The organism is Citrobacter freundii complex sp. 2024EL-00216, assembly GCF_043945515.1.
Lineage (GTDB): Bacteria > Pseudomonadota > Gammaproteobacteria > Enterobacterales > Enterobacteriaceae > Citrobacter > Citrobacter portucalensis.
Genome location: NZ_JBIMRA010000010.1, coordinates 115094 through 172764 on the forward strand (window position 1 = coordinate 115094; position 57671 = coordinate 172764).

Consider the following 57671-nt stretch of genomic DNA (forward strand, 5'->3'; position numbering starts at 1 on the left):
CTGGTGATGGCGGACTTCGCGGCCTACGTTGAAGCTCAGAAGCAGGTTGACGTGTTGTATCGTGACCAGGACGCCTGGACCCGGGCGGCGATTCTGAATACCGCGCGTTGCGGCATGTTCAGCTCGGATCGCTCCATCCGCGATTATCAGGCTCGTATCTGGCAGGCGAAACGTTAAGGAATCGCGATGGAAAGCAAACGTCTGGATAATGCCGCGCTGGCGGCGGGGATCAGCCCCAATTACATTAATGCCCACGGTAAACCGCAGTCTATTGGCGCCGAAACCAAACGGCGTTTGCTTGACGCCATGCATCGCACCACCGCTGCCACTCAGGTGGCGGTAACCCCGGTGCCGAATGTCATGGTCTATACCGCTGGCAAGAAAATGCCGCTGGCGGTTGAGGGAAATGGAGAGTTTAACTGGCTGCTGACCACCGAAGAGGGCGTGCAGCACAAAGGGCATGCCGTCGGTGGTAAATCTTTTAACCTTCCGGCGAAGCTGCCGGAGGGGTATCACACGTTGACCCTGACCCAGGGCGAGCTGCGTTCCCATTGTCGTATCATCGTGGCACCAAAGCGCTGCTATGAACCGCAGGCGTTGTTAGCCGGGCAGAAGCTGTGGGGCGCATGTGTTCAGCTCTACACCCTGCGATCGGAAAAGAACTGGGGGATTGGCGATTTCGGCGATCTCCGCACCATGCTGGTGGATGTGGCGCAACGCGGCGGCGCGTTTATCGGGCTTAACCCGATTCACGCGCTGTATCCGGCGAATCCGGAGAGTGCCAGCCCGTACAGCCCGTCGTCACGTCGCTGGTTGAACGTTATTTATGTTGATGTAAACGCCGTAGATGATTTCCGTCTGAGTAAAGAGGCGCAGGCGTGGTGGAAGAAACCCGCGACTCAGCAAGCTCTGCAACGCGCCCGCGATGCCGAGTGGGTTGATTATTCTGCTGTTACCGCATTGAAGATGACGGCGCTACGTATGGCGTGGAAAAGCTTCTCTGCGCGTGATGATGAGCAGATGGCGGCATTTCGCCAGTTTGTGGCTCAGGAAGGGGATAGCCTCTACTGGCAGGCGGCCTTTGATGCGCTGCATGCGCATCAGGTGAAAGAGGACGCATTGCGCTGGGGCTGGCCGGTGTGGCCAGAAGTTTTCCAGTCAGTGGACTCGCCAGAGGTAAAACGCTTCTGCGAAGAACATCGTGATGACGTAGATTTCTACCTGTGGTTGCAGTGGCTGGCGTATACCCAGTTTGCTGACTGCTGGAAAATCAGCCAGGGATTTGCAATGCCAATAGGGCTGTATCGCGACCTGGCCGTTGGCGTGGCCGAAGGCGGGGCGGAAACCTGGTGCGACCGCGAGTTGTATTGCCTGAAAGCTTCAGTTGGCGCACCGCCGGATATTCTCGGTCCGCTTGGGCAAAACTGGGGACTGCCGCCGATGGATCCGCACATCATCACGGCACGCGCTTACGAGCCGTTTATCGAACTGCTGCGCGCCAATATGCAGAACTGCGGCGCGTTGCGTATCGACCATGTTATGTCGATGCTGCGTCTGTGGTGGATCCCTTACGGTGAAACAGCCGATCACGGTGCCTACGTGCATTATCCGGTCGATGATTTGCTTTCAATTCTGGCGCTGGAGAGTAAACGTCACCACTGCATGGTGATTGGTGAAGATCTGGGTACCGTGCCGGTGGAGATCGTCAGCAAGCTGCGTGACAGCGGCGTCTACTCCTACAAAGTGCTTTATTTTGAGAATGACCATGAGAAAAACTTCCGTGCGCCGAAAGCGTACCCGGAACAATCAATGGCAGTCGCGGCGACGCATGACCTTCCTACGCTTAAAGGTTATTGGGATAGCGGCGATCTGACGCTAGGTAAAGCACTGGGCCTGTATCCGGATGAAGTCGTGCTGCGCGGGTTGTATCAGGACCGGGAACTGGCGAAACAGGGGCTGCTGGACGCGCTGCACAAATACGGCTGCCTGCCAAAACGTGCCGGTCACAAGGCGTCCCTGATGTCGATGACGCCGATTCTGAATCGCGGCATGCAACGCTACATCGCTGACAGCAACAGTGCGCTGCTGGGCCTGCAACCGGAAGACTGGCTGGATATGGCTGAGCCGGTCAACATTCCGGGGACCAGCGACCAGTACAAAAACTGGCGGCGTAAGCTCACCGCCACGCTGGAACAGATGTTCGCCGATGAAGGCGTGAATAAGCTGATTAAGGATTTGGATAAGCGGCGAAAAGCGGCCGCGAAGAAGAAGTAAAAAAGCCGGGGATTTCCCCGGCTTTTTTATGGTGATGGCTCGTAGCACGTAGGCCTGATAAGCGTAGCGCCATCAGGCTCAGTTTTATCAGACCACCATACCCAGCAGCAGACACCCTACCAGACCGCAGACGGAGATAATGGTTTCCAACATTGACCATGACTTGATGGTTTCACCGATGGTCAGGTTGAAGTACTCCTTGAACAGCCAGAACCCAGGATCGTTCACGTGGGAGAAGATGACGGAACCGGAACCAACCGCAATAACCATCAGCTCAGGGCTTACGCCGGTCGTTGCAATCAGCGGTGCCACAATCCCACCTGCAGTAATCGCTGCAACGGTTGCGGAACCCAGTGCGATACGCAGTACTGCAGCGATAGACCATGCCATCAGCAGCGGAGAAACGTTAGAGCCGTGCATCATTGAAGCGATGTATTTGTCCACCCCGCTATCAACCAGAACCTGTTTGAAGGCACCGCCACCACCGATGATCAACAGCATCATCGCGATGATTTTGATTGAGGACACCAGCGTGTCGTTAATCTGATCCATCGAACGTCCGCGGTTCAGACCAAAAGTGAACATCGCAATCAGCACTGCAATCAGCGTTGCCATGACCGGGTCACCGAGGAATTCTGCAACCGTCAGGAAAGCATGACCTTTCGGCAGAGTCATCTCCGCCACGGCGCGCATTGCCATCAGGATAACCGGGACCAGAGAGGTCCAGACGCTGACGCCAAAGCCTGGCATCTCTTCTTCAGTGAAGGTTTTTGCGCTGTACAGACCTTCCGGGATTGGCTTATCGATGCCTTTCAGGAAACGCGCGTATACCGGACCGGCGAGAATAACGGTCGGGATTGCCAGAATCGTACCAAACAGCAGAGTTTTACCCATGTCTGCGTGGAAAATGGTGGCAATAGCGGTTGGACCCGGGTGCGGCGGCAGGAAGCCGTGAGTAACGGACAGCGCAGCCGCCATCGGCACACCAACGTACAGCAGCGGGATGTTAGCAGCGGCAGCAATGGTGAATACCAGCGGCAGCATCAGCACGAAGCCGACTTCGTAGAACAGGGCAAAACCGACGGTGAATCCGGTTAATACCACTGCCCACTGAATGTGTTTTTTGCCGAATTTAGCAATCAGCGTGGTTGCGATGCGCTGTGCGCCGCCGCAGTCCGCCAGCATTTTGCCCAGCATGGCGCCAAAACCCATAATCAGGGCGAGGCTGCCAAGGGTTCCGCCGACGCCGGCTTTAATCGAACCGATGACTTTATCCAGTGGCATCCCTTGCATCAATCCGACAGCAAGCGCCACCAGGACGAGAGCGATGAAGCCGTTCATTTTGAAACGGATCATCAGGAGGAGTAACAAGATTACACCGATAGCAACGATGACTAATGGCATGATTTACCTGGCCTTTACTTTGTTATGGGTAACGTCAGTGTTTAGATGACAAATTCCGATTGTCCCGACCGGGAACAGAGTATTCTCAGCACCAATGCTGGTTGCCTTCAAAACTAATCAGTTTAACTGGCTATTATGTGTGTATTAGGTGCTGATACGAATGATACGGGTAACATGCTACGCTTGAAAATCACCTGGACAGGCAAAATTTAAAATATGAGAGGCTGGTCAAATTATGCGGGGGATTGTTGCAGGATAAATGCGAAGAAATGTTGGGGTGTAAGCCGGAGACCGCGATTACGCTACCACCCAGCATTAATGCCCGATAGCGACGCGGGTGCGTCTTATCGGGCCTACGGATACTCTACAGGTTCGGGCGTTAGTAGTAAGAGTGCTCGCCGCGCTGGTGTTCGGTTAAATCGCGAACGCCTTTCAGTTCAGGGAATTCAGCCAGCAGCTGTTTCTCGATACCTTCTTTCAGCGTTACATCTACCATTGAACAGCCGTTACAGCCGCCGCCAAACTGCAGAATGGCGTAGCCTTCATCGGTGATTTCCATCAGAGAGACACGACCACCGTGGCCAGCCAGCTGTGGGTTGATCTGCGATTGCAGCATGTACTCCACGCGTTCCATCAGCGGCGCATCATCGGCAACTTTACGCATTTTGGCGTTTGGTGCTTTCAGGGTCAGCTGGGAGCCTAACTGGTCGGTAACGAAATCGATTTCTGCATCTTCCAGATACGGTGCGCTCAGTTCATCAACATATGCGGTCAGCAGGTCAAATTTAATGGCGGTGTCGGTTGCTTCCACGGCGTCCGGCGGACAATAAGAAACGCCGCATTCAGCGTTAGGCGTGCCGGGATTAATCACAAATACGCGGATTTGTGTCCCTTCTTCCTGATTTGCCAGCAGTTTGGCAAAGTGCGCTTGTGCAGCATCGGAAATATGGATCATAGTAATGGCCTAATAGTTGACTATTTTACTTGGTTATAATACGCCCATCATCGAGGCTCTACAAGGTTCGACACAGGCACCATACCTGGACAGTCGCCGCGCCGTTGCGTAAAAGCAGCTGCGCGATTTCCGCGACGGTACTTCCGGTAGTGACGACATCATCCACAATAACCATATGGAGTCCCTGCACCGGCAATTCAAGGCGAAAGGCATTTTTCAGGTTACGTTTACGTAATCGGGCGCTGAGATGGTGCTGTGTGGCGGTTGCCCGAACCCGCGAGATGGTCCGGCTGTCCCAGTCGCAACCCAGCCAGCGTGCCAGCGGACGGCACAGTAAATCGCTCTGATTAAACCCCCTGCGCCAGTGTCGGCGTTGCCAGAGCGGGACGCTGACCAGCCTGTCCGGTAGAGGAAGGCCGCTGGCGCGCCGGGCCTGTAGTACCTCCAGCAACAGCAAACGTGAAAGTGCTGAGGCGGTTTCGCTGCGTCGTGAAAACTTGAGCTGGTGGATAAGCCCGCTCAACGGCGGAACATAGTCGCTGACGGTAACCAGCCGCTGCCACGGCGGCGGTTTTTGCAGGCAGCGCCCACAGGGAATGACGGTATGAGCGGCAGGGAGTCCACATTGAGGGCACAGGCTGGCGTGTTGACGCGTTGCCCGCGTACAGACTGAGCAGATCCCCCAATGCCCTAACGTCAGGGGCATTCGGCATAGCCAGCACAATCCCGGTACTGTTAGCATAGATGCATCCTTTCAGGCTAAAAGAGAACAATAACTGATGAATGACATCTGGTGGCAGACCCAGGGTTCGGGAAATTACCATCTTGTGCTGCTGCACGGATGGGGACTGAATGCGCAAGTGTGGCATTGCATAAGCGAGGAACTGAGTTCGCATTTTACGCTGCATCTTGTCGACTTACCGGGATTTGGTCGTAGCCAGGGTTTCGGTGCAATGTCACTGGAAGAGATGGCTGAGCGGGTATTGAAACAGGCACCGGAGAAAGCTATCTGGCTCGGCTGGAGTCTGGGCGGGCTGGTCGCGAGTCAGGTGGCGTTAACGCATCCTGAGCGTGTTCAGGCGCTGGTGACCGTCGCGTCTTCCCCTTGCTTTAGCGCGCGGGATGAGTGGCCGGGAATCAAGCCAGAGGTGCTGGCAGGCTTCCAGCAGCAGCTGAGCGAAGATTTCCAGCGTACGGTGGAGCGTTTTCTGGCATTGCAAACGATGGGCACAGAAACTGCGCGTCAGGATGCGCGAGCGCTGAAGAAAACGGTACTGGCTTTACCCATGCCGGACGTCGAGGTGCTCAATGGTGGACTTGAGATCCTGAAAACGGTCGATCTGCGAGAACCGCTGTGCGCGGTGGAAATGCCTTTCCTGCGGTTGTACGGCTATCTTGACGGGCTGGTGCCGCGCAAAGTCGTCCCGATGCTGGATGCCCTGTGGCCGCAGAGCGAGTCTTTGGTGTTTGCCAAAGCGGCGCATGCGCCGTTTATCTCGCATCCCGCCGAATTCTGTGCAGCGCTTGTGGCGTTAAAACAGAAACTATAAATTTGATGTGTTGCCCGGTGGTGCCATGCTCGCCGGGCCTGAGATTAATGGCTGCGCGTAGCCAGATCCTCAGCGGTCAGGCCAGTAATTCTGAAGATGGTTAGTGGGTCTATACCATCAGCCTGCATAGTTGATGCAATACGTAATGCTTCCTCTCGTTTGCCTTGTTGCAGACCCGTTTGTAACCCTTCTTGCAACCCTTTCCTATGGCCTTCCTGAAGACCATTTAGGTGCCCTTCCTGTCGTAATCTTTCGGCGATAGTCATCAACTTGTCCTTATGTTGGGGTAAACGTTCGGCGACTTCATGAAGAAACTCGCCAAAATGTGTGGTGTTACCGGCCTGCATTAAATAATTAAACAAGGCTTTCAACTGGTTGTCATTAGCGTGTCCTTTAACAAGCAGGATGGCCAGTTTTTCTACCAGCCCCATCAAATCGCGTTTACGAATATGCTTTTGGATGAGCTCCAACAGCGCCATCCGGCGATGCTGCATAATCTCGTCATCGGGCACAACAGTGATATCGATCAGTGGAAACGCGGTGCTATACCTGAGAAAAAAGATGACGAGACTCTACTTCCCAGGTTACCAGTAATCATCCACGAATTAATAACGATGCGTGGCTGGCTGGAGGATAGATCTTTTTTGCTGAAATAATGAAATCTGTGTGGAATCCATTACGCAAAAAAGCCGGATATCAGCGTAAACGCGTTATCCGGCCTGGACGTTAGCATCATTTGTAGGCCGGATAAGCGTAGCGCCATCCGGCAAAGAGCATCTGATTAGCGTAAAGCCCACCACTCGCGCAGGCAGGCTTTACCTTCCGGGCAACTTTTGCAGCTTCCGGAAAGACACCCGTCGGCATCTTCCTGAATCCGCACCGCTTTGCCCATCTTTTCTAACTGATTCAGCATGGCGTCAATCATGGGCTGCGGGGTATGCAGTGTGTGGCTAATTTGTGTAGCCTCCATGCGCCCCCGCAAAGCCAGTAAATCACGAACCTGAATAAGCGATGCCATTGTCGATAACCTTAGTGGCAATCGCCAGTCGTGCTGGAACAGCAGGAACTCGCCGTCCTGTTGGTTGCCAGCAGTGCGAGGTCCACGCGGCTGCGAGCTCGGCGCAGCAGGCCCAGCAACACGATGTTAAACAGGATGACCGCTAAAATGCACACCAGGCTGTAGGTCGGATGCTCTTTGTAGCTGACCGTCTGATAAAACAGCGTCGACAGAGAGTAGGCGATATTCAGGCCCCACAGAATCGAGAAGCTCATCCAGCCACGGCTGGATTCACGTGCGATAGCGCCCATCACTGAAATGCACGGTACATACAGCAGAACAAAGATCAGATAGCTGTACGCGGCGGCGGCGCTGCCAAATTTCTCGCCCATCACGCCCATTGCACCGGTAGCCATTTCACCGTCGCCTTTGCTGGCTTCGATAGGGTTAGCCAGCACGCTCAGGCTGAAAGTGTCTTTCAGGCTTTGCCAGGTTTCATCTACCGCGCCGAGCAGCTCGTCACCGAGGTGGAAATCTGCCGGGTTGAACTCTTCTTCCTGAATGTTTTCTGCGGTATAGAGCGTGTTCAGCGTACCGACAACCACTTCTTTCGCCATCGCGCCGGTGAACAGACCTACGGTTGCCTGCCAGTTATCTTCGTGAACACCAATCGGTTTGAAGACAGGGGTAATGACGCGGCTAACGGAAGCCAGAGCAGAGTCGTTGATGTTGTCGACGATTTTCCCGCTCAGTGAGAAGCTGTTAAACGCGCTGAGGAAAATGCTGACGATGATGATGACTTTACCTGCACGCAGAACGAAGCCTTTCAGACGTTGCCAGGTTTGAATGATCAGACTCTTAATGTGCGGCACGTGATATACCGGCAGCTCCATCACGAACGGCGTTGCTTCGCCACGCATGATGGTGTGTTTGAGCATCAGGCCGGTCAACACCGCCATGACGATACCCAGTACGTACAGCGAGAAGACCGCCAGCGCGCCGTTCTGACCAAAGAACGCGGCGGCAAAGACGGCGAAAATCGCCAGACGTGCACCACAGGACATAAACGGCGCCATCATGATGGTCATCAGACGCTCACGCGGGGCATCCAGCGTACGTGCGCCCATCACTGACGGTACGTTACAGCCAAAGCCGACGATCAGCGGGACGAACGATTTGCCCGGAAGTCCCAGCGCCTGCATCAGACGGTCCATCACAAATGCGGCGCGCGCCATGTAGCCGGAGTCTTCAAGGAAGGAGAGGAACAGATACATCATGCCGATTTGCGGTACCAGCGGCAGCACGGTGTTAATCCCGCCGCCAAGGCCCTGGGCCAGGAAGATGGTCAGCCAGTCCGGGAAATGCAGCGTATAGCCAATCCACTGAATACCATGGATAAAGAGTGCCACGGAGCCAACATCAAACAACGGCTGCAGCGCGCCGCCAATGTTGATGGCAAGCAGGAACATCAGGTACATCACGAACAGGAAAATCGGCAGACCGAGGAAGCGGTTGAGGATAATTTTATCTACCGCGGTGGTGAAACGGCTCGGCTCTGCCGTCAGGGTATTACTGACGGTATCGCAGATAGCAGCAATGCACTGGTAACGTGCATCGGCAATATGCAGCGCCGGGTCGTCCATTGTCTCACTCAGGCGAGCAACAGCGGCATCAAGGTTTTGTGCTGCATCACCGGCGTAAGCACGGCTGTAGATATCGCCTTCGAGCATCTGCAGGCCTAGCCAGCGGCGCTGTTTAAGCGGCATATCTTTGGCCATTGCGTCGGCGAGGGAATCAGCTTCTTGCAGCAGCGGCTGGGCATAATGGACCAGCTCAACGGTGTCGTTTTCTTTGTAGCGATCGATCGCCAGCTTCAGTGCTTCAATGCCGCGGGCGCGGGTGGAAACCAGTGGAACCACCGGACAGCCAAGACGAGCGGAGAGGGCGTCGATATCGATACGGATTTGCTGTTTCTCAGCAATATCCAGCATGTTCAGTGCGACGATACAGGGAATACCCAGCTCAAGCAGTTGCAACGTCAGGTAGAGGTTGCGTTCAAGGTTTGAAGCATCGACCACGTTGATCAAGAGATCCGCGTCGCCGCTTAAAATATAGTGACAGGCAATCTGCTCATCGAGAGAGGTTTGGGATGAGATTGTCGTCAGAGAATAGGTGCCGGGTAAATCGACCAGCGTGACCTGATGGTCCGTCGTGGCGAAATGGCCTTCTTTACGCTCAACGGTAACGCCAGCCCAGTTGCCTACACGCTGGCGCGCGCCGGTGAGCTGGTTGAATAAGGTTGTCTTGCCGGAATTAGGATTACCAATTAAACCAATGGTTAGTTTTTTCATTTTTATAGACTCACTGTATTAACAGGAAACCGCTTCCACTTCTAATAACGCCAGATCCTTCTTACGCAATACCAGACTTACGCGACGCGTTTCGATATGGATAGGATCGCCGAGCGGGGCGACGCGTACCACGTTGAAGGATGAGCCGGGTAGCATGCCAAGTGACAACAGTTTCTGACGATAAGCCGGGCTGATTTCACGGGCAAAACCGGTAATTTTCCACGCACTGTCAGGAGTGAATTGCATAGGGACCTACTTATATCTCGCTAACTGGATGATTACCTCATGGGGCGACAGGGCGGCATGAGACCAGATGATTAGCCAACGTAAGGAAAGAGTAAATAATCAACAAATCAATGATAATGAGAATGGTTTCTATCATCAATAGAATAAATGTGACGGAATGTACAATTGGATAATAATTTGAGCCAATTTTGATATTCCTCAATATTTATTCTGGTTGGAAACGAGTGATTCGCGGAAGTAATTATTGGGGATCTTAATGTTTAATTAAAGTTTCATCTGTTAATGAAGTGATAAATATATTGTGGTGCAAAGCGGGACATAGATTAAATATGCCGGATGACGACGCTCATGCGTCTTATCCGGCCTGCAAATTAATGGCGATAACCTGGCCGGACAGGGCGTTTACACCACCATCCGGCACAGGGTTTAAACTTAGCGTTTTTTACCCATCGCCGCCGCCAGCGCATCCATCATGGCGCTGTTGCCCGCAGGCTGTGCGTCACGGCCACGTGGTTTCGCGGCTTTTGGCGTCGGACGATTACCCTGAGTGCGATCGTTATTCCCGCCGCCGCGACGCGCATTGGTTTCACCCGGCTGCTCGTCCAGACGCATGGTCAGCGCGATACGCTTACGCTGCAGGTCCACTTCCAGCACTTTCACCTTCACAATGTCGCCTGCTTTCACCACGGTGTGCGGATCTTCGACGAACTTATTCGACAGCGAAGAGATATGCACCAGACCATCCTGATGAACGCCGATATCAACAAATGCGCCGAAGTTGGTGACGTTGGTGACTGCCCCTTCCAGAATCATTCCCGGCAGCAGATCGTTCATGGTTTCTACGCCATCGGCAAACTGCGCGGTTTTAAATTCAGGACGCGGATCGCGGCCCGGTTTTTCCAGCTCTTTGATGATGTCGGTGACGGTCGGCACCCCGAAGCGTTCGTCGGTAAAATCAGCGGCTTTCAGATTACGTAGTTCGCTGCTGTTACCCATCAGGTCACGCAACGATTGCTCGGTGGCGGCCAGAATGCGTTCCACAACCGGATAAGCTTCCGGGTGAACGGTTGAGGCATCCAGCGGGTTATCGCCGTGGTTGATACGCAGGAAGCCCGCGCACTGTTCAAAGGCTTTAGGCCCAAGACGGCTGACTTTTAACAGTTGCTGACGGTTCTGGAATTGACCGTTCTCATCGCGCCAGGCAACGATATTCTGCGCCATCATGCGCGTCAGACCAGCAACACGGGTCAGCAGCGGTACGGAGGCGGTATTCAGATCGACGCCGACGGCGTTCACGCAGTCTTCCACCACCGCATCCAGCTTACGCGCCAACTGAGTCTGGCTTACGTCGTGCTGATACTGGCCCACGCCGATAGATTTCGGATCGATTTTCACCAGCTCAGCCAGCGGATCCTGCAGACGACGGGCGATAGAAACCGCACCGCGTAGCGAAACGTCGAGGTCCGGGAACTCCAACGCCGCCAGCTCGGATGCGGAGTAAACCGACGCGCCGGCTTCACTGACGATCACTTTCTGCGCGGTCACTTGCGGGAACTGCTTTTGCACGTCGAGGAAGAAACGCTCGGTTTCGCGCGACGCCGTACCGTTACCAATCGCCACCAGTTCAACGTTGTGTTTTTCACAAAGCGCCGCAACGGCAACGGCGGCTTTGGCGGCCTGACCGGTATGCGGATAAATGGTGTCGGTCGCGACCAGCTTGCCGGTACCGTCAACCACTGCCACTTTTACACCGGTACGCAGACCTGGATCGAGGCCCATGGTGGCGCGCAGCCCGGCCGGAGCGGCCATCAGCAGGTCATGCAGGTTACGGGCAAAGACGTTAATCGCTTCATCTTCCGCACGTTCGCGCACGGTACCCATCAGCTCCGTTTCGAGGTGCATCAGCACTTTGATGCGCCAGGTCCAGCTAACCACGCCTTTACGCCAGCTGTCTGCTGGGGCGTTGTTCAGGCGTAGTCCCAGGTGATCCCGGATAATCTGCTCGCCGTGGCTCTCTTTTGGTGGCTCATCGAATTGCGGATCGGCATTTAGTGAAAGTTGCAACACGCCTTCGTTACGGCCACGGAACATGGCCAGCGCACGGTGGGATGGCACGGTAGAAATCGGTTCGTGGTGATCGAAGTAGTCGCGGAACTTAGCGCCTTCCTCTTCTTTACCGCTTACCACGGTGGCGACCAGGTGGGCGTTTTTCCACAGATAATCACGTACTTTCGCCAGCAGAGCAGCATCTTCAGCGAAGCGCTCCATTAGAATGTAGCGCGCGCCGTCGAGGGCGGCTTTGGTATCCGCCACGCCGTTTTCGGCGTTGAGATATTTTGCGGCTTCCGTTTCCGGGTCGTGAGACGGTTCGTTCCACAGCAGGTCTGCCAGCGGCTCCAGTCCGGCCTCAATGGCGATCTGCCCACGGGTGCGGCGCTTAGGTTTGTACGGCAGATAGAGGTCTTCGAGTTCGGTCTTACTTAACGTGCCGTTGATCGCTTTCGCCAGATCGTCGGTCAGTTTGCCTTGCTCGCCGATAGATTTCAGGATTGCCTGACGGCGGTCTTCCAGTTCACGCAGATATCCCAGACGGGTTTCCAGATTACGCAGTTGCGTATCGTCCAGACCGCCGGTGATTTCCTTACGATATCGTGCGATAAACGGCACGGTGTTCCCTTCGTCAAGCAGGCGAACGGCAGCTTCTACCTGTTCAGCACGAGCCTGAATTTCACCTGCGATAATGCGGCAGAAAGAATCATTCATCATGGATAGCTTCGTCTATAGGATAAAAAATCAGGGGATAGTTATACGGATTGACTGGCAAAAATGCCAGCCATCTGCCGGGGCTTCGGATTGTTCCGGTCTCACTTCACGTATTCAATCTCATTCACGTACCAGCTGGCTTCGCCGCCTGGGGTGTTTACTACTGCGAGATCGCCGACCTCTTTTTTCAATAGCGCCCGCGCCATTGGTGAGTCGATTGAGATGTAATCTTTACGACCGAAGATCTCATCGTAGCCAACAATACGGAATTTGCGGATGTCGCCATCGTCATTTTCAATCTCAACCCATGCGCCAAAGAAGACTTTGCCTTCCTGCTGTGGGGAGTAATCGACGATTTTTAGATTCTCCATGCACTTGGTCAAATAACGGACGCGGCGGTCGATCTCACGCAGGCGCTTTTTATTATACTGGTAGTCGGCATTTTCGCTGCGGTCACCCAGACTTGCAGCCCAGGTAACTTTTTTGGTGACTTCCGGGCGCTCTTCGCGCCAGAGATAATTCAGCTCTTGTTTAAGTTTTTCATACCCTTCACGGGTTATCAGGGGCGTTTTCATCTTATTGTTTTACCTTCGACTCTGTGATGATGCGCACAATTAGTATTACGTGAGCATATCAACAGAATAAATAATGTATTGCGAGAAACATTGTATACTTAAGCTGCTGTTTAATATGCTTTGTAACAATTTAGCCTGGAATTCATACCAGAATTCGCTGGTGACTCACGTTAGCTTTCTTAAGAATATACACTTAATTGTTGCGAACCTTTGGGAGTAATAACAATGCAAGAGAACTATAAGATTCTGGTGGTCGATGACGACATGCGCTTGCGTGCGCTTCTGGAGCGTTATCTGACCGAGCAGGGCTTCCAGGTTCGAAGCGTCGCAAACGCTGAGCAGATGGATCGTCTGCTGACCCGTGAGTCCTTTCACCTGATGGTGCTGGATTTAATGCTGCCGGGAGAAGATGGCCTGTCTATTTGCCGTCGCCTGCGCAGCCAGAGCAACCCGATGCCGATCATTATGGTCACAGCGAAGGGTGAAGAAGTTGACCGTATCGTAGGGCTGGAAATCGGCGCCGACGATTACATCCCGAAACCGTTTAACCCGCGTGAGCTGCTGGCACGTATTCGCGCAGTCCTGCGTCGTCAGGCGAATGAACTGCCGGGCGCACCTTCTCAGGAAGAAGCGGTTATCGCTTTTGGTAAGTTCAAGCTGAACCTCGGTACGCGTGAAATGTTCCGCGAAGATGAGCCGATGCCGCTCACCAGCGGGGAATTTGCGGTACTGAAAGCGCTGGTAAGCCACCCGCGCGAGCCGCTGTCGCGAGACAAGCTGATGAACCTCGCCCGTGGTCGTGAATATTCTGCGATGGAACGTTCTATCGACGTCCAGATCTCCCGTCTGCGCCGCATGGTGGAAGAAGATCCGGCTCATCCACGCTACATTCAGACCGTATGGGGTCTGGGCTATGTCTTTGTTCCGGACGGTTCTAAAGCATGAGGCGAATGCGCTTCTCACCACGAAGTTCGTTTGCCCGCACGTTATTGCTCATCGTCACCTTGCTGTTTGCCAGCCTGGTGACGACATACCTGGTAGTGCTGAACTTCGCGATTCTGCCGAGCCTCCAGCAGTTTAATAAGGTTCTGGCGTACGAAGTTCGTATGCTGATGACCGATAAACTGCAGCTGGAGGACGGTACGCAACTGGTGGTGCCGCCCGCATTCCGCCGGGAAATTTATCGTGAGCTGGGTATTTCTCTCTATTCCAACGAGGCCGCTGAAGAGGCCGGACTGCGTTGGGCGCAACACTATGAATTCTTAAGCCATCAGATGGCGCAGCAGCTGGGTGGCCCAACGGAAGTCCGCGTTGAGGTCAACAAAAGCTCGCCGGTCGTGTGGCTGAAAACCTGGCTGTCGCCCAATATCTGGGTACGCGTGCCGCTTACGGAAATTCATCAGGGCGATTTTTCACCACTGTTCCGCTATACGCTGGCGATTATGCTGCTGGCTATCGGTGGGGCGTGGCTGTTTATCCGTATCCAGAACCGGCCATTGGTGGATCTTGAACATGCGGCGCTGCAGGTGGGGAAAGGTATCATTCCGCCGCCGTTGCGTGAGTATGGCGCTTCAGAGGTGCGCTCCGTAACCCGAGCCTTTAACCATATGGCCGCGGGCGTGAAGCAGCTGGCCGATGACCGTACGCTGTTAATGGCGGGCGTGAGCCACGATTTACGTACCCCGCTGACGCGTATTCGTCTGGCGACGGAAATGATGGGCGAAGAGGACGGTTATCTTGCGGAGTCCATCAATAAGGACATCGAAGAGTGTAACGCCATCATCGAGCAGTTCATCGATTACCTGCGTACCGGTCAGGAGATGCCAATGGAGATGGCAGATCTGAACTCGGTGCTGGGTGAAGTGGTGGCGGCAGAAAGCGGCTACGAACGTGAAATCGAAACTGCGCTGCTGCCGGGCAGCATTCAGGTGAAGATGCACCCGCTGTCGATCAAGCGTGCGGTTGCCAATATGGTGGTTAATGCCGCCCGCTACGGCAACGGCTGGATTAAGGTCAGTAGCGGAATGGAGCAGCATCGCGCCTGGTTCCAGGTAGAAGATGATGGTCCGGGCATCAAGCCGGAGCAGCGTAAGCACCTGTTCCAGCCGTTTGTCCGCGGCGACAGCGCGCGCAGTACCAGCGGCACGGGCCTGGGTCTGGCGATTGTGCAGCGTATTATTGATAACCATAACGGTATGCTGGAGATTGGTACCAGTGAACGCGGTGGGTTGTCGATTCGTGCATGGCTTCCGGTTCCCTTCACTCGCGCGCCGGGCAACACGAAAGACGCATAACAAAGGGAGGCAAAATGCCTCCCTTTTTGTTGCTGTAGGCCGGATAAGGCGAAACCGCCATCCGGCACTTTTCGTTACAGCTTCGGTCCGGCGCTAACCAGCGCTTCACCTGCAGGGGTATCGGTATATTTCTCGAAGTTCTCGATAAACAGTTTCGCCAGTGCATTGGCTTTTTCCTGCCACTGCTCCGGAGATGCGTAGGTATTACGCGGATCGAGAATGCGAGTGTCCACACCCGGCAGCTCGGTCGGGATAGCCAGGTCAAACATCGGCAGACGGAACGTTTCCGCGTCATCCAGCGAACCGTTCAGGATGGCGTCGATAATCGCACGGGTATCTTTGATAGAGATACGCTTGCCGGTACCGTTCCAGCCTGTGTTAACCAGATACGCCTGTGCACCTGCCGCTTGCATACGTTTCACCAGCACTTCTGCGTACTGCGTTGGGTGCAGAGACAGGAATGCTGCACCGAAGCAGGCAGAGAAGGTTGGGGTCGGTTCGGTGACGCCGCGTTCGGTACCGGCCAGTTTGGCGGTGAAGCCAGACAGGAAGTGGTACTGCGTTTGGTCTGCCGTCAGGCGAGAAACCGGCGGCAGCACACCAAATGCGTCGGCAGTCAGGAAGATCACTTTGGTAGCATGACCCGCTTTTGACACCGGCTTAACGATATTATCGATGTGATAAATCGGGTAGGAAACGCGGGTGTTCTCAGTTTTTGAACCATCATCGAAATCGATGGAACCATCTTCGCGCACGGTGACGTTTTCCAGCAGCGCGTCACGACGGATCGCGTTGTAGATTTCCGGCTCGGCATCTTTAGACAGTTTGATGGTCTTCGCGTAGCAACCGCCTTCGAAGTTAAACACACCGTCGTCATCCCAGCCGTGTTCGTCATCGCCAATCAGGCGACGTTTCGGGTCGGTGGACAGCGTGGTTTTACCGGTGCCGGACAGGCCAAAGAAGACTGCCACATCGCCTTTTTCCCCAACGTTTGCTGAGCAGTGCATGGAGGCAATGCCTTTCAGCGGCAGCAGGTAGTTCATTACGGAGAACATACCTTTCTTCATTTCGCCGCCGTACCAGGTACCGCCAATCAACTGGATACGCTCAGTCAGGTTGAAAGCCACGAAGTTTTCTGAGTTCAGACCCTGCTCTTTCCACTGCGGGTTGGTGCATTTAGCGCCGTTCATCACGATGAAATCAGGTTTGAAATCAACCAGCTCTTCGTCGCTTGGGCGGATGAACATGTTTTTGACAAAATGCGCCTGCCAGGCAACTTCGGTAATGAAGCGCACGGAAAGACGGGTATCGGCGTTAGCGCCGCAGAAAGCATCAATGATAAACAGGCGCTTGCCGGAAAGTTGCTGGGTGACTAATCCTTTCAGATGCTGCCAGGTTTCCGGGGAGAGCGGTTTGTTGTCGTTCTTACCTTTACCTTTGTCGGACCACCACAGCGTGTCGCGCGTGGTGTCGTCACGGACAATGTACTTATCCTTTGGCGAACGTCCGGTAAAGATACCGGTATCAACGGCAACGGCGCCCAGATTCGTTAACACGCCACGTTCATAACCTTCCAGGTTTGGATCAAGTTCTTCCTGGAAAAGCGTGTCGTAGTCTGGATTGTAAACGATATCCTGAACGTCATTGATACCATAAGCCTTGAGATCTTGCGGGGTTAAACTGTTGTTCACACGCATTTCACTGCTCCTTAGCCAATATGTATTACCTGGAATAGTAAGGTTTTTTAGGGATTGTTAACCGCGACAAGGCTCATAGATTTACGCATCCGGGAAAATCACGGGCGACCGAATGCGCTGCGACTCCTGTCACAAAGAGGCAGATATTATGGCAGGAAACCCTTTTTTGTTGTGGAAAATGTTCTTAAAACGTTAATGGAGAGTGTTTTTGGCGGGAATCTTGTGAGTGTAATCGCATTCACGTAAGAAATGAATGTGGACCATACATAAACAATATCGATTCACTTCCCGTCGTTGTGGTCTGAAATCGCTCTATCAATGCTCAAAATTGTGAAGTTGATGCGATAATTAGCTTTTCCCTTCATTCTGGATACTGACATGGATAGTGCTGAAATTTCACGTACGACGCGTTGGGGCATGATATTCATCGGCCTGTTGCAGGGGACATTATGCTATCTGCTGATGACATATCTGGCGCCCCATAGTGACGGCTGGCTGTTTTATGGCATGCCTGCGACGATTGCGATCACCTCGGCACTTTTGCTTACTGTTGTTTCTTTCAAACAACGCGCGCTGTGGTACTGGATGGCGCTGATCTTTGTTGTCGTGCTGGCGATGAGCGTCTGGCTAAAGTGGCAAGTCGAGGACAGTGATAAGTGGCGGCAACATGAAGTTTTTATGTTCTACGGTTGGCGCTTACTGCTGATGGCGATGCTTGCTTTGCCCTGGATTCAGTACTCGCTTCATGTCTCTCGTGAGCAGGCGCGTTACCCGCATTTTTATCGGCAATTGTGGCTTAATGCGTTGACGTTGCTGATTGTCTTTGTCGCCAACGGTTTGTTCTGGCTGGTACTCCTGCTATGGAGCGAGATGTTTAAGCTGGTCGGTATTCCCTTCTTCAGCACGCTCTTCTTTGATACCGACTGGTTTGGCTATGTGGCCTTTGGTCTGATTACCGCACTGGCAGTGGTACTGGCCCGAACACAGTCGCGTCTGGTCACGGCGGTACAAAAATTACTGACGTTTATCGCCACCGGTCTGTTACCTCTGGTCGCGCTGTTGGCGCTGATGTTCATACTGACCTTACCCTTCACCGGGCTGGAGGCTATTTCGCAACGCGTGTCTGCGGCCGGGTTGATGTCAACGCTGACGCTGCTCCTGTTGCTGTTGATGGCTATCGTGCGTGAACCGCAAAAAGAGGCGTTACCCTATCCTGGCGCGTTACGCTACCTGATCAAATGCTCTCTGATTGTCGCGCCCATCTATATGCTGATTGCCGGTTGGTCACTGTGGGTCCGAATACAGCAGTACGGTTGGACGCCTGAGCGTTTGTATGGCGTGCTGGTGGTCGTGGTGCTGCTGGTATGGTCGTTTGGCTATCTGGCCAGCATTTTGCGCCGCGGGCGCAATCCGCTTGAGCTTCAGAGGCCGGTCATTCTTGGCGTTTCGTTGCTGGCATTGGGGCTGTTGGTTCTGCTGTCATCGCCGGTTATTGATGCCTGGCGCATCAGCGTTAACAGCCATATGGGGCTGTATCACAGCGGGAAAATTAAACCGGATCAAGTCAGCCTGTATATGTTGGATCACAGCGGAAAACCGGGGCGCGCAGCGTTGGAAGCATTACAAAAAGATGTGGCGTTTAATCAAGACAGTAAACGCAGACGCGACTTGAATTCTCTGCTGCAAGGGCGCCGGGATCCGGTTAAAGAGCTAACCGCAACACAGTTAGTATCGAAGGTTGTGATGGCTCCGGGGAGCCAGAAGCCAGACGATGCGTTCTGGGCGTTTGTCAAAACACAGGGGTATCGCATCACCTCTTGTGCTGAGCAGAATGCGTGCGTACTGGTGAGTCAGGACCTCAATGCGGATGGTCATCCTGAGCAGGTGTTATATGCCTTTGGCGATGGGGAGAGTCTGGTCTTCGGCATGCAAAAAAACAAATGGGATTTGTTAGCTGTTGCCACGCTACCTGAAGGATTCACTAAGGATAAATTGCTGCAGGCGGTAGCGAATCAGCAACTGGGCTCAGCCCCCAGAATCTGGCGGGATATCACTATTGATGGCAAAAGACTGCCGATGACTTATTACACCGAGTGAGTGTGTTGCCGACATCGTTTTTGCCGGATGGCAGCGCGAACGTCTTATCAGGCCTACGACAGATTTTCCGTAGGCCTGATAAGCGCCGTGCCATCAGGCAAGACAGTGATTAATGCACCTGGGGATCGGCAGGGGAGGCATTACTGCGGATCTCAGCAATATCCATGGCGTTAAACAGATAGTGACTACCGCAGTAATCGCAGTGCATATCGATCTCGCCTTCTTCCGCCAGAATGCTGTCCACTTCTTCGTCCGGCAACGTTTTCAGTGCGCCTGCGCAGCGTTCGCGTGAACAGGTGCATTTGAACTCAACGTCCTGCGGATCGTAGAGAGTAACCTCTTCTTCGTGGTACAGGCGCCACAGCACTTCGTTGGCAGGCAGCGTCAGCAGCTCTTCGGCTTTGATGGTTTCGGTCAGGGCGGTCAGGTGATCGAAATCATCTGCCTGCGCGTTTTGCGCCGGCATTACCTGCAGCAGCATTCCGCCAGCAGCGGGTTTGCCATCAACGTCGCCAGTGCGGATGAACAGGCGTGTCGGCAGCTGTTCAGAACGCATGAAGTAATCTTCCAGACACGCTGCCAGCGTGTCACCTTCCAGACCGACCACGCCTTGATAACGCTCGCCTTCTTCCGGAGTAATGGTGATCACCAGGTAACCGTTGCCCACCAGCGTTTTCAGATCGGCATCTTCAGGAATATCACCCTGCATGCGGGCCACACCGCGCATCTGCTGATTGTTGTTGCCGTTGATGACGGCCAGGCTCAGCGGACCATCACCCTGCAACTGCACAGTGATATCACCGGCAAATTTCAGCGTGGCGGTGAGCAGGCTGGTGGCAACCAGCAGCTCAGCCAGCACGTTTTTGACCGGTTGCGGGTAAGTATGATTTTCGAGGATCTGTTGCAGGGTTTCCGATACGGTCACCAGCTCGCCGCGCACGGCAAAGTTTTCAAACAGATAACGATGTAATTGGTCATGTTGCGGCATAATCATCTCTCTTGCAGGTGACAGTCACTCGCTGTCGCCGTGTTTAAATCGTAACAGATCGCGGCGCTCTTTCTTGTCCGGTCGTCTGTCCGGGTGCGGCATGGTTAACGCGTTAAGTTTACGCGCCAGCGCCATTTTTTCGCGTTTTTCCACGCTTTCCGCGGTTTCTTCATACAGCGTAACGGCTTCCGTTGCCGGGCGACGCTGCTCGGTAATGGCCTTGATAATGACCGTTCGTTCGTCATTTCCCTGGCGAAGGGTGAGGGTGGCGTTCAGCTCGACAATCTTGCTTGGCTTACTGCGCTGGCCGTTGTAGTGCACCTTACCGCCTTCAACCATTTCGCGGGCTAGCGCACGCGTTTTGTAAAAGCGTGCAGCCCACAGCCATTTATCCAGCCTGACTTCAGCAGAGGGCTTTTCTTTCATGGCGTCTCCTTCACATCAGTGAGGGGATCAGTCGGCGGTAGTCATTCAGTGACGGGTGGCGTGCGTACTGTTTTTCGGCGATGCCGGAGTCGGGATTGGTCACGCCGAGGCAGTAACGAATACCGTACAGAGCAGCGGCGTCGAGAATGGGTTCGCTGTCGTCAATAAACAGCGTCTTCTCTGCACTCATTCCCGTTTCTTCAGCCACAGCGTGCCATAACCGCTGATCCTCTTTGGGATAACCAAATGTGTGGGTGGAAAGTAATAAATCAAGGTGTGAGGCCAGACCGGTATGCTCAAGCTTCACCGCCAGATTATGCGGATGCGCGTTGGTGAGCAAAATACGGCGCTTGCCGCTGGCTTTTAAGGCATCAAGAAACGGTACGGTATCTTCGCGCAAAACGGCGCGCGGTCCCTGTTCCGTGGTCATGGCGCAAATATCCAGATCCAGGCACTCGCTCCAGTAATCAAGGCAATACCAGTTTAGCGTATGCTGCACGGCATGATACTGCTGACGAATATAGTCCTGAGCTTCCTGAGGAGAGATACCCTGCTTCGCGCCATAGGTTTCCGGCACCAGTTTTTGCCAGAAATAGTTATCGAATGCCAGGTCGAGCAGCGTGCCGTCCATATCTAACAACACGGTGTCGACATCCTGCCAGGCAATATTGATATGCATGGAAACTCCCCAGAAGAAAACATGATGCGCGACAGGGTAGCATATCCTGTCGCGCGAGCGTGTTATCGAATCAGGCTTTCCGGGTTGTCAATCAGTGTTGGATTCAGACAACTTTCGTAGTAGCTCTGAATTTCCGCGATGCGGGTGCGGTGACGCTGGTAGCGTCTGAATGCCTGTATGCTGTTGTAGATAGCGCATCCGAGCATGGAGAACATCAGCAGCGTCGTGCCAAGGTAGCGCCATAAACCTGAGCGGTCCGGGATACGGTGCAGTCCAATGTGCTGGGTGCCATTGGCGTCAGTCGAAATATTGGTGACGATCCCCTCCGCGCGAAACGGCGTCTGCATTAGCATCTGTGCCAGGCGCTGGAAGGCGTTCCACTGTTCCTGAGGCGGATAGTCATATAGCGAGGTCGTCGGCCACGGCTGATCGACCAGATCGCTGCCTTCGTCGCTGATAATCAGGAAACCGCCGGGAGCAGGGCTATTCAGCGCCTGGGCTGCTCGTGCAGTCTCGCGTGAAATAAACGGTGCCGTAGAGGTATTCACCAGATTATCCAACGACTCTGCGCTTACCGGACGCAGCAGCACGTTCACGCCATCCAGTTTGCCTGCGTTTGCCCGTTTCACCAGCGCGGCCCAGTCTTTACTGTTACCGAGGTTAACCAGCGCATTTTTTAAGCGCACACATTCATCTTTGGCTGCACACAGATCGGCCGTTTTCAGGACAATCTCACCAAAATCGTCCAGTAATACCATGCCGGACTTTTGGATTGCTGAGCGTAGCGATGCGCTGACGCGAGAGTCATCGTCAGGTTTGGGATGCAGCTGACGGCTCACGGCCTGTGTGAGCGCGGTAGCCTTGTTCACCAGGTCAGACTCAGGCAGCGGCAATGCGCGCGCGTCATTCCAGATAATTTGCGAGCAATCGAAAGGCATAAACGGCGTGGCAGGCTGCGCATTCCAGCTTCCTTGGGTATGAATGTTACACATACCCGTACCACTCAGGTGTAGCGTGTCACCCACGCGAACGCCCGCGTTCTCGAGCTGTTTAACGCTGGTGGCTTCGATAGTTTGCGCGCCCTTCATCCAGGAGAGCGTGACCTTTATCGGCATATCCAGCGGGATCCAAAACAGCAGCATCAGCAGTACCAGTAACGAGCCGCCTGCGATGACGGCGTTGCGCAGCCAGTGCTGTAACGGGAAGTTTTTCACTTCATCGTGCAGAGATAAAAAACGCCCCTGGCGGGCAACGTGGCGATCGAGATAAATATCGATATCCGTTTGCTGGCCAAGGTCTTGGGCGATGTAAGGTTGCCAGTGAGGTGGGTAGATCAGATCAATAATACCCAGCGAGATATTATTAATTTGTTCCTGGTCGTTTTCGCCAAATAACCCCCAGCGACGTGGCGTACCGCGCAGACAATGAATTTCCCGCAGTGCGCTTTTGGACGGCGGGGCGAACAATCCCCACAGACCCGCAGCTAACAGCAACACCGCGCCACCAACTGCCCACGGAACAAACGTGTTCGGGATAACCAAACAGAAAAAGAACAGCAGGAATGAGGCGGTTATCAACAACGCCTCGCGCAATCCCGAAGGGCGGCTGAGCGCATATTCTTCATGGGTTTCCTGGCGAATATTCAGCAGTTCAATCTGCTCACTTTCTTCACCACGAATGGACGCCTGGGTAGAAGCGGTGTGCTGTAACGCATAACCACGCGCTTCCTGCATATATTCCTGCAGCGTATGGCCGTTCAACGAGATAACCAGCGGTATCGTATTGGTGTGGATTATCTCAACGCTGTTTTCGTCGTTGATGTATTGTTCCCAGAAAGGGGGAAGATGTACCTCAACGGAATCAAGATAGTAGCGCCATTTGTTAGGATCGTCGGTGGTAATGCCGTAACGTGTAATCGAACGAGTAAGCACGATGACGCTATTACTTTGGGCATTCAACGTTAATGAGACCGGTGCAGCACTGGCTCCTGTGGGACCGGGTACTTGCTGAATTTGACTAAGGCTTTCGAGATAGTTTTCGACTGCGCTGCGTTCTTCAGGTGTGAGTTTACGTTTCGAGGCGTCTGAGAAGACACTGCTCAAGGGTAAATTTTTCTGCCTGGATTTTGATTTGAGTAGCCATCCTGCAAGCAATGAGCAGGCCAGCAAAGCAGCTAAAAAAATCAGAATGGTGCTCATGCTTTCCCCATCTTACTTAGTCTGTCAGGCGTGGTCAGTCGCACCCTGTTCAATATTCGTGATTCTGTGGTTGGCTATCGGCAAGTGTGGAGTCGAACTTGAGCATCTTTAAGTACAGCCCAGTAAATGCGAATCATAGCAAAATCACCAAAAATGGAATATCAGCAAATTCCTGGAGTTATTTCAACCTATTGACTTTTAATTTGAAATAGGGATTAACTTTTAGTACGTTACATAAATGTAAATAAACGGCAATTCACATTGCCGAAACCGTGCGGTATATCGCACAATAACCCCAGATTTCACAGCAAAGATCCTCACAATGAGCAAATCATTACAGAAACCCACGATTTTGAAAGTGGAAACCATCGCCCAATCCCGGCTGTTTAAGGTCGAAAGCGTGGACCTTGAGTTCAGCAATGGCGTACGCCGCGTTTATGAACGTATGCGTCCATCCACGCGTGAAGCGGTAATGATTGTGCCGATTGTTGACGACCATCTGATCCTTATTCGCGAATACGCGGTCGGTACCGAGTCCTACGAACTGGGTTTTTCCAAGGGATTAATCGATCCTGGCGAAAGCGTGTTTGAGGCGGCGAATCGGGAGCTGAAAGAAGAGGTGGGGTTTGGCGCAAAAGATCTGACGTTTTTAAAGAAACTCAGCATGGCGCCATCTTATTTCTCCAGCAAGATGAACATCGTGGTGGCAGAGGACTTATATCCTGAATCGCTGGAGGGTGATGAACCTGAGCCATTACCGCAGGTGCGCTGGCCGCTGGCGCATTTGATGGACCTGCTGGAAGACCCTGATTTTCACGAAGCGCGTAATGTCAGTGCGCTGTTCCTCGTACGCGAATGGCTGAAAGGGCAGGGACGGCTTTAATTACGATTGCCAACTGATACCTTATCCAGCCTACAAAATTCCGGAAGATCAAATAATTGTACCGAAATTGTAGGCCGGATAAGCGAAGCGCCATCCGGCAATCGATCAGAACAGTTCGTGTGTCTCACCATTATCAATAATGGTTGTTCCCACCTCATGCACCGCCTGTTGCGTCGGCTGAGTGCCTTCAATGAAGTACTCTGCGCGGCTATTGCCACCGCTCGCCAGTTGTCCTGTGCTGCGATCGATATTGACCGTCACGATACCCGGCGGTGGCGTCAGTGGCTGTTCAGGCACACCTTCCAGCACGGATTTCATGTAAGCATCCCATGCAGGCTGCGCACTCTTCGCACCGCCTTCGTAGCCGGAGATTTGGTCTTTGATCGCGCCGGAAGCCGTTGTATGACCAAGGTTGCGGCGATGGTCATCAAAGCCGATCCATACCGACGTTACTACCCCTGGTCCGTAACCGGAGAACCACGCATCTTTAGAGCTGTTGGTAGTCCCGGTTTTCCCGCCGATATCATGACGCTGTAAATCGCGACCTGCGCGCCAACCGGTTCCCATCCAGCCTGGTTCACCAAAGATATTGGTGTTCAGCGCGCTTTTAATCAGGAAGGCCAGCGGCGTGTTGATCACGTGCGGAGCGTACTCTTGTGTTCCGCTTTGCGCGACCAGTGCCTGGTTCGCCTGCTCAAGCTGCGGCATAGGCACGGCGGCATTCTGCTGTTCCTGCGAGACGGCGACATCTTCTACGTTACTGTTTTCCAACACGTTAGATTTCTGGGTATCGCCGTAAATCACCGGAATATCGCATTCCGGGCAGGCAATTTTCGGCTTCGCTTCGAAGATAACGCCGCCCATATCGCTTTCGATCTTACTGATGAAATACGGATCGACCAGGAAGCCGCCATTAGACATCACCGCGTAACCGCGCGCCACCTGCAACGGCGTGAACGAAGCCGAACCCAGCGCCAGTGACTCGGTATGCACAATGTTCTGTGCCGGGAAACCGAAACGTTGTAGATACTCTGCCGCGTAATCCACGCCCATAGCGCGCATGGCGCGTACCATCACCACGTTTTTCGACTGACCCAGCCCCTGACGTAAGCGGATAGGACCGGCGTACTGCGGCGGGGAGTTCTTCGGCTGCCAGTCGGAACCAGCACCGGCATCCCAGCGGGAGATTGGCACGTCGTTGAGCATGCTCGCCAGCGTCAGACCTTTATCCATTGCGGCGGTATACAGGAATGGCTTGATGTTGGAGCCCACCTGGCGTAACGCCTGGGTTGCACGGTTAAACTTGCTCTGGTTGAAGTCAAAACCACCAACCAGCGCCAGCACCGCGCCGTTTTGCGGATTGATGGAGACCAGGGCGGAGTTGACGTCCGGCACTTGCGCCAGCCACCAGGCATCTCCCACCTGGCGTACCCAGATTTGCTGGCCAGTCTGTACTACGTCGGTCACTTTACGCGGCGTTGGGCCTTGTTGAGTATCCGAACGGTAAGGACGCGCCCAGCGCATACCATCCATCCGTAATGACACTGATGTACCATCCGCCAGCGCGGCAATGGCTTCCTGCGGATTGGCGCTGGTAACAACCGCCGGCAGCAGGGGGCCATAAGTCGGCAGCGCTTTCAGCGTATCGGTAATTTTCTTGCTGTCCCAACTGCTTTCGCCCACTTTCCACAGCACGTTCGACGGGCCGCGGTAGCCGTGGCGCATGTCGTAATCCATCACGTTGTTACGTACTGCCTGCTGAGCTGCCTGCTGTACTTTGCGCGTAATGGTGGTGGTGATGCGATACCCGTCTTCATAGGCTTTCTCGCCATAACGGTTATACATCTCCTGGCGCACCATTTCAGACAGATACGGTGCAGAGAAAGCGATTTCCGGCGCGTGGTAGTTGGCGTCAATGGCCTCGCCGCGCGCCTGATCGTACTGGGCTTGCGTGATGTAGTTTTCGCTCAACATACGCGACAGTACAACGTTACGTCGCGCGGTTGCACGGTCCATCGAATAGAGCGGGTTGAAGGTTGACGGCGCTTTTGGCAGACCGGCAATCACCGCAATTTCACTTAAGCTGAGTTGATCCACCGTCTTACCGAAATAGACCTGCGCGGCAGCACCCACGCCATAGGCGCGATACCCCAGATAGATCTTGTTCAGATACAGTTCGAGGATCTCATCTTTACTCAGCAGTTGTTCAATGCGGATCGCCAGGAACACTTCTTTGATCTTACGCATCAGCGTACGTTCCGGGCTCAGGAAGAAGTTTCTCGCCAACTGTTGGGTAATGGTACTCGCCCCTTGCGACGCGTGACCAGAGAACAATGCGACGCTGGCCGCACGGAAGATCCCCACCGGGTCTACCCCATGGTGCTCATAAAAGCGGCTGTCTTCTGTGGCGATAAAGGCTTTAACCATTACCGGCGGCATCTGATCTAGCGTGACCGGGATTCGACGTTTCTCGCCATATTGCGCGATTAGCTCGCCGTCAGCGCTGTAAACCTGCATCGGGATCTGTAAACGCACATCTTTGAGCGTCGCGACGTCAGGTAATTGCGGCTCAATATAGCGATAGAGGCCATAAATCGAGCCTGCTCCCAGCAGGATGCAACATACTGCAAGGATTAATAAATACTTTACGAACTTCACTGGAGATTTCCCATTTAGTGGCATTTGGGCAGTTTATAAACAAACGCGCGGTAGTATAAAGGCAAGCCAGACGCATTGATATACCCGTTAAAGCGACGGGTGATAAGGAGATCATCAGCAATGGCTTTCAATATCTGGAAAATTGGTCTGCATATTCAGCAACATGAAGCGCTGGCTGTCGCTATCGTTCGCGAAGCATCAGGTTGGTATCTGCAACGCTGGTGGCGTATACCGCTGACGCCTCAGGTTATCGTCGATGGCCACATTCGCGAGCCTGAACAGCTGGTCGCCGCGCTACTGCCGTGGAGCCGGGAGCTCCCTCGCCGACACCATATTCATCTCTCTTTTCCCGCCAACAGGACGTTACAAAAAAAGTTTCCTCGTCCGACAATGACGTTACGCGAGCCAGAGCAAACCGCATGGTTGTCCGGTTCGATGGCGCGTGAACTCAATATGGCGCCGGATGCGCTGCATTTTGATTATAGCGAAGACACGTTGAGCCCGGCATTTAACGTCACTGCTGCGCAAAGCAAAGAGATTTCAGCGCTTCTGACGCTTATCCAAACCCTGAAGGTGCAGGTTACGGCGATTACACCGGATGCCAGCGCGTTACAGCGATTTATTCCCTTCTTGCCAGAGCATCAGCAGTGTCTGGTATGGCGTGATGACGCCCAGTGGTTATGGGCGACCCGTTCGGCATGGGGACGTAAATCAACGGGCGATATTGGCAGTATTGATGAGCTTGCCACGACATTGTCTCTTCCCCCGACAGCCATTGCGCAATGCTCCCCTGGCGGCTTCGATCCTTTGAGCGCCGTGTCTGTACGCCAGCCGCCCATTCCAACGCAAAGTCATCACTTCGCCATTGCGCTGGGACTCGCTATGGGAGGCGCGTACTGATGATAGCGACCATTAATCTTCTGCCCTGGCGTCAGACTCGGCGTTACGCTTGCCTGCGCTTCTGGGGCATCTTATTTAGCGCTTCGCTACTGCTTAGTATTGGCGTGTTGTTGCGCTATTACAGCGTGTTGAGTGTAGAAAATCGGGCTGAATTGTTGCTGACAGATGCCGAAAAGACGCGTGTCGAGGCCTTAATTGCGCTAAAGCCGCGTATGCAGCAGCGCCAGCAACGATGGCAACAGGTGCAGGCACGGAACAAACAGCGTGAGCAGACCCGAAGCTGGCAGTCGGTTTTGCAAGAGCTGGCGGAATTACTGCCTGAGCAGGCGTGGTTAACAAAAATGACCTGGCAGCAGGACACGCTGGAACTGACGGGAAACACGCTGAACTTTGCCGCGCTGAAGGCGCTGGAAGCGCAATTACGCCAGCAACCATTGTTTCAGTTGAGCTGCCCCGGTGAAACGCAGCAGGATGCGCAGGGACGCTGGCAATTCCACTATCGACTGACACGGAGCGGTGCGCATGATAACGCTCTGTGATGTCTGGTTAGCGCAGTCGCCGCGCTTTCGACTCATCTGCTGGTGCGGCTGGATGTTGGGGCTACTCATACTGGTGACGTTATGTCTTTATCCCGTAGCGCGGGAGCGGACGATGCAACGCGAGACGCTGGTCCAGCAACGGGCAGCTATTCAGATGCAATGGCGAGATGTCTATCTGTTAGCGGCATCACCAGCAGAGCCGGAAGAGAAACTGACCCTGTTCTCTCCGCTACTGTTTCAGACTTCACTTACTCGTCTTATCCACTGGCAACCCTCCGCGCAAGGCGGAGAGATGGCGCTGATATCGGCCTGGGATGCTATCCCGCAGACGTTTGTCCAGTTGGCGGATCAGGGGATGAACGTCAGCCGATTTTCGCTTAGCGCAGAAGACACAGAGCTGCTGCTAACGCTACAGCTGGAGCGTCTGAATGACGGTTGAACGCTGGCTGTTGATATGCGTAAGCGTACTGATGCTCACCGGTATGCGTAATCCCTTCCTGCCGCCGGAGGACCGTTGCCAAATTGCTGAGCTGTCGACATGGCGTTTTCAGGGCGTGGTGAGCCAGGGCACGCGACCCATTGGCATCGTTCAGGATAGCCAGAAAAAATGGCGGCGGGTTAAGCCAAATGACGTCCTGAAAAACGGTTGGACGATTACGCAGATAACGGCCCAGAACATAACCCTCGGCACAGAAAAAAACTGCGAACCGCCGCGGTGGCAGTGGCAACGACAAGGAGCGGTAAATGAAGCGATGGATAGCGTGGATAGTAATAGCGCTGGCGGTCGGGATAACGAGCGCACTGGCGACGAAACCGCAAAACGTGACGCTGGTGGTCGATGATGTGCCGGTTACGCAAGTATTGCAGGCGCTGGCTGAACAGGAACAGAAAAACCTGGTGGTTTCGCCAGATGTCAGCGGTGTGCTGTCGCTGCATTTGACGGATGTCCCCTGGAAGCAGGCATTGCAGACGGTGGTAAAAAGTGCCGGACTGGTATTACGCCAGGAGGGAAACATCCTGCATGTACATTCTGTTCAATGGCAGAGTGAAAATGCGGCCCGCCAGGACAATGAACAGGCGCGGATTCAGGCCAGTATGCCGCTGGAGCAGCGCAGCATTATTTTGCACTATGCCGATGCTGCCGAGCTGGCAAAAGCAGGAGAAAAGCTGCTCAGTGCCAAGGGAAGCATGACGGTGGATAAACGGACCAACCGCTTACTGCTGCGTGATAATAGCGTTGCGCTTAACACCCTGGAAAAGTGGGTATCGCAAATGGATTTGCCGGTGGCCCAGGTCGAACTGGCGGCGCATATCGTCACCATAAATGAAAAAAGTTTGCGCGAGCTGGGGGTGAAGTGGTCGCTGGCTGACGCACAACAATCGGGGGCGGTTGGGAATGTCACGACGCTCGCCAGCGACCTTTCTGTAGCCACCGCCACATCCCGTGTGGGATTTAATATTGGCCGCATTAACGGTCGTTTACTGGAACTGGAGTTGTCTGCGCTGGAGCAAAAACAGCAGTTGGATATCATCGCCAGCCCACGATTACTGGCATCTCACCTGCAACCTGCCAGTATTAAGCAGGGCAGTGAGATCCCTTATCAGGTCTCCAGCGGTGAAAGCGGTGCGACATCCGTCGAGTTCAAGGAAGCGGTACTGGGGATGGAGGTAACACCAACGGTGTTGCAGAAAGGGAGAATCAGGCTGAAACTGCATATCAGCCAGAATGTTCCCGGACAGGTTCTACAGCAGGCAGATGGCGAAGTGCTGGCTATCGACAAGCAGGAGATTGAAACTCAGGTCGAGGTAAAAAGCGGCGAGACGATTGCGCTTGGCGGGATTTTTTCACATAAGAATAAATCCGCAGCCGACAGCGTGCCGCTATTAGGCGACATTCCCTGGCTTGGCTCTCTTTTTCGCCATGATGGTAAAGAAGACGAACGGCGCGAATTAGTGGTCTTTATTACGCCCAGACTGGTTTCAACGGAATAACTTATGCATGAAAAGCCGTTGTTTTTGCACTGAACACGTTTCAGGGATTTGACGTGAGGGTGTATTTAGCATACAAGGAGTACCGATTTGAGCGTCGGTACTTTTCTTTACTTATGCGGCAGTGAATACGCTTTGCCTTTCCGGTGGTGTGCCATAGGCTTATTGGGTGTCATTTGACTGCGCGATACGTCGCCAGGTCTGATGTTTGCAGGGTAGCATGCCTGCCACGACCAGAAATGCGTTAGGTTTGGTGATTTATTCAGTTGCCAAACCCGCTTGAGTATTGAGATAATTTTCAGTCTGACTCTCGCAATATCTTATGAGGTTTCAGTTCATGTCCTGCTGCGCTGGGTGTCTGCGAAGCGGGTTTACCATTAACGAATAGTCTTAGTAGTACCGAAAAAATGGCAGAGAAACGCAATATCTTTCTGGTTGGGCCTATGGGTGCCGGAAAAAGCACTATTGGGCGCCAGTTAGCTCAACAACTCAATATGGAATTTTACGATTCTGATCAAGAGATTGAGAAACGAACCGGAGCTGATGTGGGCTGGGTCTTCGATGTAGAAGGTGAAGACGGCTTCCGTGATCGCGAAGAAAAAGTCATCAACGAGTTGACGGAAAAACAGGGTATTGTGCTGGCAACTGGCGGTGGCTCTGTAAAATCACGTGAAACACGTAACCGTCTTTCCGCGCGTGGCGTCGTGGTCTATCTTGAAACGACAATTGAAAAACAACTTGCACGTACTCAACGTGACAAGAAACGCCCGCTGCTGCAGGTAGAATCACCGCCTCGTGAAGTTCTGGAAGCGTTGGCTGACGAACGCAATCCTCTGTACGAAGAGATTGCTGACGTGACCATTCGCACCGACGATCAGAGCGCAAAAGTCGTAGCAAACCAGATTATTCATATGTTGGAAAGCAACTAATTCTGGCTGAATACACACTCGTCTGCGGGTACAAGTAACTAAGGTGGATGTCGCGTAATGGAGAGGATCACAGTCACTCTCGGGGAACGTAGTTACCCTATCACCATCGCGGCTGGTTTGTTCAATGAGCCAGCTTCATTCTTACCGCTGAAATCGGGCGATCAGGTTATGTTGGTGACCAACGAAACCCTGGCTCCCCTTTATCTCGATAAGGTTCGCGGCGTACTTGAACAGGCGGGTGTTAACGTTGATAGCGTTATCCTTCCCGATGGCGAGCAGTATAAAAGCCTGACGGTTCTGGATACGGTTTTCACCGCGTTACTGCAAAAACCGCATGGTCGTGATACCACGTTAGTTGCCCTTGGCGGCGGCGTGATTGGCGATCTGACCGGTTTTGCGGCAGCCAGCTATCAACGTGGTGTTCGTTTTATTCAAGTCCCGACAACTCTGTTGTCGCAGGTCGACTCCTCCGTTGGCGGCAAAACCGCCGTAAACCATCCCCTCGGTAAAAACATGATTGGCGCGTTTTACCAACCGGCCTCCGTGGTGGTGGATCTCGATTGTCTGAAAACGCTTCCTGCGCGTGAGCTGGCATCGGGGCTGGCGGAAGTGATCAAATACGGCATCATTCTTGACGGCGAATTTTTCAGCTGGCAGGAAGACAATCTGGATGCGTTACTGCGTCTGGATGGTCCGGCAATGGCGTACTGTATCCGTCGTTGTTGTGAGCTGAAAGCAGAAGTTGTCGCAGCAGACGAGCGTGAAATGGGCTTACGTGCTTTACTGAATCTGGGACACACGTTTGGCCATGCGATCGAAGCTGAAATGGGTTATGGCAATTGGTTACATGGTGAAGCAGTCGCAGCAGGTATGGTAATGGCTGCCCGTACGTCAGAACGTTTGGGTCAGTTCACCTCCGCTGATACGCAGCGCATCATTACGCTGTTACAGCGAGCAGGCTTACCGGTGAATGGGCCGCGTGAAATGTCCACCGAGGCTTATCTGCCGCACATGCTGCGAGATAAAAAAGTGTTAGCGGGAGAGATTCGTTTGGTGCTTCCGCGAGCGATAGGGAAGAGTGAAGTGCGCGGCGGAGTGTCGCACGAGGTGGTTCTTAACGCTATTGCTGATTGCCAGCAGGCGTAACAACAAGAAAGGTCAGGCTTACGTTGCGAAACGTAGGTCTTTTAGCTTCAGGTTATGTGCAAAGTCGTAAGCATTAACCTTTGAGTGGGGTGTTAAATGGATGAATTCAAACCAGAAGACGAGCTGAAACCCGATCCCAGCGATCGTCGTACTGGTCGTTCTCGTCAATCGTCTGAACGCGATAATGAGCCGCAAATCAATTTTGATGATGTTGATCTGGATGCTGACGATCGCCGTCCTGCACGTGCACGCAAAGAGCGTGAAGAAGAGCAGGACATTGAAGAAGAGTATGAATCTGATGACGATGCCGTGGATGAAGAGCGTGTAGAACGTCGTCCGCGCAAGCGTAAGAAAGCCGCCAGCAAGCCTGCCTCCCGCCAATATATGATGATGGGTGTGGGTGTTCTGGTACTGCTGCTGCTGATTATCGGCATTGGTTCTGCGCTGAAAGCCCCCTCATCTTCTTCCAATGAGCAGGCAGCATCTGGTGAGAAGAGCATCGATCTTTCTGGCAGCAATGCAACGGATCAGGCGAGCGCAACGGCTCCTGCAACGGGCACTGAGCAGACCGCTGGCAATACCCAGCAGGATGTTTCCCTGCCACCGATTTCCTCTACCCCGACTCAAGGTCAGGCACCTGCGGCAACCGAAGGCCAGCAGCGTGTTGAAGTGCAGGGCGATTTGAACAATGCTCTGACACAACCGCAGGGTCAGGAGCAGGTTAACAACGCCGTGGTTAACTCTACGCTGCCGACCGAACCTGCGACCGTTGCGCCGATGCGTAATGGTAATGCTGCGCGCCAGACGGCGAAAACGGAAACGACTGAGCGTCCTGCTGCTACGCGCCAGGAACGTAAACAGGCCGTTATTGAGCCGAAGAGCAAACCGCAAACTACGGTGAAAGCGACGCCGACAGAGCCGAAACCTGTTGCTCAGGCAAAACCAACCGTAACTGCTACCGCGCCGACCACCACAACTAAAGCACCTGTGGTAACCGCTACGCCGAAAGCGACCGCTGAGCCGAAAGCAACTGCGACGCCAACGCAGACCGCAACGCCTACGCCAACGGCGACAGCAACAACGACAACGCCTGTTGCAGGCGGAGCGAAAAGCGCAGGTAATGTTGGAGCGTTAAAATCTGCGCCGTCCAGCCATTACACGCTGCAGCTCAGCAGTTCTTCTAACTACGACAACCTGAACGGTTGGGCGAAGAAAGAAAACCTGAAGAACTACGTGGTGTACCAGACGACGCGTAACGGTCAACCGTGGTATGTTCTGGTGACAGGCGTGTATGCGTCTAAAGAAGACGCGAAACGTGCAGTGTCTACGTTACCCGCTGATATTCAGGCGAAAAACCCGTGGGCAAAACCGCTGCATCAGGTTCAGGCCGATTTGAAGTAAGATAGGATATGTTCTGCAATGGTTTGATGTTTCGCCCAATTGCGGGACAAAGACTAAAGCGCAGGATGCTGTCGGAGCTTTCTCCACAGCCGGAGAAGGTGTAATTAGTTAGTCAGCATGAAAAAAAATCGCGCTTTTTTGAAATGGGCAGGGGGGAAATACCCCCTGCTTGATGATATCAAACGGCATTTACCTCAGGGTGAGTGCCTGATTGAACCTTTCGTGGGTGCCGGGTCGGTGTTTCTCAACACCGACTTTTCTCGTTATATTCTTGCCGATATCAACAGCGACCTTATCAGTCTCTATAACATAGTGAAGACGCGTACCGATGAGTATGTGCAGGCTTCGCGTGAGCTGTTTATGCCTGAAACCAATCAGGCTGAGGTGTACTATCGGTTCAGAGAAGAATTTAATGCCAGCGAGGATCCGTTCCGCAGAGCAGTGCTGTTCTTGTATCTGAACCGCTTTGGTTACAACGGATTGTGCCGTTATAACCTGCGCGGCGAGTTTAACGTCCCGTTTGGGCGTTATAAAAAACCTTACTTCCCGGAAGCCGAGTTGTACCATTTTGCTGAGAAAGCGCAGAATGCGGAGTTCCATTGCCTCTCCTATGAAGAGTGCATGAACCGTGCGGATAGCAACTCTGTGGTCTATTGTGACCCCCCTTATGCACCGCTTTCGGCGACGGCAAATTTCACTGCGTATCACACCAACAGCTTTAGCCCGAAAGAGCAGGCGCATTTGGCCGAGATGGCAGAAAAGCTGGTCAGTAAGCAGATCCCGGTGTTAATTTCGAACCACGATACGCCCGATACCCGTGAATGGTACCGAGCGGCGAAACATTTTCAGGTCAAAGTGCGGCGCAGCATAAGCAGCAATGGCGGCACGCGTAAAAAGGTGAACGAACTGCTGGCACTGTATAAACCAGGAGTCGTAACGCCTGCGAAGAAATAAATCTCAAGGAGAAGCGGATGAAACAGTATTTGATCGCCCCCTCAATTCTGTCGGCTGATTTTGCCCGCCTGGGTGAGGACACCGCGAGAGCGCTGACTGCCGGTGCCGATGTCGTGCACTTCGACGTCATGGACAATCACTATGTACCGAACCTGACCATCGGACCGATGGTACTGAAATCGCTGCGTAAATATGGCATCACCGCCCCGATTGATGTTCACCTGATGGTAAAACCGGTCGATCGGATTGTCCCGGACTTCGCCGCCGCTGGCGCCAGCATCATTACTTTTCATCCGGAAGCCTCCGAGCATGTCGATCGCACTTTACAGCTGATCAAAGAGCATGGCTGTAAAGCGGGCCTGGTATTCAACCCAGCAACACCACTGAGTTATCTGGACTACGTCATGGATAAGCTCGATGTGATCCTGCTGATGTCCGTTAACCCAGGCTTTGGCGGACAGTCCTTCATCCCACAAACGCTGGATAAGCTGCGCGAAGTGCGTCGTCGTATTGATGAATCTGGCTACGATATCCGCCTCGAAGTGGACGGTGGCGTCAAAGTGAATAACATTGGTGAAATTGCCGCGGCAGGCGCAGATATGTTTGTTGCAGGCTCCGCCATTTTCGACCAACCAGACTACAAAAAAGTCATTGATGAAATGCGCAATGAACTGGCGAAGGTAAGTCATGGATAAGTTTCAGGATATTCGGGGCGCTGCATTTGACCTCGACGGCACGCTGGTCGACAGCGCGCCGGGATTAGCCGCAGCGGTGGACATGGCGCTGTATGCGCTGGAACTGCCGGTTGCCGGAGAAGAACGCGTTATCACCTGGATTGGTAACGGTGCAGATGTACTGATGGAGCGCGCGCTGGCGTGGTCTCGTCAGGAGCGCGCAACATTACGTAAAACGATGGGTAAACCGCCCGTTGATGATGATATTCCCGCCGAGGAGCAGGTACGTATTTTGCGTAAGCTGTTCGACAGATACTACGGCGATGTCGCAGAAGAGGGGACATTCCTGTTCCCTGATGTTGCCGACACGCTGGGCGCGCTGCATGCGAAAGGATTGCCGCTGGGTCTGGTGACCAACAAACCGACCCCGTTTGTCGCGCCATTGCTCGAAGCATTAGATATCGCCAAGTACTTTAGCGTGGTCATCGGTGGTGACGACGTGCAGAATAAAAAACCGCATCCGGATCCGCTGCTGCTGGTGGCAAGTAAGCTTGGTATCAAGCCTGAGCAAATGCTCTTCGTAGGGGATTCACGCAATGATATTCAGGCGGCAAAAGCTGCTGGCTGTCCGTCCGTTGGCCTGACCTATGGCTACAACTACGGCGAGTCGATCGCGCTGAGCCAGCCCGACGTTATTTACGACCGTATTAATGAACTACTGCCCGCTCTCGGGCTTCCGCATAGCGAAAATCAGGAATCAAAAAATGACTAAGCCCATCGTTTTTAGTGGCGCACAGCCCTCAGGTGAATTGACCATTGGCAACTATATGGGTGCGCTGCGTCAGTGGGTGAGCATGCAGGATGACTACCATTGCATCTACTGCATCGTTGACCAACATGCCATCACCGTTCGTCAGGATGCTCAGCAGCTGCGTAAAGCAACGCTCGATACGCTGGCGCTGTATCTGGCATGCGGTATCGATCCTGAAAAAAGCACCATTTTCGTGCAGTCTCACGTACCGGAGCATGCACAGTTAGGTTGGGCGCTGAACTGCTACACCTACTTCGGCGAACTGAGCCGTATGACCCAGTTCAAAGACAAATCCGCGCGCTATGCGGAGAACATCAACGCCGGTCTGTTTGATTATCCGGTACTGATGGCGGCAGACATCCTGTTGTATCAGACCAACCAGGTACCGGTTGGCGAAGATCAGAAACAGCATCTGGAACTGAGCCGCGATATCGCCCAGCGCTTTAATGCCCTGTATGGCGACATCTTCAAAGTGCCTGAGCCGTTCATTCCTAAATCCGGCGCGCGCGTGATGTCGCTGCTGGAGCCGACGAAGAAAATGTCCAAGTCGGATGACAACCGCAACAACGTGATCGGCCTGCTGGAAGATCCGAAATCTGTGGTTAAGAAAATCAAACGTGCGATGACCGACTCTGAAGAGCCGCCGGTTGTACGCTACGACGTGCAGAACAAAGCGGGTGTTTCCAACCTGCTGGATATTCTCTCCGCCGTCACCGGTAAGAGCATTCCGGAGCTGGAACAGCACTTCGAAGGCAAAATGTATGGTCATCTGAAAGGTGAAGTCGCAGAGGCCGTTTCCGGTATGCTGACTGAGCTTCAGGAGCGCTATCACCGTTTCCGTAACGATGAAGCTTTCCTGCAGAAAGTGATGAAAGAAGGTGCGGAAAAAGCCAGCGCCCGCGCATCTGTTACGCTGAAAGCCGTTTACGAAGCGATTGGTTTTGTCGCCAAGCCGTAATGCGCTCTGTGTTGTTAAAAAAACCGGGAAGTTCCCGGTTTTTTTGTATCTGCGCAATCGCTTCTATTACTGATTCGCAGCCGGGCCACAGCCACCAATAATTTTTGAAATCGAAATTGCTGGATGCAGGAAATAATCGTAGCTGCAGTTATTTTTTGTGTTTTCGATATGACCAGTACACGCGGTCAGCGTAGCCAGAACACCAGCAACTAAGGTGATTTTTGCAAATTTCAGCATGTCAAAATCCTTGTTAGATATCTATTTCTAAATGGATGAAGTCCATTTTTCGCCGGATAAGATATCAACTAACATAAACTTTAAGTAGTCCAGAAAAGGACATGTCGTTTTATATATAAAGCATACGATTAGTGAATTTAATTTAAATAAAAAAGCCTGGTATTAATAAATAATACCAGGCTGCTGGGTTTAATTAATTAACGAAATGTTTTTCTGAAATTCAACATAAAGCCTTTATCGTTGATGTTGTCCTCTTTCCACTGGTAAGCGTCCAGATTCAGACTGGCGTCTTTGGCGCTGTATTTCACACCGACCGTCGCCAGACCGTTGATGCCTCCGCCTTTTTGGTCGTCGTCTACGCCAAAGGACTGGCCTGCGGCACCTTGCAGTGACGCAGTACGCTGGCTTTTGCTGTAGCTCAGGTTCGGACCGCCTTCCAGTGTGGCGCTGGCGCTCCAGCCATTTTCACCGGTATAGTCGAACTTCATTCCGACAATGGAATCTACGGCGGTTTCGCTGCCAGCGTTCATCGACAGGTTAAAGTCCCCCGCGCTACGCTCTTTGTAGCCGCCTTCCAGCGTATGACGGAATTTCACCCCGGCGTACGGCGTGACTTTCAATGTATCGTTGAGCATGGTGAAGGTTTTCGCCCCTTCGCTGCGGAACTCAAGATACTGCTGACGTGCGTTGGAATCCGCCACCTTGTTGGTGTTGCCATAAGAGACAGAACGGCTGCTGTCGAGGTTGTGTACGTCATAACGCAGGCTGTTCTTCCACGCCAGACCTTCATTAAACGCCATGCTGTGCTTCAGACCAAAGAACTGGCTGTAGCCGCCGGTCAGGCCGTTGTCGCCCGCGGTCTTCGAACCGTCACCGTCCAGGCGCGCGATACCGTACTCCAGCGTCAGATTCTGGCTGGCGGTGAGATCCAACGACTGACGTAATGCCAGCATGTCGTACTGGGTATCGTTGCCCAACTCAGCGCGCGGGTCGCCTTTCGCTACGACGTTGAACGCCAGGCCATCTTTAATTTGCGGCGCGGCATCGGCCAGCATGGTAAAGCGGTTGCTTAGCACGCGGGCTTCACGGAACGCGGTGATAGCCTGACTGCCGCTCACCTGCTTAAGCGCGTTGTTCAGTTCAGCGGTGGAGCCAACGTTGAGGCTGGTGTACAGCTCGTTGTTGGTGTAACCGGCGTCGAGCGCCTGCGCCACATCACTGACGGAACCATCGGTTGCTACATCGGCATAGGCGTTTTTGGTCATGGTGACGTCAACGTTGCCGCTGGCATCGGTGCTGCCCTGTGCATTCCACACCACGGAGGTGGACTGAATGGCACCTGCGTCGGACAGGTTGCTGCCCTCGACCACGTTGTCAAAGCTGACGGTGGTGTCGGCAGTACCTGCGGTAAAACCGGTGTTAATCTCCACGCCGTTCATGCTGGCATTGCTGACCATCAACTTACCGGCGCTGCCATCAGCGCTGGTGCCGACCACGTAGCCCGACAGGTTGTTGGTGGCCGATGAATCTGCACTGTCGCTGGTGGTAACGGTTGTCGTACCATCGGTAATAGCAGGTTCCGTGGGGGCCGTGAAGTCAACATAATGCACTTCCGTACCGTCGCCGTTTTCGCCGCTGCCTTCAATGGTTTTACCATCCTGCTTGATAAAGCCGGAGCCGGTCACGTTGTCATCAATGTAGACTGTGCCGTTATTGACGATATGGCCGTTACTGCCCAACTGGCTGAAGGCGTAGGAGTTGCTGGCGTAAATATTGATGGTGCCGTTATTCTCGATCACCGCATCGGATTTGGCATCTGATTCCAGCTGCATCCCGACCATACCGGTTTGTGTGGTACCTTCGGTTCCCACATTGATGGTGCCGTTATTGACCATCTTCGCACTGCCGTGCGCGGACATCGCCACATTGTTAGTTTTATCAATGTTGATGGTGCCGTCGTTAATGGCTTTACTGCCGCCATTATTTTTCGAGGTAGTGACCTGCCCGTTAATGACGCCAGTGCTGCCGTTGTACAGCGTGTGCCCGCTCCCGCCGGTGGCGATATCGGCATCGCTGTTCACTGTCCCCCAGTTATTGAAGGCACCGGACCACAGGGCGTTATCTGCCAGCGTCATCACGCCGCCTTCAAGATTATTGAGCGTACCGTTTTTATCGACGGTGCCGTTATTAATGACACCCGCGTTATTGACGGTTGCGGCAGCGGTAAATTTGAGTTTATCGACTTCGCCGCCAGCGTTGTTGTTCAGTACCGCACCACCCGATGCGCCGGTCCAGTCCGTCACGATGCCGGTATTGTTCATGGTGCTGGACCATTGCTCAACCGTGTTCATGGACCCGCTGTTGTTGATAATGGAACCTGCGACGGTGGTGCCGGTTTTCCCGGTCACGGTGCCTGTATTGTTGAAGACACCGCCGTCAACGGAGACTGCCGCTGTTGTACCTTCGTTGGTATAGGTGCCGCCTGTTGCAATACTGACGCTGCTGATGCTGCCGGTGTCGGCATTGGTTAAATCGCCGTAATTTTTAACGATGACCTTGCCGCCGCTGACGGTGCCCGCGTTGCTAATGTGTACGGTTTCCGTTGCGACCGGATTGGTAATGATGGTTTCGCCGGTAAGCGTTTCGCCTGCGGCGGTAATGACATCGCCATCAGCAAAAGTAAGGGAAACGTTGCTGTCGGTTGGGTTGTAGTCGTCGCTGCCCTGGCAGTTGCTGTCATAACAGACCATACCGTAGTTAACCACGGTACTTTTGCTGTCAGTCAGGAAAGGCTTGCCGTAATTGGCATCAATATTGATGGTGCCGGTGGTGTCGTTAATCACGATGCCACCATTCAGTGCCGCCATGCCCACCAGTTGGTTATCATCGGTTTTGGTGACGCCCTCATCGGCGGTGAGATTAATGGTGCCCTGGTTAATGGCTGTGCCGCCGTTAAGTGCCATCATGCCGAAGCCCGCATTATTGACGGTAATGGTACCCGTATTGGTGGCGATTGCATCGCCATAACCACCGTCGGTTGAGCCTGCCACCATTGCCGAGCTGGTCAGATAGAGTTGTGATGGTGACCAGTAGCTTTTGCTGGCGACGGTATTATCGTCGTTCAGTGTCGGGACAAAGCCATCCAGGTAAATATCTCCAGCATTGAGGGCCGTCCCTTTACTGGCGGATACGCCATAGACCCCCGCACCCAGGAGACTTATGGTGGCGCCCGCCTCGTTGCTCACTTCGCCGTAGTTTTCCGCCAGCATGGCGTACAGCGTATTTTGGTACCATATCAGCGGGAAAGTTCCTATTCCGCTATCCCAACCTGGGGTTAATGACGATACCAGCGTGATTGATCCTCCCGCTGCGTTGCTAACTATCGATCCTTGATCGGTAGCCGCAGTGATTGCATTACGGTTGCTATGACCGCTTGTGGCATAGGCGCTAATATCGCCACTGTTTTTTGCCTGTGCGCCGCTGCGGGCGAATAATAGGGCGGCAGCGCCGTCATCAACGATAGCTCCCTGATTATCGATCGATGAACCCTGACCTTTTACGGTTAATATTGCGTTGTTGATGTAATAGTCGCTGGGCAAAACTGTTTCTGTGATTTTAATTACAGAGTTTTGGTCTAACGTTAAGCTGCCGCCGTTTTGTACATTGGCCAGTGTCACTGAGCCGCCGGGGAGGGTGGTGATATTCAATGTGGACTCACCGCTTAATGTGACACTGCTAGCACCGTCTATATTTATGCCTTTAACAGACGATGCTTCGCCATCGCCACTTTCGGCGTAGTTGATATCAATACCGCCCATCAGATTGACGGTATTGCCATCACCTTTGACCGTGAGGCCGTATGTATCCAGCCACTGTCCACTTACCGTGCTAACATCGCTAACATTGATGTTAAGCGAGCCGGTTAGATCCACCTGATTGTTCGTGCCGCTGACGGTGATTCCCTGGAGGGTATCGCTGTTGCTGGCCATCTGGCTATCTGCGTCATAGTCACCGCTGATTGTGACGTTGCCGGTAATATTCAGCGTATTGTTATCACCCGCCATATCGAGGCCCTGTGCGCCACGGTATAGGCCGTTGCTGTCCTCGACAGCGGTCACATTGATATCACCATCCAGCGTCGCCTGTGACGAGTCGCCACTCATTTTTGCGCCAGTACCATTCAGGCTGATGTCGATATTCCCTTTATTATGAAAGACATTTCTTTCACCATCGATCACAAAGCCCACGGAGTTTGCATCGCGCACGGTCGCGTTGCCGGTGTTTTTGATTTCGTTACCCGCCCCGTCAGTGACGATACCCGTCGCGCCGTTGGTGACCAGCATGTCACCTGCCTGAGTCAGGCTATTATCATTTCCATCAATGACTGCAGCGATAGAGCCCGCGCCATCCACGGTGATATCACCCGTATTCGCGATTCGGGAATTATCGCCCGCAATGACGGTACCCGTTGCGCCCTGCGCAATGGTTTGATCTCCTTCGCCAATAACCAGCGCCTTATTTCCCGCGATGTACAGCCCGGTTGACCCCGCGCCGGAGACCGTTGAGTCGCCGGTGTTATCAATCACCGCACCGTCACCGGTTATTTTGGCTCCGCTCGCGCCGTCGGTAACGTTTAGCTCACCATCGTTAGTAATGCGGGTTTTGTCGCCGGCGATGCTGATACCGATAGAGTCTGCGCCGCTGACATCGGTGGTGCCGATATTATCGAAGGTGGCGCTGTTGCCGTTAATCAGGATGCCCGTTGCGCCGTCGGAAATATCCTGCTTCCCTTCGCTGTTAATGGTTGCGTTGTCGCCGTCAATATATAGCCCGGTAGAACCTGCGCCGCTGGCGGTGGTATCGCCTTTGTTGTCGATGAGGACATCATCACCGGTAATCTTTGCCCCGGTAGCGCCGTCGGCCACATAGAGTTCACCATCGTTGATAACGTGCGAGTTGTCGCCATTGACGATGGAGCCGGTTGAACCTTGACCGCTGATGTTAGAGGTGCCGGTATTCGCCACTGTGGTTTCGTTGCCATCGATCACCATGCCGGTGCCGCCACCTGTGACGTCAATGCCACCGGAAATGCGGGTGGTGGTGCCGTTACCTGAAATCAGTGCGCCGGTTGCGCCGTCGACGGTGCTTTGTCCTGAAATCGTATTGGTGGTGTTGTCACCGGTAATGACGATGCCGACCGCACCATCGCTGACGGAGGAATCACCGCTTAACGCGTTGTTTGTCCGATCGCCGGAGATGATGACGCCAGTTTTACCTTCACCACGGGTATCAACCCCGCGATCGGCAGTATTTGAAGCGTCATCGCCAGCGACGACGGTTGTCTGGTCATCGGCAACGATCAGGTATCCCTGGTTGTCATATTTCCAGTACAGACCGCTTCCTTGCACCGTACCTTCAATGACGGCGGCATTCTCGTCGGTCACTTTCCAGTCGGAAACCAGCAGCGTTTTACCGTCTTGTAACGCGATCTGCCACCGATCGTCCTGTTCGACGTAATTCCATACGGCGCCGCCGTGGTCCGTGCCGCTATCCAGCTTGATGCCGTCAAATGTCAGTGTGTTCAGGCCTTTATCGATGGTGACGCCGTTACTGAAGGTAATAACAGAGGTATCATCAGGTGGTGTAGGTGTTACATCGCCGCCATCGTCGTCGGGAGGTGTGGGCGTTACATCGCCGCTATCGTCGTCAGGAGGCGTGGGCGTTACATCGCCATTATCTGATGGGGTTGCCGGAGTATCATTATGGTGGGAATGGCCGCCGCCATTGTTATCGATACCTATCGCTACACCAGCTGTTAGCGCAGCGACACCACCCGCGACCCATCCCCAGTGATTGTCTTGTTCTGTATAATCTGCCAGGCAGCGTGCGGAGAGTTTGTTACGTTCGGCTTTTGATAATACGGATATATCAGTAGGGCAATCATTGTCATCGTCGCTACTATCTGCGGCTATCGCCGGGAGATAGTAAGTTTGCAACGCAAGAGCAATACCCACAGCAATGAGTTTTTTCCTTTGCATAATCGACATCCTTAAATAAATACGCACAAAATATGCCATTGAAGGCATAAATTTATTTCGAGGTAATTTATTATTTTGCCACTGAATGACCGTACTTCGTCAAATTACTCAATGGTCATGTATTATTTAGGATGTGAATTAAATTTATAGGTTATACGGATATAAATAGTTTTTTTTACGCGTTTTTATAAATTAGAGCGCAGATTCATTTTGTTGGTGAATGAGTTTAGTCTTTCTTAATTCAGGTTTGAGAATAAATCATGAATAATAAACGAGAAAATAAATGCCCTGAGAGTCAGGACATTTATTTGCATTCAATTAATGGTTTGAGAACCAGTTCAGCTTATCGCGAAGACCTACCACACGACCAACAATAATTAACGCTGGGCTTTCAACCTGTTGCGCCAACTCTCCTAGCTGAGTCAGCTCGCCATTGACGACACGCTGTTTCACGGAGGTACCGTTTTCTACCAGGGCGACGGGCATATCGGGCTGCATGCCAAATTCGATCAATTTTTCCTGGATCGTGGCCGCCTGGTTCAGCCCCATGTAGAACACCAGCGTTTGTTTCTCTGCTGCCAGGTTTTCCCAGTCCAGCTCTCCGCCGGTTTTCAGGTGTCCGGTAACCAGACGCACGCTCTGAGCGTAATCACGATGGGTCAGTGGAATGCCGGAATAGGCAGAACAACCGGAGGCTGCGGTAATACCCGGCACTACAGAGAATGGGATACCGGCATGGCACAGCGTTTCCAGCTCTTCGCCACCGCGGCCAAAGATGAACGGGTCGCCACCTTTCAGTCGTACCACGCGCTTGCCCTGTTGTGCTTCACGCAGCAGGATCTGGTTGATCTCTTCCTGCGGTACGCAGTGATAGCCCGCACGTTTACCGACGAACACTCGGTCTGCATCGCGGCGTACAAGGTTCATGATATCGTCGGAAACCAGACGGTCATAGACCACGACATCCGCTTGCTGGATCTGCTGTAGCCCTTTCAGCGTCAGCAGGCCGGCATCGCCAGGACCGGCGCCAACCAGCACCACTTCACCACGGTGATCCAGCGGTTCGCTGAGCATTTGCTCAGTGGTTTCCTCGACGGCTTTCAGGTCATTGTTCGCCAACGACTGCGCCAGGCGGTCATTCACGAACAATTTTTCCCAGAAGCGGCGACGTTCACCCATGCTGGCAAACTGTTGCTTCACTCGGGAGCGCAACTTGCCGGCATACTGCGCGACCTGGCCCAGATGCTGAGGCAGTACGGATTCAAGCCTTTCACGCAGCAGACGGGCAAGCACTGGCGATGTCCCGCCGGAGGAGACCGCCACCATCAGCGGTGAGCGGTCGATAATGGAGGGCATGATAAAACTGGCTGCTTTTGGCGCATCGACCACGTTGCAGAAGATACGACGTGATTCTGCGGCGGTGCTGACGCTTTGGTTGACGGCATCGTCATCGGTGGCGGCAATAGCCAACCAGCAGGTGTCGAGCAGGGACTCATCGAACGGCCCCTCAACCAGCGTCAGCATGTTTTCATCTGCCCATACTTTGAACTGCGGAATAAACGCCAGCGCATTAACCGTTAAACGGGCGCCCGCTTCCAGCAGTAACCGCGCTTTGCGTTCTGCGACATCACCACCGCCGACGATCAAGCAGTCGCGGTCACGTAGTTGACAAAATATAGGCAAATGATCCACGACATTACCCCTTAATTATTGGCAGCAGCCTCTGGCTGATTGATTTTTGCCGGAGCCGGACGCTCCGATTTTGGCGTAGCATACCAATAACCCAATCCCATGAATACGACACCGGACAAAGTATTACCGAGTGTCACCCACAACAGGTTATGACCAATTCCTGACAGGGTATAGGCTTCGCTGTGGTGGCCGAACCAGGAGAGGGCAAACAGCGTCATGTTGGCAACGGAGTGCTCGTAGCCGGAAGCGATAAACGCCAGCAGACACCACCAGATAGCGAGGAATTTTGCCGCGCCTTCGGTACGGATTGCCATCCAGATTGCCAGACAAACCAACCAGTTACACAGTGCGCCTTTAAAGAACAAAACCATCGCAGGCGCGGTCGTTTTCGCCAGAGCAACCGAATGGACGATGCTGGTATCGACCGGCAGCAGGCTACCGCCACCCCAGCTGTAAAGCAGAGCGACAAACACGGAACCGACCAGGTTACCCAGCCAGGTTTTTGGCAGGATTGCCCACATCTGACCGTGGCTGATGGTGCCTGCTTTGACGCCGAGCGTCAGAAACATGGTGTGACCGGTAAACAGTTCCGAACCGGCAATAATGACCAGCGTTAAGGCGATACCAAAGGTTGCACCCATCACAAGAGGACGAACGGACGGGTCGAGCAGATTACCGAGGGTGAAAATAAGAATGATGCCGAGACCCACATAGGCTCCCGCCATTGCCGAACTGATCCAGAATCCGAGCGAGTTATTAGCCGACAGGCGTGCGATGCGCGCAGCGTTAGCCGCACACTTATTAATAGTGTCTGTGAACATGTGTTGATTATCCTTGAAGTACAAACAATAAAAAGAAATCGTAACCGTAGGCCGGACAAGGCATTTATGCCGCCATCCGGCAATGTGCCTGTGCAATTGCCTGATGGCGCTACGCTTATCAGGCCTACCATTAAAAGACCTACAAATACGTCAAAAAAGGGGAGGCGTTGCGCCTCCCAAAATTAATTAACCGCGCAGTTGCACCGTGCCGTCTTTCACTCGCGCTTCGTAATGTTTCACGGAGAACTGTTCGTCTTCCATGCACAGACCGTCGCTTAAGCGAAAACGCTGTTTTTTCAGCGGGCTGGCAACCCACAATTCGCCCTGATGTTCAGCAATCAGCCCACGAGAAAGCACGCTGGACTCAAAGAACGGGTCGATGTTGCTGATCGCAAACACCTGGTCGCTGTGATACGGGCGGAAAATCGCAACCTGCTCGTTACCTAACAGGGCGCAGACGCCTGTTGCAGGCAGAATGTCATCGATTTTGCAGATGTTTTTCCACTGGCTCATGCGTTTTCCTCCACCAGAGTCACCGGGATTCGCTCATAAGGCGTGGCCGGACGATGTTGTTCACGTTCAGGCACAACCTGGACATTCGGATCGCGTTTTTCGCTGTTGATAAAGTGTTTGAAGCGAACCTGCGCGGATGGGGTGTTAACGGTTTCTGTCCACTCACACACCACAGCTTCACGCAGACGGGCCATCTCTTCTTCAAGATGTTGGTTCAGGCCCAACTTGTCGTCGATGATGACGGACTTCAGATACTCGATACCGCCTTCCAGATTGTCTAACCACGGTGCGGTACGGGTCAGTTTGTCGGCAGTACGGATGTAGAACATCATGAAACGGTCAAGGTACTTGAGCAGCGTTTCGCGATCGATATCCGCTGCCAGCAGGTCTGCATGACGAGGTTTCATCCCGCCGTTACCGCAAACGTACAGGTTCCAGCCTTTCTCAGTGGCGATGATACCCACGTCTTTACCCTGAGCTTCCGCACATTCACGGGTACAGCCGGAGACGCCGAATTTCATTTTGTGCGGGGTACGAATGCCTTTGTAGCGATTTTCCAGCTCCACGCCGAAGCCCACGCTATCGCCGACGCCGTAACGGCACCAGGTGCTGCCTACGCAGGTTTTTGCCATACGCAGCGCTTTGGCATACGCGTGACCGGTTTCAAAACCGGCTTCAATCAGCTGACGCCAGATTTCCGGCAGGTCATCTTTCTGCGCGCCGAACAGGCCGATACGCTGAGAACCGGTAATTTTGGTGTACAGGTTAAATTCACGCGCGATACGGCCCACAGCTACCAGGCCTTCAGGGGTAATTTCGCCACCCGCAGAGCGCGGGATCACGGAATAAGTACCGTCTTTCTGGATGTTCGCCAGGAAGTTGTCGTTGGTGTCCTGCAACGGCGTGTGCTGCGGTTTGAGGATGTACTCATTCCAGCAGGAAGCCAGCAGGGAACCTACGGTAGGTTTACACACTTCGCAGCCGTAACCTTTCCCGTGTTTTGCCAGCAGCTCTTCGAAGGTTTTGATGCCTTCTACGCGGATGAGATGGAACAGTTCCTGACGTGAGTACGGGAAGTGTTCACACAGGTTGTTGTTAACTTCGATACCCTGTTTCGCCAGTTCGGCGTTCAGGACCTGCGTTACCAGCGGGATACACCCGCCGCAGCCGGTACCGGCTTTGGTTTCCGCTTTCAGCGCCGCAACGGTATGGCAGCCCTTGTTGATAGCGGCAACCAGCATGCCTTTGGTGACGTCAAAACAGGAGCAAATCTGCGCGCTGTCCGGCAGTTTATCGACACCGATAGACGGCTTACCGCTGCCTGCGTGTGCTGGCAGAATCAGTGAATCCGGGTTTTCCGGCAGTTCGATGGCGTTCAGCACCAGTTGCAGCAGATTGCCGTAATCGCTGGTGTCGCCCACCAGAACCGCGCCGAGCAGGGTTTTGTTATCTTCGCTAACGATCAGGCGTTTGTAGACTTCTTTACTTTCGTCGAGATAGACGTAGCTACGTGCGCCCGGCGTGCGCGCATGCGCGTCGCCAATACCGCCGACGTCAACGCCGAGCAGCTTCAGCTTGGCGCTCAGGTCCGCGCCTTCAAAGGCGTTTTCAGTTTCGAGAATATGGTCAACGGCAACCTGCGCCATTTTATAGCCTGGAGCGACCAGACCATACACGCGGTTGTTCCAGCTGGCGCATTCGCCGATGGCATAGATGTCCGGGTCAGATGTCTGGCAAGTGTCGTTAATGACGATCCCGCCGCGTGGTGCGACGTCCAGACCGCACTGGGTGGCCAGTTTGTCGCGTGGACGAATACCGGTAGAGAAGACGATGAAATCGACTTCCAGTTCGCTACCGTCGGCAAAACGCATGGTTTTGCGCGCTTCGGTGCCTTCCTGAACGATTTCTTTGGTGTTTTTGCTGGTGTGCACACGCACGCCCATGCTTTCAATTTTGCGACGTAACTGCTCGCCACCCATATGATCCAGCTGTTCAGCCATCAGCATTGGGGCGAATTCAATCACGTGGGTTTCAACGCCGAGGCTTTTCAGCGCACCGGCGGCTTCCAGGCCCAGCAGGCCACCGCCGACCACGGCACCGCGTTTGCTGCGGCGCGCGCAAGACTCAATGGCGTTGAGGTCTTCGATGGTGCGGTAAACGAAGCAGTCCTGGGTTTCCGAACCTTTAATCGGTGGGATCCACGGGTAAGAGCCCGTCGCCATGATCAGCTTATCGTAGTAAACCGTACGACCTGCGCTGGAGTGAATTACTTTCTCCTGGCGGTTAATGGTAATTGCGCGCTCGCCCACTAACACCTTAACGCCGTGCTTCTCGTAGAATCCTTCACGCACCAGAGAAAGCTCTTCGGCGGTGTGGTGGGAGAAGTAGGAAGACAGGTGTACGCGGTCGTACGCTTTGCGGGGTTCTTCACAGAAGACGGTAATATCAAAATTGGCAGCGTCGGATTTATCAAGAAGATCCTCAATAAAGCGATGGCCGACCATACCATTACCGATAATAGCGAGTCTGACTTTGCTCATTTTTGCCTCGATTTCTTTTCTATTACTGCCTACCTTAACGATTCAGCAACCGCGCTTATTGATGCAAATCAAATTCGCCCTTATATACTCCTTAAGAGGTATATAACTGATTTGTCAGCATTTTTATAAGTGACGGAATTATTTGGGTTTTCGTGTTTGTATAAATAGCGTACAAATTAAGGGGTTTTTGTAAGAATTGGCCTACATGACCAGTGAAAGAAGAGGAGGGCTAGAATGTGCCGGATGATGTGGGTACCATCCGGCAGTGAGATTAATGCGTTGCTGGGGCGTTATGCTGGCGATGGCGCGTGACAAACCCAAGAATAAAGCACATCACGAATACAACCGCATACAAGCCGTTAGCTGTTTGCAATGCCGCCTGCGGGCCGCTGTGTGCCACGATAGGGCCGGTGACGACGAAAGTGAGCATAGTGCCGATGGTGCCGCAGGTCAGAACGAAGTTAACCAGTTTGGGTGAGGCGACCTTTGTCTGCTGGGAGCCAAGGGTAATGATGGTGGTATAAATCGCACTGGAAAAGAAGCCCAGCGTCATAATAAACCACGGCATATGCTCTGGCGTACCGGTGATAAACAGATACATCAGGACGGTAGCCAGACCCGCTAGTACGGTCAGGATACGCTGCAAATCGAAGAAACGCAGAATAAAGCTAAATGCCCACATGCCAACCATGTAAGACATCCAGAAGTCGCTGACCAGTTTACCCGCATCGTTCAGGCTCATGCCCAGACTTTTGGCGTACTCCGGGACCCAGGAGATAAAACCCAACTGACCGAGGATGTAGCACAGCGCGGCGATCGCCAGAAACAGCACGCCAATCCCCCATTTTTCTTTTACTACCGGCGCGTCTGACTGCTGAGCGTGTTTACCCAGTGCCGGGAATTCACAACCGAAGGTCAGCAGGAAAATGGCGACGTATACGAGGCCGATGCAGGCATAGACCCAATACCATTCGATGCTGCGTGCTAACAGGAACGCGGCAACCATCGGGAAAATCATGCCGGCCATGCTGAAGAAGGAGTCAGTAAACAGCAGGCGGGAACCGCGCTGGCGACCTTCGTACATTTGAGTTACCAGGAACGTACCAATCGACATGGTGATACCGCTTACCAGGCCCAATACAAACATGGCGGCGGAGAACAAGGCTAGGCTATGGCTGAACATCAGTCCGGCAACGGCCAGTACCATCAGGATAAAGCCGAAGCGCAACTGGGTTTTCAGTGGCACGATTTCCATTAACCATGCATTCAGAAAGATAGAGATCAGAATGCCGGCATTCAGGAAGGTGAAGGTGTTACTCATGCTGGAAACGGGCAAATGGAAGTAATCTGCGATGTTTCCCATCACCATCCCGGTGACAATTACCAACGCACCTGTCAGGGCGTAGGAGAGAAAGCTAATCCATGTGAGCTTGATGCGATTGCTGTTAGTCATGACTGGCCTGTATAGAAGTGTAAGGCGCATTGACTGCGCCGTGAGCGGGCAGATTTTAGGCGCTTTAGTGACGCATTTAAATATTTATCGGTAATAACTTGGTGCGTTACATTTTTCTATGTGATCTTGATCACATTGATACTTGCAGCCATGAGGTTACATTTGTTTCAGGTACGTAAAATTAAGTAAAGGGATGGCCTTGTCCTTGAAGGCTCTTTAGAATCAATTCACTTGCTTCATTTCTGCTCTTGTTAAGGAATTCTCATGCTCAAATCGACTCTGGCGGCTGTTGCAGCTGTTCTCGCTCTTTCTGCTCTCTCCCCCGCAGCACTGGCAGCAAAAGGTGATCCACATGTTCTGCTGACAACCTCTGCTGGTAACATTGAGCTGGAGCTGAACAGTCAGAAAGCCCCGGTTTCAGTGCAAAACTTTGTCGATTATGTCAACAGTGGTTTCTATAACAACACCACGTTCCACCGTGTGATCCCAGGCTTTATGGTGCAGGGCGGCGGTTTTACCGAGCAGATGCAGCAGAAGAAACCTAACCCGCCAATCAAGAATGAAGCCGATAACGGACTGCGTAACACTCGCGGCACGATTGCTATGGCGCGTACAGCGGATAAAGACAGCGCGACCAGCCAGTTCTTTATCAACATTGCAGATAACGCTTTCCTCGATCACGGCCAGCGCGACTTTGGCTACGCTGTTTTTGGTAAAGTTGTGAAAGGTATGGATGTCGCGGATAAAATCTCTCAGGTACAGACCCATGATGTCGGTCCATACCAGAATGTCCCGTCAAAACCGATTGTTATCCTTTCTGCTAAAGTCCTGCCGTAATCGTATCTTGCGCGGGTAGTTCTTGCCCGCGTTCACCCCTCTCTCTGCGTAACCCGAAATTGCTGCTTATACTTGTGGCAAGTGTCGGCTCATTCAGGGAGGTCACGTGAAAAAACTCACCGATAAACAAAAGTCCAGGCTGTGGGAACAACGGCGAAACGCCAATTTCCAGGCCAGCCGACGGCTGGAAGGCGTAGATATTCCACGGGTTACTCTGAGTGCTGAAGACGCCCAGGCGCGTCTTGAAGAGCTGAGGAGGCACTATGAGCGATAAATTCGGTGATGGTCGCGACCCGTATTTATATCCGGGCCTGAATGTCATGCGTAACCGTCTGGGGATTCATCAGGCGCAGCGTTTAGCGCAGGCGGCTTATGAACTGACAGCGCTGCGTGCGGCGACTATCGGATTGGGGCCGCTTAAACGGGGCTTACCGCACCTGTGCGCCATTCATCGCCAGCTTTATCGGGATATTTTTGACTGGGCGGGACACCTGCGTGAAGTCGATATTTACCAGGGCGATACTCGCTTTTGCCACTTCGCCTATATCGAGAAAGAGGGCAATGCGCTGATGCAGGACCTGGAAGATGAGTCCTGGCTGGTGGGATTACCGGAAGACAAGTTTGTCGATCGTCTTGCGCACTATTATTGCGAAATCAATGTGCTGCATCCGTTTCGCATTGGCAGTGGCCTGGCGCAGCGTATTTTCTTCGAACAGTTAGCGATTCATGCCGGGTATATGCTGAGCTGGGATGGCATTCCGGTTGAGGAGTGGAATCAGGCTAATCAGAGCGGGGCGATGGGTGACCTGTCTGCACTGCGGGCGATATTTCGTAAAGTGGTAAGCGAAGCCCCGGAAACTGAGTAGAATAGCGCGGTTCTTATGTACCGGAGCCGCCATGATCCTGCTTATTGATAACTATGATTCTTTTACCTGGAACCTGTACCAATACTTCTGCGAACTGGGCGCTGATGTCCTTGTCCGGCGCAACGACGAGCTGACGCTGGCGCAAATCGACGCGCTGAACCCGCAAAAAATCGTGATTTCCCCTGGGCCATGCACGCCGGATGACGCCGGTATCTCACTGGATGTTATTCGTCATTTCGCCGGTAAGCTTCCCTTGTTGGGTGTTTGTCTTGGCCACCAGGCGATGGCGCAGGCCTTTGGCGCGAGCGTAGTTCGGGCGGCTAAAGTGATGCACGGTAAAACCTCGCCGATTACCCATACCGGGCAGGGTGTTTTTCAGGGACTCGCAAACCCATTAACGGTGACGCGCTACCACTCTCTGGTGGTTGCCCCTGAGACGCTTCCCGAGTGCTTTGAGGTGACGGCCTGGAGTGAAACGCAGGAGATTATGGGCATTCGTCACCGCGAGTGGGATATGGAAGGGGTACAGTTTCACCCGGAGAGTATTCTCAGCGAACAGGGGCATCAGCTGCTGGCTAATTTTCTCAATCGCTGATTTGTAGTTGCTATTCAGTGATTTTTTATTCATATTTTGTGATTATAATTTCACTGGCGTTTCTGCTTAACAGGGTGGTAATGACATGGCAACTGAACAAACTGCAATTACGCGCGCGACATTCGATGAAGTGATTCTGCCGATTTATGCACCGGCTGAGTTTATCCCGGTAAAAGGAAAAGGGAGTCGAGTGTGGGATCAACAGGGCAAAGAGTATGTTGATTTCGCGGGCGGCATTGCAGTGACCGCGTTAGGGCATTGCCATCCGGCATTGGTTGAGGCGTTAAAAACCCAGGGTGAAACCCTGTGGCATACCAGCAACGTTTTTACCAACGAACCGGCGTTGCGCTTAGGCCGTAAAATCATTGATGCGACCTTTGCCGAGCGCGTGCTGTTCATGAACTCCGGTACTGAAGCCAACGAAACCGCCTTTAAGCTGGCGCGCCACTATGCCTGCGTGCGTCATAGCCCGTTCAAAACCAAAATCATTGCCTTCCATAATGCGTTTCACGGCCGTTCGCTGTTTACCGTATCCGTTGGTGGGCAGCCGAAATACTCCGACGGCTTTGGGCCAAAACCGGCGGATATCATCCATGTCCCGTTTAACGATCTGCATGCGGTCAAAGCGGTGATGGACGATCACACCTGCGCGGTGGTGGTTGAGCCTATTCAGGGAGAGGGCGGCGTCACTGCGGCAACGCCGGAATTCCTGCAAGGTTTGCGTGAACTTTGTGACCAGCACCAGGCGCTGTTGGTATTTGATGAAGTGCAGAGCGGGATGGGGCGTACCGGCGATTTGTTTGCCTATATGCACTACGGCGTGACGCCGGATATCCTCACCAGCGCGAAGGCGCTCGGTGGAGGCTTCCCGGTAAGTGCGGTGTTGACCACTCAGGAGATTGCCTCCGCGTTCCACGTGGGTTCGCACGGCTCCACCTACGGCGGTAACCCGCTGGCCTGCGCGGTAGCGGGGGCAGCGTTTGATATCATCAACACGCCGGACGTGCTGGGAGGCATTCAGGCCCGGCGTCAGGCGTTTGTCCAGCATTTGCACAAGATTGACCAACAGTTCGATATTTTCAGCGATATTCGCGGGATGGGGCTGCTGATTGGCGCTGAGCTGAAGCCGCAGTTTAAAGGCCGGGCGCGCGATTTCCTCTATGCCGCCGCGCACGAAGGGGTGATGGTGCTGAACGCCGGGCCGGACGTAATGCGTTTCGCGCCGTCGCTGGTAGTAGAGCAGGCGGATATCGATGAAGGGATGCAGCGCTTCGCGCAGGCGGTAGCGAAGGTGGTGGGCTGATTGCCGGATGGCGGCGCGAGCGCCTTATCCGGCCTACAGGGTAAGGTGTGACTCGTAGGCCGGATAAGCGTAGCGCATCCGGCAAATCTCTTAACCCTTCATGTCCCGTAGTCGGCGGCTCAGCCAGATCCCGTGGTGCGGTCGCTGACGCCATGCTACCGACGAAATGGTATGCATGGTGTTCAGATGCCCAAGAACCCGCTGCAGATGCTGCTCAAGGGTGCTTAACGGACCATGGGACAGCATCTCTGGCGCTTCGAGAATATTCACATCTCCCGAGCTTCCCGGCCCATCATATTCCAGCCGCTGCTGACAGCGCTGGAGTGCAATTTCACAGGACTCCAGATACCGCTGCGCCAAATCCGGCGTCAGCATCGTATGTTCCCTTGCCAGCGTGGTCATCGCGTTGATGTGTTCAACGATGAACTGGCTGTGCGTGACCCACAGTTTCATGTCTGCAAGGTAGTGCGAGTTAAATCCCGGCTCCTGCATTGCCTGGTTCAGCGAGTTGAACAGCGTGTTTTGTGTCTGGTTGACGCGCATGCGTTGATACGCCAGCGGCGTGGCCTGTGGATCGTTGCTGAGGATCAGACGAATGGCCTCCTGGTCGGCTTCTAACGCATCGTGGGCGTTCTTACGCAGCAGACCGCTCTGCCACTGTGGCCACAGCCAGAGCGTGCCGCCAAAGGCGATTAAGCAGCCAATGACCGTATCGACAAACCGCGGCACGATAAACTCTTCCCCGTTTAGCGTCAGCAGTTGCAGGGTGTATACCGCCGTTACCGTAAAACCGACGGTAGCCCAGCCGTAGTTTTTACGGATGATCAGATAGCTCACCAGGGTGATCAGCAGCATGGCCGCCAGCGTGAAACCTTCGGGAATATGAAAGTGCAACGTGACGCCGGCAATAACCAGTCCAACGAGCGTACCTACGGAACGGTGTAAGATGCGCACCCGGGTCGCCCCGTAGCCATTTTGCGTAACAAACAGGACTGTCATCAAAATCCAGTAAGGCTTTGGCAGGTGTAAAGCGCTGCCCATCAGGCTGGCGATACTCAACATAACGCTGATGCGTCCGGCATTGCGCAGCGCTGGGGATTTCAACGACAGGTAGTTTTTCAGGGCAGGGATCAGCGGCAACCGACGCTGCTTGTCAGCCATTAAGTCACGGGCATACAGTGGGCGCTGGGTCCGTAGCACGCGGGCAATACGGCTGAAGTGCCAATAGCAAAATTGCCCCACCGGATTGTCCGGATGCTGCCTGGCGATTTTCTCCAGCGTGCCAATCTGCTTTTCCATCGAGAAACGGGTCGGCAAGCGGTGATACAAAATATCATCGGCCAGTACCCGAAGGCGTTCGGCGACGGTTCGCGCGTTCCAGCGAATTACCTGCTCCGCGTGGCTACGCTCAACCAGTTTTTGCACTTCTTCTGGCTGGTGGAGGCTAACGGAAATATGCTCCTGTAAATCCAGCGCCTCCTGAAAGGCACGCAGCAGGCGTTTGTATTCGTTGTTGTGATGTGCCGAAAGCATATGCATTTGCTGATAGCACTGAGTAATCAGATCCACCGCCTTTTGTTGGCGAACCAGCAGGGGAGGCAGCGCTTTTTCTGGGTCGGCATGCTGGGTCAGCATGCTGTACTTGGCTTCACAGTAATCGGCTAATTCACGGTACAGCAAGCTGAGCGATTCGCGGAGCGGTTGCTCGCGCCACATCCAGAACCAGAACCAGTTGAACAGGCCGTACCATAACGTGCCCAGCGCGTAGATCAGCAGTGGCTCCCAGACGGGCATATTCCCGGCCAGGCTGAGCGTGAAAATCGCTGCGATAAGCGAGGCTGGCAGTAATCGCGCATGCAAAGGGCTTAGCTCGGCGGTTACGCCAAGAATCAGCGTCAGGCCGGTGAGGATCAATGGTAGCGGTATAGTTTGCGCAAGCAGTAGCTGCATGATCAAACTGCACCCGGCAAACAGCGATGCACCAATGACTAAGCGTTTGAAAAAGCGCTTGTGCGGGGTATCAAGACCGGCAATGTTGCAGCAGGCAGGGACGAGGGAAAAGAGAAGCCCCAAATGAAGCTGACCGATGATCAGACCAACAGCCACAGGTAAACATAGCACCAGCGTTTGTCGTAGTGCGTAGTTGATCTCTGGGTGGTATATCAGTCTTCGCCACATCGGAGTAAACAAAAGTGGCGCATTACTGGGTAACGCGCCACTTCGATGGGGTTAACGCGTGCCGTAGACGACGATGGTCTTACCGTGTGCGGAGATCAGGTTCTGATCTTCCAGCATCTTCAGAATACGACCGACGGTCTCACGGGAGCAGCCAACGATCTGGCCGATTTCCTGACGGGTGATTTTAATCTGCATGCCGTCCGGGTGGGTCATCGCATCAGGCTGTTTCGCCAGATTCAGCAGAGTCTGCGCGATACGACCGGTTACGTCGAGGAAGGCAAGGTTGCCCACTTTTTCAGACGTGACCTGCAGACGACGAGCCATCTGAGAAGACAGGCGCATCAGAATATCCGGGTTGACCTGGATTAATTGGCGAAATTTTTTGTAGGAAATTTCAGCGACTTCACATGCGGTTTTGGCACGTACCCAGGCGCTACGTTCCTGACCTTCTTCGAAGAGGCCTAATTCACCAATAAAATCGCCCTGATTCAGATAAGAAAGGATCATTTCTTTCCCTTCTTCATCTTTGATCAGCACTGCCACGGAGCCTTTAACGATGTAATACAACGTTTCCGCTTTTTCACCCTGGTGAATCAGCGTGCTCTTCGATGGGTACTTATGAATATGGCAATGAGACAAGAACCATTCGAGAGTCGGGTCTGTTTGCGGTTTGCCAAGCACCATGCGCGGTTATCCTCTGTTATAAGCTGTCTCCAGAGCCAGAAAACGACGCTGCCTCTGGGTTTGCAAAAATATGCTTCCCGCTACCTGGGAAAGGGGCTGTCAAAAATATACTGCAGCCTGTAATGTGATGTCCTCTGCATACATGCAGTACGTCAATGTATTACTGTAGCATCCCGTCTGTTTTAGCATAGCTTTCGCCGTGTGTCTCCTGGTGTCTCGCTTCAGCATGACGCAGGTCGCCTTCCGTTGCGAGAATTGTTATGTGCGCGTAATCTGTCAGGAAAATTGAAACATTGGAGTTACGAAATATGCAAGCGCGTGTAAAGTGGGTTGAGGGGTTAACCTTCCTCGGTGAGTCCGCCTCTGGCCACCAAATTTTGATGGACGGTAACTCCGGTGATAAAGCGCCGAGCCCGATGGAAATGGTATTAATGGCTGCTGGCGGTTGTAGCGCAATTGATGTGGTATCGATCCTGCAAAAGGGTCGTCAGGATGTGACCAACTGCGAAGTGAAGCTGACTTCAGAGCGTCGTGATGAAGCGCCGCGCCTGTTTACCCACATCAACCTGCATTTCATC

48 protein-coding genes and 1 pseudogene (2 of these 49 running past the window's edge) are annotated in these 57671 nt (G+C 53.4%); 25 read left to right on the plus strand and 24 right to left on the minus strand.

Annotated features, from left to right (window positions below; all coding sequences use genetic code 11):
- Positions 1 to 177 carry the 3' portion of a maltodextrin phosphorylase gene (malP, locus tag ACHHZ7_RS14905; protein WP_060682879.1) on the plus strand. Its footprint begins 2217 nt before the window's first position, so only the last 177 of its 2394 coding nucleotides appear in the window; its start codon lies beyond the left edge, outside the window; it ends in the stop codon at positions 175 to 177.
- Between the two features lie 9 nt (positions 178 to 186).
- Entirely contained in the window at positions 187 to 2274 is a 2088-nt protein-coding gene (gene malQ, locus ACHHZ7_RS14910; protein ID WP_060682878.1) for a 4-alpha-glucanotransferase, read from the plus strand.
- Between the two features lie 87 nt (positions 2275 to 2361).
- Here the strand turns inward: malQ and gntT are convergent, their stop codons facing one another.
- The 3 genes from gntT to gntX all read right to left on the minus strand — a co-directional run bounded on the left by gntT (position 2362) and on the right by gntX (position 5375).
- Positions 2362 to 3678 (minus strand): gluconate transporter, encoded by a 1317-nt coding sequence (gene gntT, locus ACHHZ7_RS14915; protein ID WP_395149128.1) that lies wholly within the window; start codon positions 3676 to 3678, stop codon positions 2362 to 2364.
- 379 nt (positions 3679 to 4057) lie between these two features.
- The gene (gene nfuA, locus ACHHZ7_RS14920; RefSeq protein ID WP_003023509.1) at positions 4058 to 4633 is read right to left on the minus strand and encodes a Fe-S biogenesis protein NfuA; all 576 of its coding nucleotides are present in this window, start codon (positions 4631 to 4633) and stop codon (positions 4058 to 4060) included.
- Positions 4634 to 4691: 58 nt separating this feature from the next.
- The gene (gene gntX, locus ACHHZ7_RS14925) at positions 4692 to 5375 is read right to left on the minus strand and encodes a DNA utilization protein GntX (RefSeq protein WP_048215398.1); all 684 of its coding nucleotides are present in this window, start codon (positions 5373 to 5375) and stop codon (positions 4692 to 4694) included.
- A gap of 37 nt (positions 5376 to 5412) precedes the next feature.
- Between gntX and bioH the strand changes: the two genes are divergently transcribed.
- A complete protein-coding gene (gene bioH / locus ACHHZ7_RS14930; protein WP_057067158.1) occupies positions 5413 to 6183 on the plus strand; it encodes a pimeloyl-ACP methyl ester esterase BioH in 771 nt (256 codons plus the stop codon).
- Between the two features lie 44 nt (positions 6184 to 6227).
- On the opposite strand, the pseudogene ACHHZ7_RS14935 reads toward bioH, so the two are convergent.
- The 6 genes and pseudogenes from ACHHZ7_RS14935 to greB all read right to left on the minus strand — a co-directional run.
- A pseudogene (locus tag ACHHZ7_RS14935) lies at positions 6228 to 6731 on the minus strand (Rpn family recombination-promoting nuclease/putative transposase); the annotation flags it as partial.
- 233 nt (positions 6732 to 6964) lie between these two features.
- Positions 6965 to 7201, minus strand: coding sequence for a [Fe-S]-dependent transcriptional repressor FeoC (gene feoC / locus ACHHZ7_RS14940; protein ID WP_003023516.1), 237 nt, complete (start codon positions 7199 to 7201; stop codon positions 6965 to 6967).
- An 11-nt stretch (positions 7202 to 7212) separates the two neighbouring features.
- On the minus strand, positions 7213 to 9531 hold the full coding sequence (gene feoB, locus ACHHZ7_RS14945) for a Fe(2+) transporter permease subunit FeoB (protein WP_003827652.1): 2319 nt from the start codon (positions 9529 to 9531) through the stop codon (positions 7213 to 7215).
- Between the two features lie 18 nt (positions 9532 to 9549).
- Positions 9550 to 9777 (minus strand): ferrous iron transporter A, encoded by a 228-nt coding sequence (feoA, locus tag ACHHZ7_RS14950; protein WP_003023519.1) that lies wholly within the window; start codon positions 9775 to 9777, stop codon positions 9550 to 9552.
- A gap of 432 nt (positions 9778 to 10209) precedes the next feature.
- Positions 10210 to 12543, minus strand: coding sequence for a Tex family protein (locus tag ACHHZ7_RS14955; protein ID WP_060682877.1), 2334 nt, complete (start codon positions 12541 to 12543; stop codon positions 10210 to 10212).
- A gap of 98 nt (positions 12544 to 12641) precedes the next feature.
- Positions 12642 to 13115, minus strand: a complete 474-nt coding sequence (greB, locus tag ACHHZ7_RS14960; protein ID WP_003023524.1) for a transcription elongation factor GreB — start codon at positions 13113 to 13115, stop codon at positions 12642 to 12644.
- A 225-nt stretch (positions 13116 to 13340) separates the two neighbouring features.
- Between greB and ompR the strand changes: the two genes are divergently transcribed.
- Positions 13341 to 14060, plus strand: coding sequence for a two-component system response regulator OmpR (ompR, locus tag ACHHZ7_RS14965; RefSeq protein WP_001157751.1), 720 nt, complete (start codon positions 13341 to 13343; stop codon positions 14058 to 14060).
- Entirely contained in the window at positions 14057 to 15409 is a 1353-nt protein-coding gene (envZ, locus tag ACHHZ7_RS14970) for a two-component system sensor histidine kinase EnvZ (protein ID WP_003827658.1), read from the plus strand. Before ompR ends, envZ begins: the two co-directional genes overlap by 4 nt.
- Before the next feature lie 74 nt (positions 15410 to 15483).
- Here the strand turns inward: envZ and pckA are convergent, their stop codons facing one another.
- Entirely contained in the window at positions 15484 to 17106 is a 1623-nt protein-coding gene (pckA, locus tag ACHHZ7_RS14975) for a phosphoenolpyruvate carboxykinase (ATP) (RefSeq protein ID WP_003023529.1), read from the minus strand.
- A gap of 378 nt (positions 17107 to 17484) precedes the next feature.
- Between pckA and ACHHZ7_RS14980 the strand changes: the two genes are divergently transcribed.
- Positions 17485 to 19203, plus strand: coding sequence for a DUF4153 domain-containing protein (locus ACHHZ7_RS14980; protein WP_060682875.1), 1719 nt, complete (start codon positions 17485 to 17487; stop codon positions 19201 to 19203).
- 109 nt (positions 19204 to 19312) lie between these two features.
- Here ACHHZ7_RS14980 and hslO read toward each other — a convergent pair whose 3' ends face one another.
- The 4 genes from hslO to igaA all read right to left on the minus strand — a co-directional run bounded on the left by hslO (position 19313) and on the right by igaA (position 23494).
- A complete protein-coding gene (gene hslO / locus ACHHZ7_RS14985) occupies positions 19313 to 20191 on the minus strand; it encodes an Hsp33 family molecular chaperone HslO (protein WP_003023531.1) in 879 nt (292 codons plus the stop codon).
- Between the two features lie 24 nt (positions 20192 to 20215).
- Entirely contained in the window at positions 20216 to 20617 is a 402-nt protein-coding gene (hslR, locus tag ACHHZ7_RS14990; RefSeq protein WP_003837900.1) for a ribosome-associated heat shock protein Hsp15, read from the minus strand.
- A gap of 10 nt (positions 20618 to 20627) precedes the next feature.
- Positions 20628 to 21296 (minus strand): GMP/IMP nucleotidase, encoded by a 669-nt coding sequence (gene yrfG / locus ACHHZ7_RS14995; protein ID WP_003023533.1) that lies wholly within the window; start codon positions 21294 to 21296, stop codon positions 20628 to 20630.
- 62 nt (positions 21297 to 21358) lie between these two features.
- A complete protein-coding gene (igaA, locus tag ACHHZ7_RS15000; RefSeq protein WP_032945218.1) occupies positions 21359 to 23494 on the minus strand; it encodes an intracellular growth attenuator protein IgaA in 2136 nt (711 codons plus the stop codon).
- A gap of 322 nt (positions 23495 to 23816) precedes the next feature.
- Between igaA and nudE the strand changes: the two genes are divergently transcribed.
- Positions 23817 to 24377 carry an ADP compounds hydrolase NudE gene (gene nudE, locus ACHHZ7_RS15005; protein ID WP_048236942.1) on the plus strand — a complete coding sequence of 187 codons (561 nt, stop codon included), beginning with the start codon at positions 23817 to 23819 and terminating at the stop codon, positions 24375 to 24377.
- Positions 24378 to 24482: 105 nt separating this feature from the next.
- Here nudE and mrcA read toward each other — a convergent pair whose 3' ends face one another.
- The gene (gene mrcA / locus ACHHZ7_RS15010; protein WP_003827669.1) at positions 24483 to 27035 is read right to left on the minus strand and encodes a peptidoglycan glycosyltransferase/peptidoglycan DD-transpeptidase MrcA; all 2553 of its coding nucleotides are present in this window, start codon (positions 27033 to 27035) and stop codon (positions 24483 to 24485) included.
- Between the two features lie 120 nt (positions 27036 to 27155).
- Between mrcA and ACHHZ7_RS15015 the strand changes: the two genes are divergently transcribed.
- The 12 genes from ACHHZ7_RS15015 (at position 27156) to trpS (ending at position 37336) form a co-directional block, all read left to right on the plus strand.
- On the plus strand, positions 27156 to 27935 hold the full coding sequence (locus ACHHZ7_RS15015; RefSeq protein ID WP_060682874.1) for a hypothetical protein: 780 nt from the start codon (positions 27156 to 27158) through the stop codon (positions 27933 to 27935).
- Positions 27935 to 28474: a PilN domain-containing protein gene (locus tag ACHHZ7_RS15020; RefSeq protein WP_060682873.1), complete on the plus strand. Its 540-nt coding sequence runs from the start codon at positions 27935 to 27937 to the stop codon at positions 28472 to 28474. The genes ACHHZ7_RS15015 and ACHHZ7_RS15020 overlap by 1 nt, the downstream gene beginning before the upstream one ends.
- A complete protein-coding gene (locus tag ACHHZ7_RS15025) occupies positions 28458 to 28913 on the plus strand; it encodes a hypothetical protein (RefSeq protein ID WP_032945211.1) in 456 nt (151 codons plus the stop codon). The genes ACHHZ7_RS15020 and ACHHZ7_RS15025 overlap by 17 nt, the downstream gene beginning before the upstream one ends.
- Complete coding sequence (locus tag ACHHZ7_RS15030; protein ID WP_060682872.1) at positions 28903 to 29316, plus strand: HofP DNA utilization family protein; 414 nt, start codon at positions 28903 to 28905, stop codon at positions 29314 to 29316. Before ACHHZ7_RS15025 ends, ACHHZ7_RS15030 begins: the two co-directional genes overlap by 11 nt.
- The gene (gene hofQ, locus ACHHZ7_RS15035; protein ID WP_071845227.1) at positions 29219 to 30466 is read left to right on the plus strand and encodes a DNA uptake porin HofQ; all 1248 of its coding nucleotides are present in this window, start codon (positions 29219 to 29221) and stop codon (positions 30464 to 30466) included. The genes ACHHZ7_RS15030 and hofQ overlap by 98 nt, the downstream gene beginning before the upstream one ends.
- 404 nt (positions 30467 to 30870) lie before the next feature.
- Positions 30871 to 31392 carry a shikimate kinase AroK gene (aroK, locus tag ACHHZ7_RS15040; RefSeq protein WP_003023552.1) on the plus strand — a complete coding sequence of 174 codons (522 nt, stop codon included), beginning with the start codon at positions 30871 to 30873 and terminating at the stop codon, positions 31390 to 31392.
- A gap of 57 nt (positions 31393 to 31449) precedes the next feature.
- Complete coding sequence (gene aroB, locus ACHHZ7_RS15045; RefSeq protein ID WP_060682870.1) at positions 31450 to 32538, plus strand: 3-dehydroquinate synthase; 1089 nt, start codon at positions 31450 to 31452, stop codon at positions 32536 to 32538.
- A 96-nt stretch (positions 32539 to 32634) separates the two neighbouring features.
- Positions 32635 to 33939: a cell division protein DamX gene (damX, locus tag ACHHZ7_RS15050; RefSeq protein WP_060682869.1), complete on the plus strand. Its 1305-nt coding sequence runs from the start codon at positions 32635 to 32637 to the stop codon at positions 33937 to 33939.
- Positions 33940 to 34056: 117 nt separating this feature from the next.
- Positions 34057 to 34893: an adenine-specific DNA-methyltransferase gene (dam, locus tag ACHHZ7_RS15055; protein WP_003827684.1), complete on the plus strand. Its 837-nt coding sequence runs from the start codon at positions 34057 to 34059 to the stop codon at positions 34891 to 34893.
- Positions 34894 to 34910: 17 nt separating this feature from the next.
- Positions 34911 to 35588 carry a ribulose-phosphate 3-epimerase gene (gene rpe, locus ACHHZ7_RS15060; protein WP_003023561.1) on the plus strand — a complete coding sequence of 226 codons (678 nt, stop codon included), beginning with the start codon at positions 34911 to 34913 and terminating at the stop codon, positions 35586 to 35588.
- Positions 35581 to 36339: a phosphoglycolate phosphatase gene (gene gph, locus ACHHZ7_RS15065; protein ID WP_003837920.1), complete on the plus strand. Its 759-nt coding sequence runs from the start codon at positions 35581 to 35583 to the stop codon at positions 36337 to 36339. Before rpe ends, gph begins: the two co-directional genes overlap by 8 nt.
- Entirely contained in the window at positions 36332 to 37336 is a 1005-nt protein-coding gene (gene trpS, locus ACHHZ7_RS15070; protein ID WP_003827687.1) for a tryptophan--tRNA ligase, read from the plus strand. Before gph ends, trpS begins: the two co-directional genes overlap by 8 nt.
- Positions 37337 to 37402: 66 nt before the next feature.
- Here the strand turns inward: trpS and ACHHZ7_RS15075 are convergent, their stop codons facing one another.
- From ACHHZ7_RS15075 to tsgA, 7 genes are all read right to left on the minus strand, one after another.
- Positions 37403 to 37573, minus strand: a complete 171-nt coding sequence (locus ACHHZ7_RS15075) for a YhfL family protein (protein ID WP_003827690.1) — start codon at positions 37571 to 37573, stop codon at positions 37403 to 37405.
- A gap of 197 nt (positions 37574 to 37770) precedes the next feature.
- Positions 37771 to 43611: a cell surface protein gene (locus ACHHZ7_RS15080; RefSeq protein ID WP_060682868.1), complete on the minus strand. Its 5841-nt coding sequence runs from the start codon at positions 43609 to 43611 to the stop codon at positions 37771 to 37773.
- 318 nt (positions 43612 to 43929) lie between these two features.
- Positions 43930 to 45303, minus strand: a complete 1374-nt coding sequence (cysG, locus tag ACHHZ7_RS15085; RefSeq protein WP_008786309.1) for a siroheme synthase CysG — start codon at positions 45301 to 45303, stop codon at positions 43930 to 43932.
- Between the two features lie 11 nt (positions 45304 to 45314).
- Positions 45315 to 46124: a nitrite transporter NirC gene (nirC, locus tag ACHHZ7_RS15090; protein ID WP_060682867.1), complete on the minus strand. Its 810-nt coding sequence runs from the start codon at positions 46122 to 46124 to the stop codon at positions 45315 to 45317.
- 186 nt (positions 46125 to 46310) lie between these two features.
- On the minus strand, positions 46311 to 46637 hold the full coding sequence (gene nirD / locus ACHHZ7_RS15095; RefSeq protein WP_003023590.1) for a nitrite reductase small subunit NirD: 327 nt from the start codon (positions 46635 to 46637) through the stop codon (positions 46311 to 46313).
- The gene (nirB, locus tag ACHHZ7_RS15100; protein ID WP_008786307.1) at positions 46634 to 49177 is read right to left on the minus strand and encodes an NADPH-nitrite reductase large subunit; all 2544 of its coding nucleotides are present in this window, start codon (positions 49175 to 49177) and stop codon (positions 46634 to 46636) included. Before nirB ends, nirD begins: the two co-directional genes overlap by 4 nt.
- Before the next feature lie 271 nt (positions 49178 to 49448).
- Positions 49449 to 50630, minus strand: coding sequence for an MFS transporter TsgA (gene tsgA, locus ACHHZ7_RS15105; RefSeq protein ID WP_032945197.1), 1182 nt, complete (start codon positions 50628 to 50630; stop codon positions 49449 to 49451).
- Between the two features lie 264 nt (positions 50631 to 50894).
- Here tsgA and ppiA point away from each other — a divergent pair, with 264 nt between their 5' ends.
- The 5 genes from ppiA to ACHHZ7_RS15130 all read left to right on the plus strand — a co-directional run bounded on the left by ppiA (position 50895) and on the right by ACHHZ7_RS15130 (position 54231).
- Positions 50895 to 51467, plus strand: coding sequence for a peptidylprolyl isomerase A (gene ppiA / locus ACHHZ7_RS15110; protein ID WP_003023595.1), 573 nt, complete (start codon positions 50895 to 50897; stop codon positions 51465 to 51467).
- 106 nt (positions 51468 to 51573) lie between these two features.
- A complete protein-coding gene (locus ACHHZ7_RS15115) occupies positions 51574 to 51741 on the plus strand; it encodes a YhfG family protein (RefSeq protein WP_065772013.1) in 168 nt (55 codons plus the stop codon).
- The gene (locus ACHHZ7_RS15120) at positions 51731 to 52333 is read left to right on the plus strand and encodes a putative adenosine monophosphate-protein transferase Fic (protein WP_060682866.1); all 603 of its coding nucleotides are present in this window, start codon (positions 51731 to 51733) and stop codon (positions 52331 to 52333) included. The genes ACHHZ7_RS15115 and ACHHZ7_RS15120 overlap by 11 nt, the downstream gene beginning before the upstream one ends.
- A gap of 31 nt (positions 52334 to 52364) precedes the next feature.
- Positions 52365 to 52928, plus strand: a complete 564-nt coding sequence (gene pabA / locus ACHHZ7_RS15125) for an aminodeoxychorismate synthase component 2 (protein ID WP_048236932.1) — start codon at positions 52365 to 52367, stop codon at positions 52926 to 52928.
- Positions 52929 to 53013: 85 nt separating this feature from the next.
- Positions 53014 to 54231 carry an aspartate aminotransferase family protein gene (locus tag ACHHZ7_RS15130; protein ID WP_008786303.1) on the plus strand — a complete coding sequence of 406 codons (1218 nt, stop codon included), beginning with the start codon at positions 53014 to 53016 and terminating at the stop codon, positions 54229 to 54231.
- Positions 54232 to 54321: 90 nt separating this feature from the next.
- On the opposite strand, the gene ACHHZ7_RS15135 is transcribed toward ACHHZ7_RS15130, so the two are convergent.
- On the minus strand, positions 54322 to 56409 hold the full coding sequence (locus tag ACHHZ7_RS15135) for a YccS/YhfK family putative transporter (RefSeq protein WP_008786302.1): 2088 nt from the start codon (positions 56407 to 56409) through the stop codon (positions 54322 to 54324).
- A 51-nt stretch (positions 56410 to 56460) separates the two neighbouring features.
- A complete protein-coding gene (gene crp / locus ACHHZ7_RS15140; RefSeq protein WP_000242758.1) occupies positions 56461 to 57093 on the minus strand; it encodes a cAMP-activated global transcriptional regulator CRP in 633 nt (210 codons plus the stop codon).
- Positions 57094 to 57401: 308 nt separating this feature from the next.
- Here crp and ACHHZ7_RS15145 point away from each other — a divergent pair, with 308 nt between their 5' ends.
- Positions 57402 to 57671 carry the 5' portion of an OsmC family protein gene (locus ACHHZ7_RS15145; protein WP_003827750.1) on the plus strand. The gene runs 138 nt beyond the window's last position, so 270 of the gene's 408 nt are visible here — the first part of the coding sequence; the start codon lies at positions 57402 to 57404; its stop codon lies beyond the right edge, outside the window.

Coding starts and splice junctions, on each gene's coding strand:
- malQ (WP_060682878.1), top strand. CDS start 187: ATGGAAAGCAAACGTCTGGATAATGCCGCGCTGGCGGCGGGGATCAGC.
- gntT (WP_395149128.1), bottom strand. CDS start 3,678: ATGCCATTAGTCATCGTTGCTATCGGTGTAATCTTGTTACTCCTCCTG.
- nfuA (WP_003023509.1), bottom strand. CDS start 4,633: ATGATCCATATTTCCGATGCTGCACAAGCGCACTTTGCCAAACTGCTG.
- gntX (WP_048215398.1), bottom strand. CDS start 5,375: ATGCTAACAGTACCGGGATTGTGCTGGCTATGCCGAATGCCCCTGACG.
- bioH (WP_057067158.1), top strand. CDS start 5,413: ATGAATGACATCTGGTGGCAGACCCAGGGTTCGGGAAATTACCATCTT.
- feoC (WP_003023516.1), bottom strand. CDS start 7,201: ATGGCATCGCTTATTCAGGTTCGTGATTTACTGGCTTTGCGGGGGCGC.
- feoB (WP_003827652.1), bottom strand. CDS start 9,531: ATGAAAAAACTAACCATTGGTTTAATTGGTAATCCTAATTCCGGCAAG.
- feoA (WP_003023519.1), bottom strand. CDS start 9,777: ATGCAATTCACTCCTGACAGTGCGTGGAAAATTACCGGTTTTGCCCGT.
- ACHHZ7_RS14955 (WP_060682877.1), bottom strand. CDS start 12,543: ATGATGAATGATTCTTTCTGCCGCATTATCGCAGGTGAAATTCAGGCT.
- greB (WP_003023524.1), bottom strand. CDS start 13,115: ATGAAAACGCCCCTGATAACCCGTGAAGGGTATGAAAAACTTAAACAA.
- ompR (WP_001157751.1), top strand. CDS start 13,341: ATGCAAGAGAACTATAAGATTCTGGTGGTCGATGACGACATGCGCTTG.
- envZ (WP_003827658.1), top strand. CDS start 14,057: ATGAGGCGAATGCGCTTCTCACCACGAAGTTCGTTTGCCCGCACGTTA.
- pckA (WP_003023529.1), bottom strand. CDS start 17,106: ATGCGTGTGAACAACAGTTTAACCCCGCAAGATCTCAAGGCTTATGGT.
- ACHHZ7_RS14980 (WP_060682875.1), top strand. CDS start 17,485: ATGGATAGTGCTGAAATTTCACGTACGACGCGTTGGGGCATGATATTC.
- hslO (WP_003023531.1), bottom strand. CDS start 20,191: ATGCCGCAACATGACCAATTACATCGTTATCTGTTTGAAAACTTTGCC.
- hslR (WP_003837900.1), bottom strand. CDS start 20,617: ATGAAAGAAAAGCCCTCTGCTGAAGTCAGGCTGGATAAATGGCTGTGG.
- yrfG (WP_003023533.1), bottom strand. CDS start 21,296: ATGCATATCAATATTGCCTGGCAGGATGTCGACACCGTGTTGTTAGAT.
- igaA (WP_032945218.1), bottom strand. CDS start 23,494: ATGAGCACCATTCTGATTTTTTTAGCTGCTTTGCTGGCCTGCTCATTG.
- nudE (WP_048236942.1), top strand. CDS start 23,817: ATGAGCAAATCATTACAGAAACCCACGATTTTGAAAGTGGAAACCATC.
- ACHHZ7_RS15015 (WP_060682874.1), top strand. CDS start 27,156: ATGGCTTTCAATATCTGGAAAATTGGTCTGCATATTCAGCAACATGAA.
- ACHHZ7_RS15020 (WP_060682873.1), top strand. CDS start 27,935: ATGATAGCGACCATTAATCTTCTGCCCTGGCGTCAGACTCGGCGTTAC.
- ACHHZ7_RS15025 (WP_032945211.1), top strand. CDS start 28,458: ATGATAACGCTCTGTGATGTCTGGTTAGCGCAGTCGCCGCGCTTTCGA.
- ACHHZ7_RS15030 (WP_060682872.1), top strand. CDS start 28,903: ATGACGGTTGAACGCTGGCTGTTGATATGCGTAAGCGTACTGATGCTC.
- hofQ (WP_071845227.1), top strand. CDS start 29,219: ATGAAGCGATGGATAGCGTGGATAGTAATAGCGCTGGCGGTCGGGATA.
- aroK (WP_003023552.1), top strand. CDS start 30,871: ATGGCAGAGAAACGCAATATCTTTCTGGTTGGGCCTATGGGTGCCGGA.
- aroB (WP_060682870.1), top strand. CDS start 31,450: ATGGAGAGGATCACAGTCACTCTCGGGGAACGTAGTTACCCTATCACC.
- damX (WP_060682869.1), top strand. CDS start 32,635: ATGGATGAATTCAAACCAGAAGACGAGCTGAAACCCGATCCCAGCGAT.
- dam (WP_003827684.1), top strand. CDS start 34,057: ATGAAAAAAAATCGCGCTTTTTTGAAATGGGCAGGGGGGAAATACCCC.
- rpe (WP_003023561.1), top strand. CDS start 34,911: ATGAAACAGTATTTGATCGCCCCCTCAATTCTGTCGGCTGATTTTGCC.
- gph (WP_003837920.1), top strand. CDS start 35,581: ATGGATAAGTTTCAGGATATTCGGGGCGCTGCATTTGACCTCGACGGC.
- trpS (WP_003827687.1), top strand. CDS start 36,332: ATGACTAAGCCCATCGTTTTTAGTGGCGCACAGCCCTCAGGTGAATTG.
- ACHHZ7_RS15075 (WP_003827690.1), bottom strand. CDS start 37,573: ATGCTGAAATTTGCAAAAATCACCTTAGTTGCTGGTGTTCTGGCTACG.
- ACHHZ7_RS15080 (WP_060682868.1), bottom strand. CDS start 43,611: ATGCAAAGGAAAAAACTCATTGCTGTGGGTATTGCTCTTGCGTTGCAA.
- nirC (WP_060682867.1), bottom strand. CDS start 46,124: ATGTTCACAGACACTATTAATAAGTGTGCGGCTAACGCTGCGCGCATC.
- nirD (WP_003023590.1), bottom strand. CDS start 46,637: ATGAGCCAGTGGAAAAACATCTGCAAAATCGATGACATTCTGCCTGCA.
- nirB (WP_008786307.1), bottom strand. CDS start 49,177: ATGAGCAAAGTCAGACTCGCTATTATCGGTAATGGTATGGTCGGCCAT.
- tsgA (WP_032945197.1), bottom strand. CDS start 50,630: ATGACTAACAGCAATCGCATCAAGCTCACATGGATTAGCTTTCTCTCC.
- ppiA (WP_003023595.1), top strand. CDS start 50,895: ATGCTCAAATCGACTCTGGCGGCTGTTGCAGCTGTTCTCGCTCTTTCT.
- ACHHZ7_RS15120 (WP_060682866.1), top strand. CDS start 51,731: ATGAGCGATAAATTCGGTGATGGTCGCGACCCGTATTTATATCCGGGC.
- pabA (WP_048236932.1), top strand. CDS start 52,365: ATGATCCTGCTTATTGATAACTATGATTCTTTTACCTGGAACCTGTAC.
- ACHHZ7_RS15130 (WP_008786303.1), top strand. CDS start 53,014: ATGGCAACTGAACAAACTGCAATTACGCGCGCGACATTCGATGAAGTG.
- ACHHZ7_RS15135 (WP_008786302.1), bottom strand. CDS start 56,409: ATGTGGCGAAGACTGATATACCACCCAGAGATCAACTACGCACTACGA.
- crp (WP_000242758.1), bottom strand. CDS start 57,093: ATGGTGCTTGGCAAACCGCAAACAGACCCGACTCTCGAATGGTTCTTG.